A 57,671-nucleotide genomic window follows, 5' to 3' on the forward strand; every position below is an offset into this window, starting at 1 on the left:
GAAGCATTAACCGATTCGTTCCAGAAATTATCTACTGAAGAAATTCAAGTTAATATCCTTCATAAAGGTGTTGGAGCCATTACAGAAAGTGATGTATTGTTAGCTTCGGCTTCCGATGCTATTATTGTCGGCTTTAACGTTAGACCTGTTGGAAATGCAAGAATGATTGCAGATAAAGAAGAAATCGATATCCGTACATATTCTATTATCTACGATGCTATTAATGATCTTAAAGATGCAATGGAAGGTATGTTATCTCCAGAGTTGAAAGAAGAGATTTTAGGTACAGCAGAAATTAGAGAAATGTTCAAAGTATCTAAAATTGGTACTATTGCAGGTTGTATGGTAACTAATGGTAAAATAACACGTAATGCAGGTATCCGTTTAATACGTGATGGTGTAGTTGTTTACACTGGTGAGTTAACATCGTTAAAACGATTTAAAGATGATGCTAAAGAAGTTACTAAAGGTTACGACTGTGGTATGCAAATTAAAAACTACAACGATATTAAGGAAGGCGATGTAATAGAAGCGTTCCATGAAGTAGAGGTTAAGAAAAAATTGAAGTAATTCAATATTGACTTTATAAATTATTAAAAAAGCCAGAACGTAAGTTCTGGCTTTTTTTGTTTTGTAGGCTGGAGTAATAGCGCTACTTTTATTACTATGAAAACAATTGGCTTAATTGGAGGCATTACTCCCGAATCTACAATATTGTATTATCGCATTTTAAATAAATTGGCAGCGTCTAAATATGGTGAATCACACTCCGCAAAAGTTATTGTTAACTCGGTAGATTTTGGTGAAATATCCCAGTTACAGTCCGAAAACCGTTGGGATCTATTAAACGAAATAATGAGTAAAGCGGCGTTGAGTTTAGAACACGCAGGAGCATCTTGTATTTTAATTTGCGCCAATACCATGCATTTGTCTATTGAAGCCGTTAAAGCAGTTGTAAATATCCCTGTAATTCATATTGCAGAAGCAACTTCAAAACAAATAATAACTAAAGGTTTGAAAAAAGTAGCGCTTCTTGGAACGAAGTACACTATGGAAAAAACATTTTTTATTGATGTTTTAAAAACCTTCGGGATAGAGGCTATAATTCCTGGTTTGGAAGATCGAGACGACGTACATGGTATTATTTATAACGAGTTATCCAAAGGGGTTTTAAACCCAGAATCTAAGCTTATTTACCAGGAAGTCATTAAGCTTTTAATAGCTCAAGGAGCAGAAGGTGTTATTTTGGGGTGTACTGAAATACCTTTACTCATTAAGCAAGAGGATGTAAGCGTACCTGTTTTCGACACCACAAGTATTCATGCAAGTGCAGCTTTCGATTTAGCTTCTAATTAGCTAGAAGTTTTATAAGAAATCAAGGCTCTCGGCCCCTCTAAAACATCTTTTATAATTTGTAGTGTGCCATCATCTTTCGTAGCTATGCTCCATTTGATAAGCGATATTTCGCCGTTTTCAATTTCTATACCTGTAATACTTCGTGGGTGTACACAGCTTCCGTCGTTGAAAAAAGCAATATCTCCAGGTTCAGGAAAACGAGGTCTGTGGGTATGCCCAACTACGGTTACTAAATTATTATTATCCGTAATCCAATTTTTTGTTTTTCGTTCTACTTTTATAAGTTCGGTATAGTTTTTAGCAGGACTTGTAGGATCTGCAATACCCATAACATTTAAGGGTTTCCAAAGCACACGAACCATAAACCTGCTCCATTTCCAGAATAAATAATTCCACCAATCGGCTTGGTGACCATGCGTTAAAAAAATTTCTTGATTTGTAGAACAGTGTTTTAAAATTATGCCTTCATGATAAGTAATGTCATTAAATAACTCTTCATCTTTACCTGTTTTAGCATCGAAATACGTTGATAAGTGCTTTTTAACATAATCAGGGTTTCTGTATACCATATCATGGTTGCCCCAAATCATATGTAACCTATTTCCTTTATGAAAATTTTTCAAAAGCATATAAACGTTTTTGTGAGCGTCTAAAATAGATTTAAATGATAGGTTTTCCCATAGTTCATCACCATCTCCAATTTCACAGTATTGAAAACCTTCATCAAAATAATGCTTTAAAGCATGATAATAGATGTTTCTGTTGTTCGAGAAATCGTCCGCAAAACTATTGTCACCACGGTGACAATCACTAAAAAGTATAAACTTACTATCGTCGTCGAACTCAACAACCTTAGCGTTGTTATAAGCGTTATCTAATCTTTTTTTAGCTGAAAACATAGGAGTAAATATAAACAAAAAACGATGGCAGTTTATTTATGCAAACGCGGATTTTGAAATATTTCTATTTTTAAAAGATAAGAGTAGAACAAAAATAATTTTATTCTACTCTTAAAATTATTTTCTGCACAACGGATCTGCTCCTATAGTACCAATTAAGCTATTCAAGTAATTTTCAGATTTAGACTCACTATACAAAGCTTTTACTCGGGTTAATCGATCTTCAATTTTCATGTCATCAACTAAAATTTTATTACTTGGTTTTGCAATAAAGTCTTCTAGGTATTTAATTTGAGAACTATAGAAGTTAATATCCTTTTGTTGTTTTATAGACAATCGTTCTTTGTACCAATCGCTACTTAAAACATAATCTCTATCGAAGTATTTTCGTAATTCTAGATCATTAATTTGTTTACCTTCATAAGAACCATAAGCCATAATATTTAAAAGAATTTTTAATGGTGGTATGGCAGAATTAATACTTCCGTCTTTAAAATAACGAAGTGCTACTTTTTCTTGAGCTTCAACTATATTATTAATACCATCGACATAATCTTCTAAACCTTGAAGTTCTGGTTTTAGCATCTTTTCGTTAAAAACAGCGGTAGGCTCATCAAATAGGCGGTTTAAACATCTTAAAGAGAATATTTTAGTAATTCGATATCCTAAACGACTGGCTAAAATAGTTTTACCATCATACTCGAAATCTTCAATTTTTTCAAGAGCGCCATGCTCAATTAATTTTTTAGGATCTCTATCTTCCGGAGTTAAACGCGACCAGATTTCTGGAATTAATAAGCTGATGTCGTGGTCTACTTTATTTTCACCACCTACATAACCTGCGGCCGTGCTGAAGGCATCATAACCTGTTAATATGTGAGATAGTAAAGCGTTGTTTAAATCGGTTGTTGGTGTTAACATATTGAAAGGGCCTTTAGTTAAAGCACCTTCTGAGCCAGCTCCTGTTGTTGATGGCGATTTACCTGTTAAACTACAAATAAAATCCATGAATAATTCTGGAGTTTCTTGGTAGTGTATTGGGTTATAAACAGCCAACGGACGTATACCTGATGCTTTATCGGCAGGGTTGTTTCTTCTGCCTGGTAACACAGCATTTACAACTTGAACTACAGGATCGGTAGATTTTATTTTTCTGAATAAACGAACACCAATTTCACCTAAATAACTTTCTCTTGTTTCTTCAATATTAATATTTCGTTCTAAATATCTTGGGTTTTTGGTAGGCTCACCATCTACAATTCTGGTATGTGATGGTAGTACAAAATATTCTTCGTCATTGGGGCTTTCAATAATACTTGTGATTAAATCTTTTACAGGTTGTGTGTATTTATCAAAATTAATAGTGTCTTCGAATATCTCAATGGCATCTTTCTTTTTGAGTAATTCGTAATTGGTTAAATATGTGTTGTCTGAAACAATATCACGTTCTGCATTTTTATCATATCCTCTTACAATGGCTTCGTCTGGACGTTGAAATAAATAAGATTCACAATTTGCCACAACTTTTAAACTCTTGTTTTGGAATTTAGGACTCATATTATTGAACCTTTCGCGAGGCAAGGTGATAGATGCTGATATATCATCTTCAGTTTGAACTTTTATGCTTGCAGAAAAATCGGACCTTAATTTATTTAATAACCAGTTACCGTTTTCATTAAAACCAATTCGTACATAACTACCAACTACACGTGTATTGTGATATAATAAACCCGTGCCTTTTTTGCCATTAATAAATTCTACCGACATACAATCTTTCCAGTTTAGTTCAGCATGATCTTGACGATATAGTCTTTTTACAAATAGTACCAGGGACCGAATATGTACAGGTATATTAGATACAAACGCGTTGTACTCATCTGTGTTTTTGTCCGATGGTGTTAATAATTTAACGGCAGAGCCTAACGTTCTTCCTTTACTCAAGAAAGAGCGAGATTGTGGTAAAGTAGGATCGTAATTTGCCCATCGTTTAGCGTAATTGTATTCTATTATTTCGTCTGCTTTTTTAAAATCTTCATCAATATCTCTTATGTTGAATGCACTGTAAGTAATGGCATTTAGCATAGATTTAGATATTTCAGATTTACCACCTCCAGAAACAGTACATGGTTTATGACAAAAAATCCCTTCTGCCATGGTATTAACTATACGCCATAGTGGTATGGCCGGATGTTTCTCTAATGTGAATTTGTTTCCCGTTGGGTGAACGTATTTTTTCTTTGGATTTAATTTTAGTTTTTGTTCCTTCCCATTATGTTTCCAAGTGATGCTATTGGTGTTTGTGTTGATGTAAGCCGACTCTGGAATGTAAATAATATTCGGATATTTTTTATCTACAGCATAGTACTCTGGCATCACTTCAATTCTGTCTCCTAAAAGGGTTTTAACATCTTCAAAAGAAAACTTATCCCCGTGTTTTTTAGAGAACGACACACCGTCTACAATATCTCCCATAACACCACGAGGATAGGCAATGGCTCCACCAGAATGTTCTTCTTCTACTAAACCAAATAAATTAGCAGAATAGCTTATTTGTGTTTTTATTTCTTTTTTAGAATAGCCGTAATAGTTATCTGCTATAATGGTAACAACAACCCCACGATCATCTCTACAAGTAATTTTGAAGGCACCACCATCGTTGTAAAGTTCGTCTTCATTTTTCCAGCACATACCATCTCTTTTTTGACGGTCTGTAGCATCATCAACATTTGGTAACCCTACATCTTTCTTTTTTAAAGTTCTTAATTGAGGGGCTAAAATTATACAACCTGTGTGGCCTGTCCAATGTTCCGTATCTAATCCAGCATCGTTTTGTGCTAAGTTCGGGTTGCCGGCATTTCCAAAAATAGACTCTACAAAGTCTAGATTACTTACTAAGCTTCCGGGCGCAAAAAAGCGTACTTCTAAAGATTTTTTAGAAATAATTCCTTTTACTTCTGGGCAAACCATGGGTCTTAATAACATGGAGACCATTGTTTTTGCTTTATCTTCTTGATTGGATGTAAAGGGCAAGGTGTTTAATTCATCTGAAGGATTAAATGCCGCATGTAAAAAATGAGGAAAAACAACCTTCGGAACTTCTTGTTTATCTAAAGGAACAGGAAGAGGGCCTTCAACAATATGGAAGGTGCCTTTAGTTGTTCGTTTATCATGCAACGGATTGTTTAAAATCCCTTGTTTTATTCTATGCGACGTTACATTATCACTTTTGAAAGAGTTACCATTAGGAGGTAAACTCACTTCTCTGGCGTGTCCTTTTTTTGATAAAATTAAAGTATTGTTAGGCAATACATAAGTTTTATCAATAGCTATGTCTTTAAAATAATTGTTTATAAAATTTTGAATTCTAGAATCGACAGGAGAATGATGCGAGGCTAAAAGTCTCGATTGCTCGCGTAATGTTTTTATTAAACCACTTGTTAGTTCTTCAAATTTAGAATCGCAAAATTTTTCGGAATTCTGAGTTTCATCATGGTAAGTTGGCAGTCCTAATGATGATAATTGTAGATTGATAAATTGAACAACGTCTTTTCTAGATTCTTCCATGCTTGTCTTGTTATTAGTCCTAATTTTATAAAATAGGATTATTATTCAATCCAAATTTACAATTAGATTAATTTACAAAACATGCTAAAAGTCAGTAATTCGAAATATTTCGTTTTTTTATTGAAAATAAATAAAAAGTGTAGTCACTTAAAAATTAGTTATTTAAATGCATTTAGACCTGTGATATCGAAACCGGTAATCAATAAATGTATATCGTGAGTACCTTCATAAGTAATAACACTTTCCAAATTCATGGAGTGCCGCATAATAGAATATTCGCCAGTAATTCCCATACCGCCGAGCATTTGTCTAGCCTCGCGAGCAATAGTAATAGCCATATCAACATTGTTGCGTTTTGCCATAGATATTTGTGCAGATGTGGCTTTATCTTCATTACGTAAAACACCTAAACGCCAAGTTAAAAGTTGAGCTTTGGTGATTTCTGTAATCATTTCGGCTAGTTTTTTTTGCTGAAGTTGAAATTGTCCAATAGGTTTTCCAAACTGTATACGTTCCTTACTATAGCGCAGCGCTGTATCATAACAATCCATAGCGGCTCCAATAGCTCCCCAGGCAATACCATAACGTGCAGAATCTAAACAACCAAGCGGAGCACCTAAACCAGATTTGTTTGGTAATAAGTTTTCCTTCGGAATTTTAACATTATCAAAAATTAATTCACCAGTAGCCGAAGCTCTTAACGACCATTTATTATGGGTTTCGGGAGTAGAAAAACCTTCCATACCACGCTCTACAATTAAACCATGAATACGTCCACTTTCATCCTTAGCCCAAACAACTGCAATCTGTGCAAAAGGCGCATTCGAAATCCACATTTTAGCACCATTTAATAAATAGTGATCGCCTTTATCTTTAAAGTTAGTCACCATGCCTGAAGGATTACTGCCATGGTCGGGCTCGGTTAAACCAAAACAACCAATCCATTCGCCACTAGCTAGTTTCGGTAAATATTTTTGACGTTGTGCTTCATTACCATACTTCCATATTGGGTACATCACTAAAGAGGATTGTACGGAAGCTGTTGAGCGCACACCAGAATCGCCGCGTTCAATTTCTTGCATAATTAAACCGTAGCTTATTTGGTCTAAACCGGCGCCACCATACTCCAAAGGAATGTATGGCCCAAAGGCTCCAATTTCTGCTAAGCCACCAATTATTTGTTTAGGAAACTCTGCTTTTTGAGCATATTCTTCTATAATAGGAGAGACATCGCGTTTTACCCAAGCACGAGCTGTATCGCGAACTAATTTGTGTTCGTCGGATAGTAAATCGTCTAAATTATAATAATCGGGAGCTTCAAATAAATCTGGTTTCATAGCTAAGATTTAAGTTTTATTCAAAACATAAAGCCTAGTAGAAATAGAATTCTAATAACCACGGTGTACATATAAAAAGCAAGCGTGATTATAGGTTCTTTACTAAAAAACTTATTTTTTTAAGAATAAAACAAATTATGCTATCAAATTTAAAGAATAATTAGTAAATCGATTACATCTTTAAGTAGAAATCTTTAGTTAAATTAATGTAATCTTGGGTGTATTGATGTCTTTCGGTTTCAATAATAAGTTCTGTGGTAGTAGTTTCGCTTTCGTGGAAGGAAAACGCTAGCATACTTCGTTTAACTTCAGTCTCAGGATTACCTTTAATACGACAGATTCTATTAGGGAATAAAAGGAAATTATTTGCTAGTTTGATAAATTTTTCTTCCTCATTAAAGGGAATAATAACATTGAAACTACCTTCTGGAGCCAGTAAAATAGATACGCTTTCTAATAAATGATGAAAAGGCATAGCATCTTGAAAGCGTGCTAAATCGCGCGATTCATTTTCGGTTTTATAATCTTCGGCATAAAATGGCGGATTGCAGATTATTAAATCGTATTCATCATCGATTTCTTCGGCAAATTCTTCTAAAGAGGCATGGTAGCAAAATAAACGATCGCCCCATGGAGATAGCTCGAAATTATCAACACACTGCTCGTAAGCATCATCATCAATTTCTATAGCATCAATAACTTCAGCATGGCTACGTTGTGCTAGCATTAAGCCCAAAACACCTGTGCCGGCACCAATATCCAAAATAGCAAACGGATTTGCATCTAAGCTAGCCCATGCGCCAAGTAAAACAGCATCTGTACCAATTTTCATAGCACATTGATCTTGATTAACGCTAAACTCTTTGAATTTGAATGGCTTGCTCATAAAAAATGTTCCTTTTTAAAAAGATTTAATACAGGGTTTATTCTTCTAGGTATAAATCAATTAAACCTTCTGGAGTGTCTACTATAATGGTTTTGTTTTTACGATCTACTTTATTGATGAACTCATCGTTCATGGGTATTAAAATTTCAATACCATCTCTGTCTATTTCAAAAAGTGATTGTGCCGTAGAATCGTTAATAGCTTTAATAATTCCAACGGTTCCAAAATTCACATCTTCAACAGTAAAACCTATAACTTCATGAAAATAAAACTTATCACCTTCTAGTTTTGGTAATAAATCTAGAGGTAAGTAAAGGCCACTTTTCATTATGGCATCGGCATCGGCTTCTTCATCTACATCTTCAAACTTTATACGAAGTAGTTCAGATTTGTGTAACTGAGAGCTTTCAATAAAAAAAGGTACCAAGTTATTGCGAAGCTCTAAAAATATAGCATCTAAGTTTTCGTAAATATCAGGTTCGTCAGTATCTAGTTTAGCTAAAACTTCTCCTTTAAAACTGTATTTTTTTACAATTTTACCTAAGTAAAAACAATCTTCTTTTTTCATGGGATGGTTGGCTTTTTTCTATTTCCGCATAGGCGAAAATCTCATTTAACAAATGAGTGTCAAAAGTAATTAAATTTTACAATTAAAAGTACCCGTAATCTAACAGGGTTGTTTTCTGAAATTTAAATTTTAGAAAATAAAAAACTCCGATATTGCTATCGGAGTTTAAAAGTATAAAAAATTTTGTTTTTTATTCTTCTTCGTTTGATGCTTCTGCTTCAACTTCAGGAGCAGCTTCTTCAGCTACCTCTTCAACAGCAGGAGTTGCCGCAGCAATTCTAGCTTCGTTAACCGCTTTTTCTGCTGCTAATGCATCAGCTTTCGCTTTTGCTTCAATTTCAGATAAACCATCAGCTTTCGCTTGAACTTTTCCTGTTTTTTCTTCTAACCAAGCTGCAAATTTTGCTTCTGCTTGCTCTTCAGTTAAAGCACCTTTTCTAACACCACCTGCAAGGTGATTTTTAAGTAAAGCGCCTTTGTAAGACAATAAAGTTTTAGCCGTATCGGTTGGTTGTGCACCGTTTTGTAACCATGTTACAGCACCATCAACGTTTAATTCAACAGTTGCTGGGTTTGTGTTTGGATTGTAGATACCTAATTTCTCTAAGTATTTACCATCTCTTTTTGATCTTGCATCGGCTGCAACGATCCAGTAAAAAGGTTTTCCTTTTTTACCGTGTCTTTGTAATCTAATTTTTACTGCCATAATAATTAATTATTTGAGGTTCGCGACCTCGGTTATTAATAAGGGCGCAAAGATACTATAAAAATTTAATTATCAGCTTATTATTTCTTTTGAAATAATTCTCAAATATATTCTTTTACTAGAATAGTAAACAAACCGGTGTTGGTACTGCGTAATCTTTTAATAATGTGAGCTTTCCGTTGTTTGAGTCTATGCTAAAAATAGCGATATTATTACTTCTTCTATTGGCTACAAGTACAAACTTGCCAGTAGGGTCTAAGGTGAAGTTTCTTGGCCAATCGCCATGCACGCTAATATTTTGAATTTTATCAATGGTTCCTGTTTTTGTATTCCTTTTAAAAACGGCAATGGAGTTTTCGCCACGGTTAGACCCGTATAAAAAACGCTCGTCTTTAGATAAATGAATGTCTGCGCAAGAATTTTTTCCGTTATAGTTTTCGTCTACAGTAGAATCGTAATCTATTTGTTTGAACTCATTTTTTGTTCGTTTCACTGTCGTTATGGAACTTCCGTATTCATTTATTATATAGATATACTTTCCGTTTTTACTAATAGAAAAGTGTCGAGGTCCAGGATTACCTTCCATTTTTATAATGGCAGGAGATTTTAATTGATACTCGCCTTTCTTTAATTGGTATTGGTATACGGCGTTGCGACCTAAATCGGCAACAAACAAATCTTTTTTATAGAATTGCGCAGAATGGGCATGCGATTTTTCAGAAGGAGAATTTTGGTCGAAAACTTGTGAGGCTTCATTTAAACTTCCATCTTTATTGATGTCGAATAAAGAAACCGTGCCGCCTGTGTAATTTGAAACCACAGCTTTTTCTCCTTTTTTATCGATAGAAATGTGGCAAGCGGCAGCACCATGAGCTTTGGCAGTGTTTATGATAGAGAGCGTGCCGTTGTCTAGAATTTTATAAGCCGAAACATAATCGTCTTCAGTCTTAGTAGCAGCTCTGTTTACGCTGTAAATATATTTTCTATCTGCAGAATATGATAAAAACGCAGGGCTAGATGCCTTAACGACTAAGGTTTTATTTGTAAGTTCTCCTGTTTGGGTGTTAAATTGAAGTTGATAAATACCTTCACTTTCCATGTCGGTAAAGGTGCCCACATAAAGTGGCGTATTTTGCGCGTAGAAGCTAAAAAAGGATAAAGATGTGAGTAATAAAAATATTTTTTTCATGTGCAGTTGATCTGTTTTTCTGAACTTAATTATGCTAATTTATGATAAAATAACTTGTGTTTTGTTAATCAATCATAAAGTAATTTAAAATACTGTTAAATGGTTTTACAAAAGGTGTTTACGAGATTATATTCGTGTATGTGATGCTATATAATAAGCATCTTTAAATTAGTTGTTGAATTTTTAAATGAAACATGATTATGGATTATTCAGAAAAAATATCGAAACAGTTAAATAAATTATTAGTTAAAAATTACGATGCCGAGAAAAGCTATCTTAGTGCTGCTGAAAATGTAGAAAATAGAACGTTAATAGAGTTTTTTGTTAGAAAATCGGTAGAGCGTAGGTTGTTTGCTCAAGATATAAAAAAAGAAATTCTACGTTATGGTAAAGAGCCAAAAACTTCAGGAAGCTTAATGGGCGATTTGCATAAAATTTCTATGAGTTTAAAAGCTATGTTTGCATCAAATAATGTGGATTTGATTTTGCAAGAAGCGGTAAAAAGAGATGTTGCTAATTTAGCTAAATATAACGATGTGCTTAAGGATAGAATTTTACCAACACGCATTATAACGTTGTTAGTAAATCAAAAAAACGCCATCGAAATTGCTATAGCTTCGCGCAAATTTGAAATGAAACTTGTAAGCTAATAGGTATTGTATTCTATAAGTGCAATTTATGGCGAGATACCAATTTGTTTAAAACTCTTTAGGGTATCAAGCCAAAAAAGAAAAAATTCTCTGTATTTTTATAAACTTTTTCTACTCAAATTTTCGTTGTAAAAACAAAGAAGGTTTTAAAGGTTAAATAGCTTAATTTCAAAAGACTAAAATACGGCATGTACTTAATTTTCGATACAGAAACTACCGGATTACCAAAGCGTTGGGACGCACCGATAACAGATACAGACAACTGGCCAAGGTGTATTCAAATTGCTTGGCAACTGCATGATGATATGGGAAACTGTATTGAGCATCAAGATTATTTGGTGAAGCCCGAAGGCTTTAATATTCCTTATGATGCTGAAAAAATTCACGGTATTTCTACGGAATTAGCAGAAGAGCAAGGTATTCCGTTAGCCGAAGTTTTAGAGAAATTTAATGAAGCATTAGGTAAAACTAAGTTTGTTGTTGGGCAAAATGTAAAGTTCGATTTAAATATTATGGGTGCGGAGTTTGTACGGGGTGATGTGGAAAACCCGTTGCAAGAACTTCCTGTTTTAGATACTTGTACCGAACATACAGCTAAGTTGTGCGAGATTCCTGGTGGGCGTTATGGTAAGTTTAAATTGCCAACATTATCAGAATTACACGAGCATTTATTTGGTGTAGGTTTTTCTGAAGCGCATAATGCCACGGCCGATGTGGAAGCAACTACACGTTGTTTTTTCGAGTTGGTTCGTTTGGGACAGTATACCAAAGAGCAATTGGATGTTGAGCCTGAGTATTTTCAGAGTTTTAATGAGGCAAATCCGGCTACCATTGATCTTATTGGTTTAAAACACATAAACCTAAAGCGTGAAAGTGCCAAGATTCTTGCGCGTATAAAGAAAAGTGAAAGTAGTGGTTTATCTTCCGAAGATATTAAGCAAAACGTTTCAGCTTTAGCCGATGTCGATTTTGTTCATCTACATAATCACTCGCAGTTTTCGGTATTGCAATCTACAATGGGTGTTGCCGATATTGTTTCCGCAGCAGCGGAATATAATATGGAGGCTGTAGCACTTACCGATCATGCTAACATGATGGGGGCTTTTCACTTTGTGAATGCGGTAAATAAACATAACGCGGGTGTAAAGTCTAAAAAGAAGGAGGCCGAAATTACTGGAGCGACAGTTACTGCAAAAGAAATGAAGCCTATTATTGGGTGCGAGTTTTTTGTGTGTGAAAACCATTTAGATAAGTCGAGGAAAGATAACGGTTATCAAATTGTGATAATCGCCAAAAATAAAAATGGGTATCATAATCTAGCAAAATTATCATCGCATGCCTTTGTAAATGGGTTCTATTATATACCAAGAATTGATAAGAAGTTAATTGAAGAATATAAAGAAGATTTAATTGTTTTAACAGGAAATTTATATGGTGAAGTGCCAAGTAAAATTCTGAATATTGGTGAAAATCAAGCCGAAGAAGCATTGCTTTGGTGGAAAGAACAGTTTGGAGACGATCTATATGTGGAAATTATGCGTCATAATCAAGAAGATGAAGATCGTGTAAATCCAACATTAATTTCTTTAGCAAGAAAGCATGATGTTAAATTAATAGCTTCTAATAATACGTATTACAGAAAGAAAGAAGATTCTAATGCTCACGATATTTTATTGTGTGTAAAAGATGGCGAAAAACAAGCAACACCAATAGGTCGTGGTCGTGGATACCGTTATGGTATGCCAAACAAGGAGTATTATTTTAAATCTCCCGACCAAATGAAGGAGCTTTTTAAAGATGTTCCAGAGGCCATTTCTAACGTGCAGGAAGTTGTTGATAAAGTTGAGGCTTATCAATTAGCTCGAGATGTATTATTGCCTGCCTTCGATATTCCTGAGCAATTTGTTCATGAGGAGGATCAAGTGGATGGAGGCAAGCGTGGTGAAAATGCATTTTTACGTCATTTAGTTTATGAAGGTGCTAAAAAACGTTACGGAGAAGAGCTTTCGGAGGTTGTTATAGAACGCCTCGATTTCGAGTTAGGTGTAATTGAAAAAACAGGATACCCTGGGTATTTCCTTATTGTAGAAGATTTTATTCGAGAAGCGCGGAACATGGATGTTTCGGTTGGTCCTGGTCGTGGTTCTGCAGCAGGATCGGTTGCTGCATATTGTTTATGGATTACAAATATTGACCCGCTGAAGTATGATTTACTTTTTGAGCGTTTCCTAAATCCCGATCGTGTAAGTATGCCCGATATTGATATCGATTTTGATGATGAAGGTCGAAGTCGTGTTATGGATTATGTAATCGAGAAATATGGTTCCAACCAAGTGGCACAAATTATTACATACGGTACCATGGCGGCGAAATCATCTATTAGAGATACCGCACGTGTATTAGATTTGCCATTATTTGATGCCGATAGAATTGCGAAGTTAATCCCGAATATGTCTAAACTCGGAAAGATTTTTGGTCTTTCGGAAAAGGAACTCGGACAAAAATTTAGAGCAGAAGATTTAGAGAAAGTTAATGAGCTTTTAAATATTGCAGACGGTAGTGATTTGCAAGCCGAAACTTTAAATCTAGCTCGAACGCTAGAAGGTTCGGTAAGAAATACGGGTATTCATGCCTGTGGTGTTATTATTACACCCGATGATATTACCAAATTCGTGCCGGTTTCATTGGCGAAAGATTCCGATTTATATGTTACCCAGTTTGATAACTCGGTGGTGGAAGATGCTGGATTACTAAAAATGGATTTCTTGGGGTTAAAAACATTAACCCTGATTAAAGATACGGTTAAAATTGTAAAAGCGAAACATGACATTCTTTTGGATCCCGAAACGTTTCCTTTAGATGATGAAGAAACTTATGCGTTATTCCAACGTGGAGAAACGGTTGGGGTGTTTCAGTATGAATCGCCTGGTATGCAGAAACACTTACGTGATTTAAAGCCTACTGTTTTTGAAGATTTAATTGCCATGAATGCCTTGTATCGTCCGGGGCCAATGGAATATATTCCTAGTTTCGTTCGTAGAAAGCATGGTGATGAAGATATTGAGTACGATTTACCAGCAATGGAAGAGTATTTAAAGGAAACTTATGGTATTACCGTTTACCAAGAGCAAGTAATGCTACTCTCACAAAGTTTGGCTGGGTTTACCAAAGGTGAAGCCGATGTCTTGCGTAAGGCAATGGGTAAAAAGCAAATTGCCGTTCTTGATAAAATGAAACCTAAGTTTATTGAGCAAGCCAGTGCCAATGGACACGATGCTAAAATTCTAGAGAAAGTTTGGAAAGATTGGGAAGCCTTTGCGAGTTATGCCTTTAATAAATCGCACTCGACATGTTATGCATGGATCGCTTACCAAACAGCTTACTTAAAAGCGCATTACCCTGCCGAATATATGGCGGCTGTTTTATCGAACAACATGAACGATATCAAACAGGTTACATTTTTTATGGAAGAATGTAAGCGTATGAAGCTAGATGTTCTTGGTCCTGATGTTAATGAGTCGTTTTATAAGTTTTCTGTTAATAAAGATTACGCCGTTCGTTTTGGAATGGGAGCTATAAAAGGAGTGGGGCATGGTGCTGTAATGACTATTGTGGAGCATAGAGAAAAAGATGGTCCATATAAGTCTATTTTCGATTTAGCAAAACGAATAGATTTACGGGCTGCAAATAAAAGAGCTTTCGAGAATTTAGCTTTAGCTGGTGGTTTTGATGGTTTAGCCGATACACATCGAGCTCAATATTTTCATGATGATGGCGATGGTATTACTTTTTTAGAAAAGGCAATTAAATACGCACAAAAACATAAAGAAAATGAGAATTCTGCACAAGTAAGTTTATTTGGTGAAGCTAGTGATGTGCAAATACCAGAACCCGAAGTTCCACCTTGTGAAGAGTGGGGAACTATGGAAAAGCTGAGTAAGGAGCGCGAAGTGGTTGGGGTTTATATTTCAGGACATCCGTTGGACGACTTTAAAACAGAGATGAAAACATTCTGTAATGGAACTATTAGTATGTTTAATGATTTAAATCTTTACGTAAACCGAGAAATTGTTTTTGGTGGTGTGGTTACCGATGTGCAACATCGTGTAAGCAAGCAAGGTAAAGGTTGGGCAATGTTTACAATTGAAGATTATACCGATAGTTTTGAATTTAGAGTTTTTGGTGAAGAGTACTTAAAGTTTCGACACTTTTTTATGATTAATAGTTTCGTGTTTGTGAAAACCTTTGTTCGAGAAGGTTGGACTAATAAAGATACAGGTAAGAAAAGTGATCCACGATTACAGTTTAATAGTTTTCAGCTATTACACGATGTTATGGAAAATTATGCCAAAAAATTATCTATTCAATTAGATGTTAGAGATTTAACAGAACAAAAAATTATAGCTTTAAAGGAGTTGCTGAATGAGCATCCAGGAAGTCAAGCGCTTAATTTTTTAGTTTATGATATGAAAGAAAAAATTAAGTTACCTATGATTAGTAGAAAGCAAAAGGTGAAAGTTTGCCAAGAGCTTATAACAGAATTAGAGGTACAACAGGTTAAGTATAAGTTGAATTAGTTTAGAGGATTTAATCAAAATCCAAAACCCTAAAACCCATTCTAAATAGCGCTAGGGATTGAACGGCGTGTTTAAGCTCTCTGACGATAAGAGGGAGCGAGTAGTGAAAGCGCGACCCTTGCGGTAGTGCCAAAATATATCATTAAATAGCTCTACTCAATGCCGTTATAGGTAAAACAAATGATGGCTTTGTAAGGATTCGAGAATTTTTTGACTAAATTTGTGTTATTAAAATGAATTAAGAACATTAAAAATATAAATATTATGGCATTAGAAATTACGGATGCAACGTTTGAGGAAACGGTTTTAAAAAGTGATAAACCGGTATTAGTTGATTTTTGGGCAGCTTGGTGTGGACCATGTAGAATGGTTGGACCAGTTATTGAAGAAATTAGCAGTGAGTACGAAGGAAAGGCCGTTGTTGGTAAAGTAGACGTAGATGCAAATCAAGAATTTGCTGCAAAATACGGAGTACGTAACATTCCTACAGTTTTGGTTTTTCAAAACGGTGAGGTTGTTGGTCGTCAAGTAGGTGTAGCGCCTAAAGCGACTTACGCAGAAGCGATTGATGCGCTTTTATAACATATACTAAAAGAAAAATTGAAAAGGTTTGCCGTAATGGTGAACCTTTTTTTATTTTAGATGAAAATTAAAAGATATTAAAAAGATGAGTGGACATAAAAAAATTCAAGACGCAATAGATAGTAATTTTATAGAGCAACGTAAAGTGTTTTTATGGGGCCAGGTTGACGATGATTCTGCTAAGCATGTTGTAGATAGATTGATGTATTTAGATGCTTTAGGTACTGAAGATATTACACTTTATATTAATAGTCCAGGTGGTTATGTAACTTCTGGTTTTGCTATTTACGATTGTATTAAGTCTTTAAAAAGTGAAGTTTCTACAGTTTGTACTGGTTTTGCAGCATCTATGGGGTCGTTAATTTTGTCGGCAGGGCAAAAAGGAAAACGTTTTATCCAACCTCACGCTCGTGTTATGATACACCAACCAAGTGGTGGTGCTCGTGGACAAGCTAGTGATATCGAAATTACGGCTAAAGAAATTGTAATTACTAAAGAATTAAGTGCTCAAATTTTAGCAGACAATTGTGGGCAAACATTTGAAAAGGTAATGAAAGATTTTAATCGTGACCATTGGATGGGTGCAGATGAGTCTGTGGCTTACGGTATTGTAGATCAGGTTGCTAAATAAAAAAACAATTTTTTAGAACTATTAAACAGACTGGCTTGTTGAGTTAAACTTCACAATTAGGTCTGTTTTTTTTGTTTAACAAGTAAAGTGTAATTAACTGTTGTGATATGAATTTGCAAAACGAACTAAATAAAGCTGAGGGTTTTAAAAATCTTGGATTACTTGCAAAGCAGGTAGTCGAGGGGTTTATTGCTGGTATGCATAAAAGTCCGTTTCATGGATTTTCGGCAGAGTTTGCAGAGCATAAAATTTATAATCCAGGAGAAAGCACAAGGCATATTGATTGGAAGTTATTTGCCAAAACGGAAAAGCTGTACACCAAGCGATATGATGATGAAACTAATTTACGCTGCCACATTATTTTGGATAACAGTAGTTCTATGCATTATCCGGAGTTAAATAATTTTTCTATTACTGAATTAAATAAAGTTGGATTCTCTGCCTTAGCATCTGCAGCTCTAATGCATATGCTAAAAAAACAACGTGATGCTGTAGGCTTAAGTATATACAGCGATGCTTACGATTTTTATGCTTCGGAAAAAGGAAGTGAGCGCCACCATCAAATGCTTTTACATGAGTTAAGTAATGCGGTACTCTCGAAGCCGCTAATGAAGCAAACGGAAACTTACAAGTACTTGCACGAAATAGCAGAAAACATTCATAGACGCTCCTTAATATTCTTGTTTACCGATATGTTTCAAACTTCGGAAGATGAGGTAAAGCTTTTTGAAGCATTACGTCATTTAAAATACAATAAACATGAGGTAGTTTTGTTTCATGTTTTCGATAAGGAAAAAGAATTGAATTTTGATTTCGATAATAGACCAAAACGTTTTATTGATGTTGAAACTGGCGAGCATATTAACCTGTATGCCGATTCCATAAAAGAAAACTATAGTAAAACGGTAAATAACTATTTTTCTAATTTGAAGTTGAAATGCGCACAATACAAAATAAAATACGTTGAAGCGGATATAAATAAAAATTTTAATAACATCCTGACAACGTACATGGTAGAACGACAGCGGTTTGTTTGATTAAAAATTTTTCAAAAAAAATAATAAAAAAAGTTTGTGTGATTTAAAAAAGCGTGTATCTTTGCACTCGCAATAACGCAACGGTCTGGTAGTTCAGCTGGTTAGAATGTCGCCCTGTCACGGCGAAGGTCGCGGGTTCGAGTCCCGTCCAGACCGCTAAAATTGCAAACAAAGAAGCTCTGAGAAATTAGGGCTTTTTTTGGCAATAAGAAGTTGTGTTGTTCCCGAATTTATTCGGGGAAGTAGTTTGCCAAATTCAATTTGGTAATCCAATGAGAAGCTTTCCTTTTTTCTGTGAAGAAGATTGGGATGCTTTTTTGTTTTAATTGTAAAATTAAAATTGGTTAGATTATAATAATAGTGTATATTCGCACTCGCAATAATGCAACGGTCTGGTAGTTCAGCTGGTTAGAATGTCGCCCTGTCACGGCGAAGGTCGCGGGTTCGAGTCCCGTCCAGACCGCTAAAATTGCAAACAAAGAAGCTCTGAGAAATTAGGGCTTTTTTTGTGCAATAAGAAGTTGTGTTGTTCCCGAATTTATTCGGGGAAGTAGTTTGCCAAATTTAATTTGGTAATCCAATGAGAAGCTTTCCTTTTTTCTTTTAAGAAAATCGGAATGCTTTTTTATTTAGGGCATAATCTTTAAAAACTAAAAGCCGTTTTACATCTGTAAAACGGCTTTTTTTAACTAAAAAGATCTGCTATTAATCTATTTAAGTATTATTTCCAACCTCCACCTAATGCTTTATAGATATTTACATGGGCGAATAGTTGTTCTTTTTTTGTTTCTATTATTTCTATTTGAGAATCTAGAGCCTCTCGTTGTGTTAATAGTACTTCGGTGTATTCTGCTCTAGCAGATTTAAAAAGTTTCATCGCGATATCAATAGATTCATTTAAAGCCTTTACTTGTTGGTCTCTCAAAGCATAACTTTTATTTAGATTATCTATGTTCGAAAGGGCATTAGATACTTCAACATAAGCATTCAGAATCGTTTTTTCATATTCGTAAACAGCTTGCAGTTGTTTTGCATTGGCATTGGCATATTCAGCTTTAATAGCATTTCTATTAATTAACGGCCCAACCACATCACCAACTAAAGAATAAACTAAAGATTCTGGTGTGTTTGTTAAAAACTTTGGTTTAAAAGCTTGTAAGCCTACACCAGCAGAAATACCAACAGAAGGATAGAAATTGGCTTTAGCAACTTTTGTGTTTAGCTTTAATGCAGAAAGTTCTAATTCGGCTTTTCGGATATCTGTTCTGTTTTGTAATAACTGCGATGGAATACCCGCGTTTATAATTCCGATATTTTTATTAATGAAGTTTTTAGAACTACGATCAACATGTTGTGGATAGCGCCCAACTAAAAAGTTGATTCCATTTTCAACTTCTACAATGTTTTGCTGAATATCGAATTTGCTACTTTGGTTTTTTAAAACTTCAGCTTCAAATCGGCGTACAGCCAACTCAGTTGCTCTAGCTGCCTCTTTTTGAATTTTCACCATACTTAAAGCGTTTTGTTGTAGCTCTAAATTTTGGTTAATAATATCTAGTTGATTGTCTAAAGCCATAAGTTCGTAATATGAATTGGCAATTTCTGCAACAAGATTTGTTATCATAAAGTTTTTTCCTTCCACAGATGATAAATATTCTAAAACAGCGGCCTTTTTGCTGTTTCTAAGTTTCTTCCAAATATCGAGTTCCCATGAAGCGGAAAGTCCAATAGAATAATCTTGTAAAGGTTCAGGAAAAGCATCTTCTTCATGCACTTTTAAGTTTTTTTCAACAGCGCCGTTTCGAGTAAATTCGCCAACTTTTTCTACTTCCGCTCCAGCGTAAGCATTTACAAATGGTAAGTATTCACCTTTACGAGCTTTAATTTCGCTTTTAGCCATATTTATTTGCTGTAACATCATGTTAAGCTCTTGGTTATTGGCTAATGCTGTATCTATTAAAGCTGTTAAATTGGGGTCTGTAAAATAGTTTTTCCAATTTATGCTTGCTGTATTTATAGTGTCTAACGATTGGTTTTGATAACCTTCGGGGGTAGACATGTTAGCTTCTCTTATGCTTTTTGTTGGTACACAAGAAAACGCAAAAGCCATAATAAAAACACCAACCAACATAGTTGGGAGGTGTTTTAGTCTATTTTTTATGTTATACTTCATCATTATTTTTTTTAGTGAGTTTTTTCAATAATTTAGTAATCTTGCTAATTTTAGTAGCATTTACTTCACTTTGGTTTTTGCTTTCGCTTAAATGCATTAATTCATCTGTTACAGAAGTTGAGGCTTCATCTTTAATAAGACTTCTACCGTCTGCTAATTTTGCGAAGACATAATATAAACCAGGTATAATGATTACTCCAAATACAGTACCTATAAACATACCTCCCATTGCAGATCCACCAATGGTTCTGTTTCCGATAGCACCTGCTCCAGAAGCCAGAACCAACGGCACTAAACCAGCGATAAAAGCAAAAGAGGTCATTAAAATAGGACGGAACCTAGCTCTCGACCCTTCGATAGCGGCTTCTAATATGGTAGCGCCTTGTTTGCGTTTTTGTACTGCGAATTCTACGATTAATACGGCGTTTTTACCGAGTAACCCAACTAGCATAATAACTCCAATTTGAGCATACACATCATTGGCTAAACCCATACCTTTTAGTAGAATAAACGAACCAAAAACCCCAACAGGAAGCGATAAGATTACCGCAAACGGAAGTAAGAAACTTTCGTATTGAGCGGCAAGCACGAAGTACACAAAAATTAAAACAATTGCGAAAATATAGATGGATTCGTTACCACGGCTTGCTTCATCGAAAGTTAAGCCTTCCCAGCCAATATCGTAACCTCTTGGTAATTGTTCTTTAGCTACTTCTTTAATTGCTTTAATGGCGTCGCCACTGGTGTAGCCTGGTGCAGGCAAGCCGCGAATGGCTGCGGAATTGTAAAGATTGTAACGGGTAATTTCATTGGGGCCTAAAGCTTTTTCCATAGTCATAAATGCAGAATATGGAACCATTTCGCCAGATTCGTTCTTCACGTAAAGTTTTTGAAGATCTGAAGGTAATCCGCGATATTCAGGGGCGGCTTGTGTGTAAACTTTAAAGAAACGACCAAAACGGATAAAACCTTGCTCGTAAGTACTACCGATTAGAATGTTGAGGTTCTCCATGGCTTTACCAATGGTAACTCCTTTTTGCATCGCTTTTTTGTTGTCAATTTTCAATTTATACTGCGGATAGTTTGCAGAGAAAAAGGTAAATAAACCCGTTAATTCTGGTCGCTTGGATAGGGCTGCCATAAACTCATTGTTGATTTTTTCGAAATGATGATAATCTGTAGAGTTTGTTTTATCTAATAAACGCATAGCAAAACCTCCCGAAGATCCAAAGCCTGGCACGGCTGGTGGCTCGAAGTATTCAATTACGGCTCCTAAGTCGCGAGTTTCTTCTTCTAATTCTTCCATGATTTCGTGTACGGTGTGTTCACGATTGGACCATGGTTTTAAGTTAATTAAACATGTTCCTGCATTAGAGCCACGACCTTCCGTCATAATTTCGTAACCTGCTAAAGAGGAAACAGATTCTACACCTTCGGTTTCTTCACAAATTTTCTGAAGTTTTTTTGCAACTTCATTCGTACGTTCTAAAGTCGCTCCTGGAGGTGTTTGAATGATGGCGTAAATCATCCCTTGATCTTCATTTGGTATGAACCCGGCTGGTAACACTTCATTTGTAAAATAGATACCCGCGCAAAAAGCGATTAGCATTCCAAAAGTAATAATGCGTCGTGCCGCAATTTTATTTAATAAATTAACATAGCGACCGGTAAGACGTTCGAAGCCTTTATTGAACCAAGCAATAAACTTATCTATTATGGATTTCTTTTTTGCTTTACCGTGATTATTTTTTAATAGCATGGCACAAAGTACGGGTGTAAGTGTTAAGGCTACAATAGCTGAAATAACAATTGATCCTGCCATGGTAATAGAGAATTGACGGTAGAAAACCCCAACAGGACCTGACATAAATGATGTTGGTATAAATACCGAAACCATAACTAATGTAATTGCGATAATAGCGCCTCCAATTTCACTTAGTACAGCAGATGATGCTTTGTAAGGTGAAAGATGTTCTTCTTCCATTTTAACGTGTACGGCCTCGACGACTACAATAGCATTATCGACCACAATACCAATGGCGAGTACTAAAGCGAAAAGTGTAATTAAGTTAATGGATAGCCCGAAAAGTTGCATAACGAAAAAGGCACCAATTAATGATACGGGAACGGCGATAATAGGAATTAAGGTAGAACGCCAATCTCCTAAGAATAAGAAAACCACAATAGCTACAAGAATAAAGGCATCGCGTAGTGTGTGGATAACTTGCTCGATGGAAGCGTCTAAGAAGTTAGAGACATCATAACTAATTTGAAAATCCATACCCGGTGGTAAGTCTTTTTTTAACTCGTCTAATTTTTCTTTAACAGAAGTAATAACGTCGCTACCATTACTTCCAAAAGTTTGTTTTAATACAATGGAGGCCGATGGTTGTCCGTCTAAATTTGAATAAATATCGAAAAATTCACTACCAAGATTAACATCGGCAATATCTGATAGTTTAATGATTTCACCTTCTTCATTCGCTCGAATTATAATCTCTTTGTATTGATCCGGCTCGTTATAGCGGTTTTCGTAGGTTAGTACATATTCTAAAGATTGTGCTGTTTTGCCTGAGCTTCTACCAATTCTACCCGGTCTAGCCAAAATACTTTGGTCTTCCATGGCTTCTAGAACTTCTTCGGCCGAAATATTATAGGCACGCATACGGTCGGGTTTTAACCAAACACGCATAGCGTATTTTCTACTTCCTAAAATTTTAGCACTTGCTATGCCATCAATACGTTGAATTTCTGGTATTACTTTAGTGTAAGCGTAGTTGAATAAGAATTTTTCGTCGTTGTCTTTCTTCTTACTAAAAAGATTTACATACATCAGCATACTTGGTTGCACAGGCGTAATAACTACGCCTTCTCGCTGTACCAATTCTGGTAACAACGGCATAACCTGATCGACTCTTGTTTTTACGCGAACTACAGCCTCGTTGGGGTCGGTTCCGGGTTCGAAAATAACACGTAAAGTACCTTCTCCTGCACTGGTAGCATCAGATGCTATGTAGCGCATATCTTGCACGCCATTAATAGCGGTTTCTAGTGGTATTAATGTTGAATTTACCAATACATCGGCACTAGAACCAGGATAGGCGATAAAAATATTAACAGTGGTTGGTGCAATTTGCGGAAATTGCGAAATGGGTAATTGCTTAATAGCAAGCAAGCCTGTAAATACTATAATGACCGAAATGACGATGGCCAAAACGGGTCTTTGTATAAATTTTTTAAACATGATTTTTTTGAGATTTAGTAGAAGTGATTACTCTGCATACATTTCTAAGTTTGCTAATACCTCGTTAGGTTGAATAAACGTCGTGGCAATTTTTTCTTGGTCTTTAACGATTCTAATGCCTTCTAGTAAAATTTTATCGTTAACGGATAATCCTGTTTGTACCACAAATAAGTGAGGTAGCTCGGCTTCTACTGTAATCTCTCGCTGTTTAACCACATTGTTTTTGTCGATTACAAAAACATATTTTTTATCTAAAATCTCAAAAGTTGCTTTTTGCGGAATAATGATAGCGTCTTTAAAAGGAACTTTCATTAAAACACTTCCGGTTTCGCCATGACGTAAAATGCCATCAGGGTTCGGGAAGGTTGCTCTAAAAGCAATGTTACCAGTTTCGCTATTGAATTCACCTTCTATAGTTTCTACTATTCCGGTCTGGTTAAAAGGTTTGTTGTTTGCGAGTAATAAACCAACTTCTTTTTTTACATCTTTATCTTTACTAATAATATAGTCTAGGTATTCGGCTTCGGGTACGTTAAAATAAACCCACATTTTACTGTTGTCTGATAAGGTTGTTAGTAGTTCGCCTTCGTCTAATAAACTTCCTTGTCGTGCTTCAAGATGATCCATAATACCATCGAAAGGCGCCCTAATGTCTGTAAAACCTAAATGGGTTCTAGCAAGAGAAACTTCAGCTTTAGCTTTTTCAACATTGGCTTTTGCTAAGGCTAATTCTTTGCTAGAAACCACGTTGCTATCTGCTAACAGTTGTGTGTTGCTTAATTCTATTTCTGCAGTGTGTTCTTCTGCAGTTGCTTTTTGTAACTCTGCTTTGTACACGTTTGGTGAAATTTGGAACATGTGCTGTCCTTTCTTTACGTGTTGACCTTCATCTACAAAAATTTGTTTTAAATAGCCTTTTTCGAGCGCTCTTACTTCAATATGTTGATAGGCGTGTATTTGACTTATATAATCTTTTGTGATTGAGGTGTCTTTTTTTATAGGGTTTGTTACTAGAAATTTAACTTCTTCGGCTTTCTTTTCGTGTTTTTTTTCACAGCTTGTATTAAATAGAAATACAAGCGCACCAATGTAAATGAAGGTTTTCTTCATGGTTATACGTCTTTAAATAAGTGGTTAGATAAAATGATTTGTTAAGACAAAAGCATCATTTGTAGATGCATTATCTCAGTGTTTTAATTGAAATACTAATGTGTAAGTAATTGACAATCCATTAAGTTTTGGATTGTTTTAAAACAAAATCAAATTATAAAAACCTGAAATTTAGCGTGAAGCGGTATTGAAGATTTGCTATAGTTGTAAATATAGCGTTGGGTGTTTTCTTTTAGTTCGCAGGTTAAACCATCAAGTAGTTGCGCATAAAAAATAGATGCTATTGGGCAACTAAAATTAAATGGTTTAAAATCTACGTTTAGTTTCTCTTCATCATCTTCTTCAAAATTTTCTTCATCTACATATTCCGAATACGTTTTGCGTTCGTTGTTAGAATTAGAGCTGTTAAATTGAAGTTGATTAAAACTGTGTGCGCTAGAAGATTTGCTGGCGTACACCGAAGTATTACTAACTTTAAGAATAGCTGTATTCTGTATATCTGAGTTTGCGTATAGATTAGCAAATCCAGTTAACAGAATGATGTTTATTAAAAACAAATATTTCTTAAATGCGTTTTTCATCTAGGCTGTAAAACTATATCAATTGAATAATATTACCAAAGGAAAATTTTATTAAAAGCTTCTTGATCTTAATAGTTTATATAAAAATTAACATTTGGTAAGGAATATTAAGTCTTTTTAACATTCGCAGAGTTTTATTTAAGAATATCCTAAAAATAGGGTATAAAAAAAGCCACCTTAAAAAAGTGGCTTTTGAAATTTTAAAGTAATAATAAATATTAGTGCTTTAATTTATCAGCTTCAGCTTTTACAGCGTCAGCAGCTTTGTCTAATTTTTTACCAGCAGCATCAACAGTTTTGTCAACAGCTTCACCAGTTGCTTTTGCAGCATCATTTACCGCTTCACCAGTTGCGTTTGCAGCATTTCCAGCAGCCTCAACAGCTCCGTCAACAGCATCACCAGTTGCTTTTGCAGCACCTTCTACAGCATCACCTGTAGCTTCAACAGCACTATCAACAGCCTCTCCAGTTGCAGATGCAGCGTTATCAACAGCCTCACCTGTAGCTTCAGCAGCATTCTCAATAGCGTTTCCAGTTGCATCAGCAGCGTTTTCCATTGCGTCTTGAATAGAATCTCCTTTTTTCTCATCTCTACAAGATGTGAAAGATGCACTTAAAGCTACTAATAAAGCTGTACTTAATAATAATTTTTTCATTTGTTTGTGTTTTAGTGTTTTATTTTAATTCTACAAATCTAATATCTTTTAAATCAGATTTGTTAAAATCTGTTAATATTTGCAATTTTCATACTAGATTCACGTTATATACGCAGATAATCGAGGATTTGGATGACGGCACCCTTATTTTTTTTGATAAAAGAAGAATTATTTTGTCCAGATTGTTCGCGAAAATCAGAATCTTCAATCAATTTGTCTAGAATTGTGTTAAATTCCTGTTGTTTTTCTATTGAAAATAAGCCTTTTGCGTTTATCATGGCTTGAGCTTCTGGAAATTTTTCATGATTATTTCCAATTATAATTGGAATTCCAAACACAGCAGGTTCTAAAGTATTATGTAAACCTGTAGTTCCTAATGCGCCTCCTACATAAGCAATATCGGCATAACTGTAAATTTTTGTAAGGATCCCAATGGTATTTACAATAAATACCTGTGCGGCTTTAAGGTTTTTGTTTTCTTTTTCTGAAAATAGAACCGAATTAACCTTTAAGTTTTGCTGTAACTGATTTATTTGTGGGGCCTTTATATTGTGAGGCGCAATAATAAATTTCACATAATCTAGTGGTCGAGAATTAATGTAATTGGTTAAAAGTTTTTCTCCTTCTGGCCAAGTACTTCCCGCAACAACACAAAGTTTATAGTCTTTAAAAGTTTCAATAAAATCTAAGTTGTTATCTAATTCTAACTGGCTAGTAACTCTATCAAAACGCGTGTCTCCAGATACTGAAACCGAATTGTATTGTATAGACTCTAATAAGGTTTTTGAGCTTTCGTTTTGTGTAAAAATGTGCTCGAATGCAAATAAGGCATTTCGTAAATTTCTACCATAGAATTTAAAATACGATTGATTTTTTCGGAATGCAGCCGAAATAAGAATAGCACGCAGTTTTCTTTTTTTAACTTCATTTAAAAAGTTTGGCCAAATATCATATTTCACAAAAATGGTAAGTTCCGGGTTTACAAGATCCAAAAAGGTCTTGGCGTTTTTTTTTGTGTCTATTGGTAAATAAATTACCACGTCAGCAATTGGAGAGTTTTTCCTGATTTCGTAGCCCGATGGCGAAAAAAACGAAAGTACAATTTTATGCTTATGGTAGTGCGTTCTTAATTTTGTAAAAACAGGCAAGCCTTGCTCATACTCCCCTAAAGAAGCGCAGTGAAACCAAAGGGTTTTGTCGGTTTTTTGGAGTGTGGTTTTTAAAGTTTGAAACGTGTTTTGTCTTCCAATAACGCCGCTTTTAATTTTTGAGTTAAATGGCGAAATGGCTCTAAGCGCACCGTCTGCAAGTTTTATGAGTATGTTGTAAATAAAAGCCAATTTTTTTCTTTGGCGCTAAAATACATTCTTTAAAAGGAATTCATTGCTTAACGTTTATGAATTTTGTAATTTCGTAGCTGTTTAAATCAAAATAAACAAACTAAAGGAGTTCATTAAAATGAGTCTTTCATTCAGAAAAAAAGACTTTAATTTATTTTAGATGAAGAAAATTCAAATGGTTGACCTTAAAGGTCAGTACAACGATATTAAAGATGTCGTTAATCCTTCTATACAAGAAGTTATTGAAACCACCGCATTTGTAAACGGACCACAAGTTCACAAATTTCAGAGTAATTTAGAGCAATATTTAGGAGTAAAACACGTAATTCCGTGTGCCAATGGTACCGATGCTTTACAAATAGCCATGATGGGGTTAGGTTTAAAACCAGGTGATGAGGTTATTACTGTAGATTTTACCTTTGCAGCTACCGTTGAGGTAATTGCTTTACTGCAATTAACACCTGTTTTGGTTGATGTAAACGAAGATGACTTTAATATTAATATTGAAGCTTTAAAAAATGCTATTACACCAAAAACTAGAGCTATTGTGCCTGTGCATTTATTTGGACAATGTGCCAATATGGAAGCGGTAATGGAAATAGCAGAAGCACATAATTTATTTGTAATTGAAGATAATGCGCAAGCTATTGGAGCCAATTATACTTATAGTAATGGTAAAAAAGTAAAAGCAGGAACTATTGGTAATGTTGGAGCAACGTCTTTCTTTCCTTCTAAAAACTTAGGGTGTTATGGAGATGGTGGTGCTATTTTTACAAACGATGATGCTTTGGCGCATACCATTCGTGGTATTGTAAACCATGGTATGTACGAACGTTACCACCACGATGTTGTTGGTGTAAATTCACGTTTAGATAGTATTCAGGCAGCAGTTTTAAATGCTAAATTGCCACATTTGGATAACTACAATAAATCGAGACAGGCATCTGCTAGAAAATATAATAAAGCTTTTAAAGGTATCGCGAGTATTGTGACACCTAAAGTTTCAAATAATTGTTCTGAAATTTGTGACACATGTGATTGTCATGTTTTTCATCAATATACTTTGCGAGTAAAAGGTATCGATCGTGATGCTTTGGTGAAACATTTACAAGCGAATGATATTCCTTGTGGTGTGTATTATCCTATTCCGTTGCATAAACAAAAAGCATATTCAGACGCTCGTTATAACGAAGCTGATTTTGGAGTTACCAACCAATTGGTTAAAGACGTTATTTCTTTACCTATGCATACCGAGTTAGAAGATGATCAAATTGAATTTATAACATCAACTATAATAAAATTTATAAATGGATAAGATATTAGTAACAGGAGGTCTCGGTTTTATCGGGTCTCATACGGTTGTAGAATTACAAAACGAAGGTTACGAAGTTGTAATTATTGACGATTTATCAAACTCTTCAGAAAAAGTATTAGATGGTATTGTTGCCATTACTGGGAAGAAACCCGTGTTTGAAAAATTAGATTTAAAAGAAAAAGATAAAGTTGAAGCCTTTTTTGCAAAGCACAGCGATGTAAAAGGTGTAATACATTTTGCAGCAAGTAAAGCGGTTGGAGAAAGTGTAAATGAACCATTGAAGTATTATGAAAATAATATTGGAACGTTAGTTTACATTTTAAAAGAATTAAGAAAACTGCCATCTGCAGGATTTATTTTTAGTTCATCCTGTACGGTTTACGGACAAGCAGATGAATTACCTATAACAGAAAACGCACCGGTAAAACAAGCAGAGTCTCCTTATGGGAACACGAAGCAAATTGGTGAAGAAATTATAAAAGACACGTGCAAAGTATCACCTAACTTAAAAGCGATTGCTTTACGTTACTTTAATCCGGTTGGAGCTCACGAATCTGTTGAGATTGGAGAGTTGCCAATAGGAGTGCCGCAAAACTTAGTGCCGTTTATTACGCAAACTGCTATTGGTTTACGTGACGAACTTTCTGTTTTTGGTGAAGATTATCCAACACCAGATGGAACGTGTATTCGTGATTATATTCACGTTGTAGATTTAGCAAAAGCACATGTAATTGCTTTAAAACGTTTACTGGAAGGTAAAAACAAATCGAGTTATGAAACATTTAATTTAGGTACAGGAACAGGGAGTTCTGTATTAGAAGTTATAAAATCTTTCGAGAAAGTTTCTGGTGAAAAACTAAATTATAAAATTGTAGGTAGAAGAGAAGGTGATATTATTTCAGCTTATGCGGATACCGATAAAGCAAATAATGAATTAGGTTGGAAAACAGAATTGTCTCTAGATGATGCTATGCGTTCTGCATGGAAATGGGAGTGCAAAGTAAGAGGTAAATAGATTCTTAAAGAATTAATATAATTAAAAAGCCTTTTGAAACAAATGTTTCAAAAGGCTTTTTAATTTGGATTCAGTTTTACTTTAGTTTTTTAAACTTTGGTAAACGGTACGTCTCATTTTTTTGCTGTTAATAAAATGGTCGCCATAGCCTAAATCGTCATATGTTTTAGTTAGCGATGTATTTTCGGAAACTTGATCTTCGGTTTTCCCGTTTTCAATTTCTTTTAAAACAGCGGCTTTAACTGTTTCTAGCATGTTCAAAAACGTTAAGTATTCCGCTTTGTTTGATAGGTTTCCGTGTCCGGGAATAATTTTAGTATCATTATCAACAACCATTAATCCAGATTTAACTGCATTTATATAGCCGTTTATGCTTCCGCCAGAATTAATATCTATATATGGATAACGCGCGTTAAAAAAAGTGTCACCAGTATGTAAAACATTACTTTCTGTAAAATACAACATAGCATCACCATCGGTATGAGCATTTTCAACATGAAAAATAGCAACCTGTTCGTTGTTCATTTGTATGTTTAACTTGTCGTTAAATGTAATTACGGGTATTGCCGATTTTGCGCTTTTTTCTAAAAGACGTTTTCTAACATTTTCGTGTGCAATAATAGTTGCTCCTGAGTCTCCGAGGTTTTTGTTTCCACCTGTATGATCGCCATGATGGTGAGTGTTTGCAACAATTTTAACGGGTTGATCGCTTAGTTTTTTTATTGCAGTTAAAATTTTTGGTGTTAAGGGAGCAAATTGTGTGTCGATTATAAAAACACCATCGTTCCCGACTGAAACACCAATGTTTCCGCCGCTGCCTTCGAGCATGTAGATGTGATCGGATAATTTTGTAGTTTTTATGTTAACTTTATCGAATTTCGATTGGGCATTGATAGAAACATTGAAAAAAAGGAAAAAAATAATGAGGGATAATTTTAAAAATTTCATGATAAACGGTTTTACTTAATTTATAAAGGTATTAAAAATGCAATCAACATTGCTCAAATTATTAATATAGAGTATCTTTGCACTCGCAATACAAAATGCACTATTACAGACAAGTTTGAGCAGATCGAAAACAACTATAGAAAATCCTGGTTTAATTTCAGATTTTAAGGAAATTACAAAAATGCGATTAGCATTAAGTGTTGTGTTTTCTTCACTTGCTGGTTATTTGCTTGGTGTCGATACAGTCGATTTTAAAACCTTAACCTTACTTGCTTTTGGAGGTTATTTTATGGTAGGCGCTTCTAATGCCTTTAACCAAATTATAGAAAAAGATTTAGATGCTTTAATGGATAGGACTAAAAATAGACCAATTCCTGCAGGGCGTATGTCTGTAAATACCGCATTTGCTATAGCAACTATATTTACTGTTTTAGGTATTGCTATTTTGTATAGCATAAACAAGCAAACCGCTATGTTTGGTGCTATTTCCATATTTCTATACACTTGTGTTTATACGCCTTTAAAAACAAAAACGCCTATTTCTGTTTTTGTTGGAGCTATTCCGGGAGCTATTCCGTTTATGTTAGGTTGGGTAGCAGCTACTAATGATTTTGGTATTGAGCCAGGAACGTTATTTGCTTTGCAGTTTTTCTGGCAATTTCCACATTTTTGGGCTATTGGCTGGTTTTTGTTTGAAGATTATAAACGTGGTGGCTTTTTTATGTTACCTACAGGGAAACAAGATAGAGGTACCGCTGTACAAGTTATTATGTACACCATTTGGACCATTTTAATTTCAATAATTCCGGTGTTTGGATTTACTGGGCGTTTGCAGCTTTCTATTGTTGCGGCAATTATTGTATTTATTCTTGGGTTGGGCATGTTGTATTATGCAATTCAATTATTTAAAAAAATGACAGAGCAATCTGCAAAACAACTTATGCTATCTAGTGTAGCTTATATTACGTTGGTGCAAATTGTTTATGTAATCGATAAATTTATAAGTTAATCATGGATTTAACTCAAGGAACTAGAGAAGAGAAAACAGGCAGAGCAAAAAAAATGATGCTTTGGTTTGGTATTATTTCGTTAATCATGTCTTTTATGGGGTGGACGAGTGCTTTTATTGTAAGTAGCTCACGCCCAGATTGGTTGAGCGATTTTAGATTGCCAAACGCTTTTATTATTAGCACAGTAGTTATTGTGGTTAGTAGTATTACTTTTTTATTAGCAAAAAAATCGCTTAAAAACGGCCAACATAAAGTAACAAGTTTGTGGTTGTTGGTAACCTTGGTTTTAGGTGTTGTATTTATTTATAACCAGTTTGCTGGTTTTAGACAAATTATAGATTTGGGGTATAATTTTACCGGACCAACGAGTAATGTTACCATGTCGTACATTTATTTAATTGCTTTAGTTCACATTTTACATGTTGTGGCTGGGTTAATTTGTCTGTTGGTTGTAATTTATAATCATTTTAAACAAAAGTATAGTGCAACAAATATGTTAGGTTTTGAGTTGGCCGCAACCTTCTGGCATTTTATAGATATTCTTTGGGTTTATTTATTTTTGTTTTTATACTTTGTAAGATAGGTTTTTGTTTACTCATTAATCGTGATCGCTTATTTTTAAAGGCGTTTAGCGGTAAGTTCGTCGATGTAAATAAACCTTGAATGTTAAGTTGAAATTTTACAAGTAGGGTTGCGTTAGGGATTGAACGGCCTGTTTGAAATCCTTTTTATTTTCATTAAAAATAAAAAGATTGAGTAGTGAAAGCCCGACCCTTGGGGAACGCCCAAAGGTTTTCGAGGCAGGAATATGGGATAATATTAATTTTTATTGTTTCATATTTTATTAGATAAATAAATTGATTATTTTTGTCCAACTTTTAAATAACAACCAATTATATATGAGTACAGCAGTAGCAGAAGGCAAAACTTGGAATGGCGGGAATGAACCGTTAAAGGCAAGTTACGGTAAAATGATGATGTGGTTTTTCATCGTTTCGGATGCTTTAACATTTTCGGGGTTTTTAGCAGCTTACGGATTTTCTAGATTTAAATTTATTGATGCTTGGCCAATTGCCGATGAAGTGTTTACTCACTTTCCATTTTTACATGGTGTAAATGCACCAATGTATTATGTAGCGTTTATGACGTTTGTACTTATTATGTCGTCGGTAACGATGGTATTAGCGGTAGATGCAGGACACCATTTAAACAAAGGTAAAGTTACTATTTACATGTTTTTAACCATTATTGGTGGTATAATATTCGTTGGTTCTCAAGCTTGGGAATGGAATACGTTTATTAAAGGAGAATATGGGGCAATACAAACTAAAGGTGGTAATATTTTACAGTTTGGTGAATATGTAGAACAAGATGGTGAGCAGGTGTTTAAGCGTGTTGCTGTTAAAGATTTTGCTGTTATCAACAACCATAAAGATAGAACGATACACGAAAAAAAGAATGGTTTGTGGTTTGTTAATGAATCTACATTACCAGCTTATACTATTGATGAGGTTGTAAGCGGTTTAGAAGCTCATGATAATGTTTTAATTAGAACTCAAATTTTAAATGAGGAAGGTGAAAAAACAGTGTTAACTAGAGCTGAATCTTTAAAATCTTTAAAAGATAATGGTAAGTTATATGTTGAGGGTGCTAACTTACAAGTTAACGAATATGGTTCTCCGTTGTTTGCCGATTTCTTTTTCTTTATTACAGGTTTCCACGGTTTCCACGTATTATCGGGTATTATTATTAACATCATTATTTTCTTTAATGTGTTATTAGGTACTTACGAAAAACGTAGAAGTTACGAAATGGTAGAAAAAGTTGGTTTATACTGGCACTTTGTAGATTTAGTTTGGGTATTTGTATTTACATTCTTCTACCTAGTTTAATAAAAAATATATTTTTCAGTTCCTTTAATTAGGAGATATAAAAAGCATTTAAAATGGCACACGAACATAAATTAGAAATATTTAAAGGTTTAGTTAAGTTTAAATCTAATACTCAAAAAATTTGGGGCGTATTAGCGCTACTTAGTTTTATAACTATTGTTGAGGTTGTATTAGGTATTATTAAACCAGAAAGTTTAATGGGATATGTTTTTGGTATGAAAGCCTTAAACTGGATATTCATTATCTTAACAATTGTAAAAGCTTATTACATTACTTGGGATTTTATGCACATGCGTGATGAAACTCCTGGTTTACGTCGTGCTGTAGTATGGACGGCTATTTTCTTGATATTATACCTAGTATTTATTTTGTTACAAGAAGGTGGTTACGTTTTTAGAGTATACGATAACGGATATATTAAAAGAGATTTTTAATAAGACACATAGAATTTAAACAGTGCTTTTTAGGCCTTTTAAATAATAGATTTAAAGTAATCCCGCTGAAAGGCGGGATCTTTTTTTTTAAGTGATCTTATTAAGATAAATTAACAAAGTAAAGACGGTTTTTAGACCGTCTTTTTTTATTTTTGCAGCGTGCTAAATAAAGCCAAAAACGGAATGAATTATGGATAGAAAAAAAGTGGGCCGCTATGCTGTATTGGGAATATTGTTTTTTCTTCCTGTTGCGTTTTTATTGATTTTATATCCTTCTACGCACAATTACCAACCATTAGATATAGTACAAGAGCAGGTTTTAGATTTGGAAGCCTTTACATCGGATACCGATGAGCCTGTGGTTTTAAAAGACCATATTACTGTTTTAGGTTTTTTAGGTACAGACCCAATGAAAAATGCTATTGAGGCATCTAACCTTAAAGAATTAATTTACGATAAGTTTAAAGGCTTTAAAAAGTTTCAGTTAGTAATATTGATGCCTAAAGGAACCGAAGAAGCTGTAAAGGAACTTATAGCTGAAATAAACTCTTATGATGATATAAGGTTCTGGCATTTTGTTTATGGTAACCCTGTAGATATAAAACGTGTTTATTTTAGTTTGAAAAGTAAAACAGATTTAAAACCAGATTTATCTACTGCCGATGTTTTTATTATTGATAAAGACTTAAATCAACGAGGTCGTTTAGACGATAGAACGGATAAAGAACTAGAAAAAAATAGTCCGATTTACGGACTTAATGGGTATAATTGTATTGAAGTTGCGGAAGTTAAAAACAAAATGAGCGACGATTTACGTATTGTATTTACAGAGTATAGACAAAAACGTAAAGGAGAATTTAATTCGGATATTAGACGTGCAGGCGATTTAAAAGGGAGTACAAAATAATTTTTTAAAATGAAGAAAAAGAATAACTATTCATACATCGGTATTGCTTTTGTGATTTTAGTTTTTGGAATTATTTTTATTCCTGAAATTGTAGATCGAATTTCTAATAATGATGTGTCTAGGCAATCAGGAAGAAGTGATCAAAAATCAGCGACTTCTAAAATGTCCGATTTAGCTTTTATTGAAATAAATGGTGAAGCTAAAAAAGTACCCGCTTTTGCATTTACTAATCAAAACGGTAAAACTATTACCAACAAAGATTACGAAGGTAAAGTGTATGTTATCGAGTTCTTTTTTACAACTTGCCCAACAATATGCCCGAGAATGAGCCAGAACTTGGTTCAAATTCAAAATACTTTTGAAGGATTTGAAGATTTTGGAGTGGCATCATTCACCATTAATCCAAGTCATGATACGCAAGAGGTTCTAAAAACTTACGCCGAAAAATACGGTGTTACTAACCCGAACTGGCATTTAATGACTGGTGAAAAAAAGGCTATTTATGATTTGGCTAATAAAGGTTTTAACTTGTACGCTGCGGAAGCAGAAGATGTGGCAGGAGGCTTTGAGCATTCTGGAAACTTCGCGTTAATTGATAAAAATGGTTTTATTAGATCTAGAACAGACGATTACGGAAACCCAATTATCTATTATAGAGGTATTGTATCGGAATCTGAAAAAGTGGATGAGGATGGCGTAAAAGAAGAAATTAGTGCATTAAAGACAGATATTAAAAAATTACTGAATGAATAAGGAAAATAATACTCTAGACGATAAAAAATACAACAAACTTATTGTTGTGCTTTCTGTGGCTATTCCAGTGGTTGTGGCTATTTTATTTGGGGTTAAAATTGATGCAGAATTACCTGTGTTTTTACCACCTATTTATGCGTCGGTTAATGCGTTAACAGCTTTTGTTTTAGTATTAGCGTTTATTGCAATTCAGAATAAAAAAGTTAAACTGCATGAAAAATTAATGAAGTTTGCTATCGGGCTTTCTGTTTTGTTCTTAGTGATGTATGTGGCTTACCACATGACGAGCGATTCTACTAAATACGGTGGTGAAGGCTTTATTCGCGTGCTTTACTATTTTATATTAATTACGCATATTTTAATGTCTATAGTAGTTATTCCTTTTGTGTTAATCACTTATGTACGTGCTATTACAAATAATATAGAAAAGCACCGCAAAATTGCGAAAATTACATTTCCGCTTTGGTTATACGTGGCAGTATCGGGTGTGGTTGTTTTTATGATGATTTCACCTTATTATTAAATCGTTTGTCTTAGTAAGCTTATGTTGTAATCGGTTGGTTCGGCTAGCCCATTAATAAATAATATGAAAACTAAAATAATATTTTTTCTATTTACACTGTTTTTCTTTTTAGAAACTAATGCGCAATGCGCTATGTGTAGAGCGGTTTTAGAAAGTGAAGAAAGTGGAGCAGCAGCCAAAGGTATAAACGATGGTATTGTTTATTTAATGGCTGTACCATATGTATTAGTAGCGGGAATTGCTTTTGCTATTTATAAAAAATATAGTAAAAAAGAAGTGTAATTATTTGATTTTTAGATTTCTATTTTGTTTTTGATGCTGTTAAAAAATTAATAATAATTTTTTTTATCGAATATTGTAACATTTCTTTGTTTGAGTAGTCTTACTATAAAGTCGTTCTTTTTAACCAAAAGAGAAACGATTTTATCAATCAATCAAAACATATGTTAGAAATCCGTCAATTGCACAAATCCTATCCCATAGGAGATTCAAGTTTACATGTTTTAAAAGGTATCGATTTATCGGTAGAAAAGGGAGAAATGGTCGCTATTATGGGCTCTTCTGGATCTGGGAAATCTACATTACTGAATATTATTGGTATGTTGGATGAGGCTGATGAAGGCGAATACATTTTAGACGAATTACCTATTAAAAATCTTACCGAAAAAAAAGCAGCTGTTTACAGAAATAAATTCTTAGGCTTTATTTTTCAATCTTTCAACTTAATAAATTATAAGTCGGCACTTGAAAATGTGGCACTTCCTTTGTACTATCAAGGTATGAAGCGTAAAGAACGTTTAGAGTTGGCTATGTTTCACTTGGAAAAAGTTGGTTTGGCCGATTGGGCAAAACACTTGCCTAAAGAACTTTCTGGAGGGCAAAAACAACGTGTTGCTATTGCGAGAGCTTTAGCGGCAGATCCTAAATTGTTATTAGCCGATGAGCCAACAGGAGCATTGGATACTAAAACATCGCACGAAATAATGGATTTTATCCAACATCTTAATGATGAAGGAAAAACTATTTTAATGGTTACTCACGAAGAAGATATCGCGGCCATGTGTAAACGTAATGTTAGACTTCGTGATGGTGTTATTATTGAAGATGTAAAAGTAGAACAAGTTAGAGCCAAGTTATATGTTTGATTTAGATCTCTGGCGAGAAATATTCCAAAGTATTAATATGAATAGAACTCGGAGTTTACTCTCTGGGTTTACGGTGGCTTTCGCTATTTTGTTATTTGCTATTTTATTTGGCATAGCAAATGGTTTACAAAACACCTTTCAGGAGGCTTTTGGAACCGATGCCAACAATTCTATTATTGTTTATCCAGGAAGAACAACCAAAGCACACAAAGGTTTGCAGGTTGGTAGAAGAATTCAGTTTAAAAATGAAGATCGCGAATTCTTAAAAGAAAAATACGGCGATAAAGTTCAGTTTATAACATCTAAAGTGAATAAAAGTGTTAACGCTTCTTTTAAAGGTGAAAAAAACAATTATCAACTTCGAGGTATTTATCCAGAGTACATGTTTATTGAAAACAATGAAATTAAAGAAGGCCGATACATTAATCAAAACGATTTAAAGCATAAAACTAAAGTTGTTGTTATTGGTAAAAAGGTTGAAGATGAATTGTTTTTTAAAGAAACCGCTATTGGAAAATATATTAACCTTAGCGGAATTCAATACAAAGTAGTTGGTGTTTTTACTGATGATGAAGGCGATAGTGAAGAAAGTATCATTTATATGCCAATAACCACCATACAGCGTGTTTATGGTAATAACGATTTGGTAGATTTATTGCATTTAACGTATAACCCAGAAATGAATTCTACCGAGGCCCTTGCTTTTGGAGTTTCTATTGAAAAAAGTTTAAAAGAAAAGTTTGATGTTGCCAGAAGTGATCAACGCGCAATCCGAATTAGGAACATGGCGCAAGGCACACAACAAGTAGATATGATGACAACTAGTTTATCAATTATAATACTTGTTATTGGTTTCGGAACTTTAATTGCGGGTATTGTTGGTATTAGTAATATCATGATTTTTATTGTTAAAGAACGTACTAAAGAAATTGGTATTCGAAAAGCTTTAGGTGCATCACCAAGATCAATTGTCTCCATCATTTTATTAGAATCTATAATTATCACAGCCATTGCTGGATATGTTGGTTTATTGGTGGGTGTTGGTGTTTTAGAACTCGCCACACCAGTTTTAAAAGACTATTTTATAAAAGATCCAGGAGTAAGTAACAGCTTAGTAGCAGGAGCAACCATAACATTAATAGTTGCGGGAGCCATTGCAGGGTATTTACCAGCAAAAAAAGCATCACAAATTAAGCCTATTGTAGCTTTAAGAAACGATTAACTATGTTTAAATTTTTACTAGAGAAAGATACCTGGCAAGAAGTTTTCGATAGCTTAAGCAAAAACAAACTACGGTCTATTTTAACCATGGTTGGTGTTTGGTGGGGTATTTTATTACTTATTGGTTTACTAGGTTCGGCACGTGGTTTAGAGAATTCTTTTAACGTGTTGTTTGGAGATTTTGCAACAAACAGTGTTTTTGTTTGGGGGCAAAGTACAGGAAAACCTTTTAAAGGTTTTCAAGAAGGTCGAGAGGTGAAGTTATCTTTATCCGATGCTAAAAAAATAGAAGAAAATGTTGAAGGTATCGAGTTTGTACTTCCTAGAAATCAAAGAAGCGCAACGGTTACAAAAAACTTTTTATCTGGTAGTTTTCAAATGGCAGGCGATTATCCGCTTTTAGATAAACTTCAGAAGAAAAAATTAATACACGGCCGTTTTATCAATCAGAATGATATTGATGACAATAAAAAAATTGTAGTCATTTCAGAAGATGCATATAAACAGCTTTATGAAAAAGATGCTGAAGCAATTGGGACGTATTTAATTATTAATGATATCAATTTTAAAGTTGTTGGAATGTTCGATTCTGGTAATGTTAATATGGGGCCATCTACAGATATGCATATTCCGTTTACTACCTATCAGCAGATTTACAATCAAGGCGATCGTATAGGTTGGATGATGATTACCGGAAAGCCAGAATATGATATTAAGCAAATAGAAGAAGATTCTAAACTATTACTTAAAAACTTAAACAATATTCACCCAGAAGATAAACGTGCATTCGGAAGTTTTAATTTAGGAAAAGAGTTTTCTAAAATGACAGGTTTTTTAACTGGGATGCAATTTTTAACATGGTTTGTGGGTATTGCTACATTAATAGCCGGTGTTTTTGCTATTGGTAATATTTTATTAATAACCGTGAAAGAGCGTACTAAAGAAATTGGAGTACGTCGCGCATTAGGTGCAACACCATTCGAAATTAAAAGACAAATAGTTGTTGAGGCTGTGTTTTTAACACTAGTAGCAGGGCTATTTGGTATTATTTCGGGAGGCTTAATTTTAATACTACTCGATTATCTTTTTGGGCAAGGAGCAGATGCTGCCTTGGTAAACGCATCTGTATCTATAGGTGTGGTATTTACAGCCTTATTGATATTAGTAGTTCTAGGGACTTTAATAGGCCTAATTCCAGCAACAAAAGCAACAAGTATTAAACCAATAGAAGCTTTAAGAGAAGAATAAACAATCAAAAAAATGAAAAAAACAGTAAAAATTATTGCAGTAATAGTAGTCATCTTACTATTAGCCTTTGTATTAAAGTATTTTAAGGATGCAAATTCTAAAGGTATTGAAGAGTTTAAGGTCGAGTCACCTTTTTACACATCAATTAATACAAAAGCCGTTGCCACAGGGAAATTAAACCCAGAGGAGGAGATTGAATTGAAACCTCAAATTCCTGGTATTGTGGACAAGATTTTAGTTGAAGAAGGAGACAAGGTTAAAAAAGGAGATTTAATTGCTACTATTAGAGTGGTACCAAACGAGCAAAGTTTGGTAAGTGCAAGTAGCCGTATATCATCTACCAAATTGTCTTTTGAGAACGCAAAAGTATTGTACAATAGAAACAAAGCCCTTTTTGAAAAAGGTGTTATTTCTAAGCAAGATTTTGAGAACAGTGAGTTAAGTTACAATCAAGCCAAGGAAACTTACGGACAAGCGCAAAACGATTATCAAATTATTAAGCGTGGTTCTATTTCTGGCGGAAGTTCTGCAAATACTAATATTGTTGCTCAAATCCCTGGTACTATTTTAGAAATACCTGTAAGAGAAGGCGATCAAGTAATTCAAAGTAATAACTTTAATGCAGGAACAACTATCGCAACTATTGCCGATATGAGTTTAATGATTTTTGAAGGTAAAGTTGATGAAGCTGAAGTTGGAAAATTAAAAGAAGGGAAAATAATTAAAGTCGTTTTGGGGGCTATTGCTAACAAAGAATTTCCTGCAAAATTAACCTTTGTTGCACCAAAAGGTATTGAAGAAAACGGAGCGGTACAGTTTACTATTAAGGCCGATGTTGAAATAGATTCTACAACAAATATTAGAGCAGGGTATAGCGCTAATGCGGAAATAGATATTGAAGCTAAAGATAGTGTGTTAGCAATTAGAGAAGCTTTACTACAGTATAACAGAATTACCGAAAAACCTTTTGTTGAAATATTTGAAGGTGATAATAAATACCGTAAAGAAAACGTAGAATTAGGCTTATCTGATGGTATAAACGTAGAAATACTAGAAGGCGTTAAAGAAGGCGACAAGATTAAAGTATGGAATAAAGCATCAAAAGATAACGAAGATGAGGACGAAGATGAAAATTAAAAACACCAAGTTGCAAGGTTTTAAAAGCCTAATCGTTTTAGCTATTTTATGTATTTCGGTATCTTCCTTTTCGCAAGAAAAAATATGGACCTTACAGGAATGTGTTAATCATGCACTAGAACATAATATAACTATAAAACAAGCTGAAAATTCGCTATTAACAAGCGATCAAGATATAATTGCAGCAAAAGGACAATTTTTGCCATCGCTAAGCGCGAGTACATCTCAGGGATTAAGTTTAGGAACGTCTTTAGTAGCAGAAGGTATATTTGCCAATAGAACCAGTCATTCTACCAATGTTGGATTAAGTGTTTCTCAAACGGTTTTTAATGGTTTTAGAAATTTAAATAACAAAAAATCGGCGTTGTTAAATCGTGAAACCAATGGGTTAGAGCTTAACAGAATTAAAGATGATATTTCACTTAATGTTGTAAATGCATATTTAAATGTGCTTTTTAATAAAGAAAATTTAGAAACTGCTCAAGCGCAAATACTGTTTAGTGAAAAACAACTAAATCAAGTAAAAAGCTTAGTTGATGCTGGAGTGCAACCTAAAGCTAATATTTACGATGCCGAAGCTACTTTAAGTCGCGACGAACAACAAGTAACTTTAGCCGAAAATAATTTCAACTTAGCATTATTATCATTATCACAACTTTTGCAAGTGCCTTACAATGGTTTTAATGTTGAAATAATTGATATTGATTCACCTTCTGAAGCGGTAATGTACGACAGTGTAGATCCTGTTTTAAATTATGCTTTAGAAAATAGAAATGAAATTAAAATTGCGGAAAAGAATATTGAAAGTGCAGAGTTAAATACCGAAATTTCTAAAGGAGGTTACTTGCCATCGGCATCTTTAAGTTACGGCTTTGGTACCAATGCTTTTTATTCGAATTTAAGTGCTAATGAAGAAGCTTTTTTAGACCAGTTAAATAATAATAAAGGACACAGTTTTAATTTAGGTATTAGTATTCCTATCTTTTCAAGATTTCAAAATAAAACGAATGTTGCAAAATCTAAAATTCAAGAAGATAATTCTAAATTGCGTTTACAACAAGCTAAAATAGATTTAGAGTCTAATATTCAACGTGCTTATACCGATGCACAAGCAGGTTTAAAAGCGTATTTAGCAGCGAAAAAATCTTTAGAATCTCAAACTTTGGCGTTTAATAACTCTAAAGAGCGTTTTGATATTGGTGTACTAACCAATTTTGATTTAGAGCAAGCTCGTGTACAGCTTATAAATGCAGAATCGTCGCTAATTAATGCCAAATACGATTTCGTTTTTAAAACCAAAGTGTTAGATTTTTACATGGGTAAATCGTTAATAAACTAGTTTTCGATTTAGCTCAATTTTAAATAATAAATTAAGGCTGTCATTTTAAATAAATGATGGCCTTTTTACTTTTTATAGAACAGTAATATTTTTCTAATAATAAAAACAATATTTTTGCAATTCCAATGAAAATGAAAACATGAGTACATTCATATTAAATATAGAAACAGCAACTACAAATTGTTCGGTATCCATTGCTAAAGATGGTCAAACTATTGTTTTAAAAGAAGATAATGATAAAAGTTATTCGCATGCCGAGAGACTTCACGTTTATATAGACTCCGCTTTAAAAGAGGTAGGAATTACAGGAGCCGATTTAAGCGCGATAGCGATTAGTAAAGGTCCTGGGTCTTATACTGGTTTACGTATTGGGGTTTCTACCGCTAAAGGGCTTTGTTTCGCTTTAGATAAGCCATTAATTGCTGTGCCAACCTTAGCTGCTTTAGCAAAACAAGCACCTATGGATCATAGAGTGATTGTAGCTATGCTAGATGCGCGTCGTATGGAGGTGTATTCTGCTATTTATGATTCTAATTATAATGAGATTAGAGCTACTGAAGCTCAGATTTTAGATGAAAACGCTTTCGCGGAAAATTTACAGAACGGAAAAGTATATTTTATAGGAAATGGTGTTGAAAAAACAAAAACACTTATTACAAACCCTAATGCCATTTTTATTGAAGATAAATTGCCATCGGCTAATGAAATGAGTGTTTTGGCTTATAAAAAATATCAAAGCAATGATTTTGAAGATGTCGCTTATTTCGAACCGTATTATTTAAAAGATTTTGTGGCTTTGAAACCGAAGGCGAAAACAAAGTAATACTAATAGAGTTTATTTGTTAAATTAAAAAAAGACCTGATAGTTAAAACTATCAGGTCTTTTTCAATTAATAAGTTTTATGCGTAGCTTATCCTTCTTTATGTATTTCAACTTGGTGTGGGTAAGGAATTTCAATTCCAGCTGCATCAAGAGCTTCTTTTACATTTTCAGTAATACCAAAATAAACATCCCAGTAATCTGCAGTTGTACACCATGGTCTAACAGCAAAGTTAATTGAGCTATCAGCCAATTCTGACACGTTTACTGTAGGAGCAGGGTTTTGTAATACTTTAGGGTGCGATGTTAATACATCCATAAGTACTTGTTTTGTTTTCTTAATATCAGAGTCGTAACCAACACCGAAAGTTAAATCTACACGACGCGTACCTTCCGTAGAATAGTTAATTATATTTCCGTTAGATAAAGAACCGTTTGGAATAATAATTTCTCTATTAGATAAACCTGTTAATTTTGTAGTAAAAATTTCAATTTCTTTAACAACTCCAATTTCACCTTGAGCTTCAATTAAATCACCAATTTTTATAGGTTTAAAAATCATAAGTAAAACACCTCCAGCAAAATTCCCTAGAGAACCTTGTAAAGCTAACCCAACAGCTAAACCAGCGGCAGCTATAATAGCAGCGAAAGATGTAGTTTCTACACCAACGGTACCAAGAACAACAATAATTAAAATAATTTTTAATGCCCAACCCGAAAGATTTAATAAGAATTTTTGAAGACTTATATCGTAATTTCCTTTAGACATAACCTTTTCGGCTGCCTTCAATATTTTTTTAATAACCCAAGAGCCAATAATCCATATGGCAATGGCACCAATAATTTTAATACCATACTCTGCTGCTAGAGCAATCCATTTTTCTGTGTCAATGTTTTCTAAATCCATAAATTCTTTTGATTTGTTTTTCGCAAAATTAAAAACTAATATGCTGCTTTGTTTACTTTTTTATGATAAAAAATTATTAAATAAATGAAACTAAACTTAATATTGGTGCAATAATTAAAAGGAATAAATTACGCCTAAATAAGTTTAACCTGCTTTGTGAAATTTAGACACATAAACACCTTAAATAGTCACATAAAATAGAAATAAAATTATAAAAACTAAATGTACTCTACTGCAAAAATTATTTTAAGAATGAATGTAAGATTTTTCTTGTGTGTTTTATCCTTTTATTTGGTTAGTAATGTTTTGGCTTCACCTATCTCCGAAACTGGGAGTTTACAAGCTTGATTAACACATACGTAAATAAGAGTTTTATTGGGGTTAAATCTATTTTGTAGTAAAGGCATATTGTTTTCTGTAAGGCTACCTGCTATAAGTTTGTTAGGTATATAACTTTGGTTGAGTTTCTTTATTTTTTCTTTTGCTTTCGGACCAACTACAGCAACTTCGTAAAACGGATTGGAATAATTGAGCATTAAATCGAGCCAGTTGGAGTAGCCAGAAGCATACTCTTGTATTTCCGGTTTTACGTTATTTAACATGTTTTGTGCTGTAGTTTGATAATGTGCATCGTCAAAATAATGAGATAATTTAAACAGGTTTTTAGCCATGATTGAGTTACTTGCCGGAATTACATTGTCGCGATATTCAATACTTCTGGTTACTAAAGAAGCATCACTATTAGAGGTGAAATAAAACATGCTGCTTTGAGCATCATAAAAATAATCGAAAGTAAATTTAGTTAATTTTTTTGAGGCATTAAGCCATTTTTCATCTAGAGTGTTTTCATAAAGCGCTAAAAAAGCATCGATAGTTGTGGCGTAATCTTCTAGATAACCATTAATGTTGCTTTGTCCGTTTTTATAATTGTGAAATAAGCCGCCATCCTCTTTTAATTGCGTTTTTAAAATGAAGTTACCGTTTTTTTCCGCGGAAGCGAGATATTCTGGATTTCCAAAAACACGATACGCATCAATGTATCCTTTAAGCATTATAGCATTCCAAGATGTAAGTGTTTTATCGTCTAATCGTGGTTTGTACCTTTTGTTTCTAGCTTCTAATAGGGTTTGTTTCCAAGTGCTTTTCTTTTCATTTAAAACCTCTAGCGTTATTTTATGTTTTTTAATAATAGTGGCATCATCGTCTTTTCTAATTAACACATAGTTGTTGTGTTCCCAATGACCAAAGCTATTTATATTGTAATAATCGGCGAACAATTCAAAATCTGTTGTTATTAAGGTTTTGAGTTCATCTTGTGTCCAAACATAAAAGGCGCCTTCTTCAAGTTCGCCTTCGGCATTGTGACTATCGGCATCTAATGAAGAATAAAAAGCACCATTTTCGGCAGTCATGTTTTGTTTTACATACGCTAAGGTTTCTTCAACTACATTTTTATACAGTGTATTATTGGAATTTAAATAAGCATCGGCGTATAAACTGACTAACTGCCCGTTATCGTAAAGCATTTTTTCAAAATGAGGTACATGCCATTTATTATCTACAGAATATCGAGAAAAACCACCACTAATTTGATCAAATACACCTCCATGAGCCATTTTTTGAAGCGTTAGGTTTATGTAGTCTTGTAGTTTTTTATCGTTAGTTTGGTAAGCATAGCGTAGCAGAAAATGATAGTTGTTTGGCATCATAAATTTAGGCGCGTGGTCTAGGCCTCCAAATTTATAATCAAATTGTTTAGACCATTTAGAAACGGCCTCAGCAATAAATTCCGCTTCAAAAACAGGCGCATTGGTATTCACTTCTATAACATCCATTGATTTTATGCCATGTTCTAATTTATCAGCATATTCTTTTAGTTTTTCTGGTTTTTCAATGTATAATTTTGAAATTTGATCTAAAGCATCTAACCATTGTTCTTTTTTAAAATAGGTGCCACCCCAAACAGGTCGGCCATCGGGTAGTGCAATAACATTCATGGGCCAGCCGCCACTTCCTGTCATGAGTTGTACGGCACTCATGTAAACCTGATCCACATCTGGTCGCTCTTCGCGATCTACTTTTATGTTTACAAAGTTTTTATTCATTACTTGTGCCACCAAACTATCTTCAAAGCTTTCTTGTTCCATAACATGGCACCAATGGCAGGCGGCATAACCTACACTTAACAAAATTAATTTGTTTTCGGTTTTGGCTTGTGCTAAAGTTTTATCGTTCCAAGGATTCCAGTTTACGGGATTGTGGGCGTGTTGCAATAAATAAGGACTCGTTTCATGGATTAAAGCATTGGTGTGTTCATGTTCCATTGGTGAGGCGTTTTGACCTTTGCAACCTATGATTAAAGTAAAGAATGCGAGTAGTATAAGGTGTTTCATTTATCAAAGTTAGGGAAATATTGTTAAACCATATCTGGGTTATTTTTCTCAAAATTTAAACATAAAAAAAGCGTTCTATAAAATTTATAGAACGCTTTTTTTTATTTTAAAATGAAATTAGTTCACTTCAAAAGTAATTTTTAAGTTTACCCTAAAGTCTGCCACTTCGCCATCTTTTACACTTGCACTCTGATCTTGCACGTATACCGAACGAATATTTTTAACGCTTTTTGATGCGTGTTTTACTGCTTTTCTAGTTGCATCTTCCCAGCTTTTTTCTGAGTTTGCTAATACTTCAATTACTTTTAATACTGCCATGATATAAAATTTATTTAGTTAAAAAAATAGTTACCTCTAAAGATAACTAAAATTAAGACCCTAAATAAATTAAACCGTCACTTTTTTAGCCATTAATAGCTTCTACCATAGCGACTTTGCCTGGTAACATTTCTTTTAACATGTTCTCAATACCACTCTTTAAAGTGTATGTAGACGATGGACAACCACTACAAGCGCCTTGTAAAAGTACGCTTACATTTTTTGTTTCTTCATCATAAGATATAAACTGAATATTACCACCATCACTGGCTACAGCAGGTTTTACGTATTCTTCAAGAATATTTATAATTTCTTTAGATGTATCATCAAGCGTATCAAAATGTGTATCAACGTGTTCTGTAGATTTTTTTAGAGTTTCCACTGCTTCTGGTAAAACAACTTCTTTTCCATCTTCAATATAACTTCTAATAAATTCACGAAGTTCTAAAGTAATACCATCCCATTCGGCAATATCATATTTTGTAATAGAAACGTAATTTTCATCAAGAAAAACGCTTTTTACAAAAGGAAAATGAAACAACTCGGTAGCCAATGGCGAAAGTTTTGCCTCATCAATAGAAGTGAATTCAAAAAGAGCTGTAACTATTTTTTTGTTAGCAACAAACTTAATAACAGCAGGGTTTGGTGTACTTTCTGCGTAAACAGTAACCGGAACTTTTTTAGGAGCTGCCGATTCTTCCATTACAATACCGTTATCATTTAAATAGGCTTCAATTTGTTCAGCCATTTCATCTTGCACATCGGTCCATTCTACAATACTGTAACGTTCTACAGCAATAAAATTACCAGAAATGTAAACCTTTTTTACAAAGGGTAAATAAAATAATTGTTGTGCTAAAGGCGAACCTTTTGCCTCGTCAATATTATTAAATTCAAAACTTTGGTGCTGTGTAATAAATTGATTTAACTCAAATTTTACTATGCTATCGTTAGATGTTTCTTTAATAGAAACCTTGAAATTACTCATTTTAGCTATTTTTTTACAAAAATACTAAAAGAAAACTTTAGATATCCATATATTTGAGTTTTGTTGCCCAATTGTAGAACTGAACCAAGTATGTAATTACTAGTAAGTTTAAGGCTATAATTTTTTAATAATCAAGGCGTTTATAATAGCAAACATACCTCGTGTACAAGTTATGAGATTAAAATTTAGTTTTATGGTAATTGCAACAATGTTGTTTTCCAACATGGCAACTTCTCAAGAAGGATTACCAATTTATACAGATTATCTAACCGATAATTATTATTTAATTCACCCATCTATGGCAGGAGCCGCAAATTGTGCAAAGCTACGCCTTACAGCTCGCCAACAATGGTTTGGGCAAGAAGATGCTCCAAAATTAATGACCATGAGTGTTAATAGTCGTATTGGCGATACACCATCGGCAGTTGGGGGAATTTTGTACACGGATAAAAACGGATATCACTCGCAAACGGGTGCTTATGCAACTTATGCGCATCACCTTATGTTTTCGCGTTCTCCGGTAGATTTAAATATGCTTTCTTTCGGTTTAAGTGCCGGAATTATTCAGTATAAATTAGATGAAACTTCTTTTCTTTTCGATGGTCCAGATCCAATAATCGATGGTACAGTACAAAGTGAAACTAACTTTAATTTAGATTTTGGTTTTTCTTACCAGTTTTTAGATTATTATGCACACGGTACGGTTAAGAATTTAATTAAAAACTCAGGAGTAAATAGCGACCAAAATATTACAAGTAATTTAAGACGCTACCTGTTTTCTTTAGGAGCTGTTTTTGGTAGTTATGGAAGTACTTGGAGTTACGAGCCATCAATAATGTTTCAATATCGCGATGCTACAAAAGAGGGTGGTATAGATATTAATGCTAAGGCATACAAACAAATGGATTTTGGTAAAATTTGGGGAGGAATTTCATACCGTCAAAGTAGTGATGGCGCGGAATATTTAACCTCTACCAATTCGGTTAAAAGCCAAAAACTACAGCAAATTACACCAATTTTAGGTGTTAATTTTAATGAGTTTATGTTTGCTTACACATACACCTATCAATCAAACTCTTTAGTGTTTACAAATGGTGGTTTTCACCAATTTACGTTAGGTTACAACTTTAATTGTAGAAAAGAAGCTTACCATTGTAACTGTCCGGCAGTTAATTAAAATAAAGACATTACAATTCAATACATAACAACAAATCCCACTAAGTAATTAGTGGGATTTGTTGTTTAATAACTTCTTAGATTGGGCGTGTCACCTCCTAAGGTCGGTGCCGGGCTTTTACTACTCGCTCCCTTCCTTTGGTCGGGGAGCTCAAACAGGCCGTTCAATCCCTCACGCATTATCCGCATCGGTAGTTTACTAAACTATTAATACGGTTTACTTCCAAGTATAATTTTTCTTTTGGGCTTGTGCTTTAATAGCGTTAGTCATGGCATTTTCTAAACCATTATTTCCCTCTGTTTTTTGTTTCGAAATATAAACTTTACGTTTCGCATTAAGTTCTTGTATTTCATTCTGAATATCTTCACGTTCCTTACGTTTTATGTCAATATAACCTTTAATTTCCTCAGTAGATTTTCCTTTTAATTCTGCAGGTAAAGCATCATCTGTTAAATCCGATATAACAACTTCGTCCATTTCTTCAGCATCTACTAAATCCCAAGATTTGTTTTTGTACAAATGCGAACTTTTACTAACCGATCTACTCACGGCATTTGCTTTACTGTAACCGGCAGCATTTTTATCTTGTTCGGCTTGCATTTCCATTTTGCGTTGCCCCTTAGAACCGTAAGTCACGTAAGTATTGTTTAGTTTTTTGTTCAAAATTAAAATAGTATCATCATAAGGCGATGCAATATGTACCGTTTTGGTGTTTTGTTCAATAGCCATATAGTCGCCTTTTGTTAACTGGGCACCAGCTTGCCATTTACTAGAAATACCTTGTCTGTAATTACCGCAAAAAATGGTGTTTACAGTAACATCTTTTTCGTTTGCATTTGTGGTTGCATCTTGGTAATTCACCTTTCCTTGTGTGAAAGCTTCGTTTCCAGCAATAAAAATAAGCTTTAAGTCGTCTGGGTTTTTACCCCAATTTAATTGGTTTAATGAGGTTTGGATAACCTGTCCGCAATATTCTTCACCGCCATTTGTGGTTAACGAAAATAACTCTTTAGAGATATCATCTAAATCATCACTAAAAGCTAATACTTGTTTAATGTAACCTTCATCTCCGTTTAAATTATCATTGCCATATTCATATAGAGCAATTTGTAGATTTGGCTTGTTTGTTCCGCATTTAGCATAAGATAGCTCGTTTACAATATCCCAAAGTTGAGCTTTAGCCTGATCTATTAAACCGTCCATGCTATTACTGGTGTCTAATAAAAGTGCCACTTTAATGAATTGTTTATTAGGTTCTTTGTCGTTCTTTTTCTTTTCAATTTCGTGCTCAACGGTATGTTCAGCATAAAGTTTAGGTTTTTTATTATTAGCGTTACAAGAGGTGAAACCAATTAATGCAGCGCAAAAGGCGAATGTTTTTAAGTGTGTTTTCATAGTTTTTGTTTTTTAAATGAGAAAGATTTCAATACTGTAAAACTAAATTCAAACCAGTTCATAATAAAACAGTAATGCGTAGCACGGGCATTTCAATGCGTGACATTAACCTTTTAATTAGTAAACGCTACTTTTAGGCTGTTAAAAGGCTATTATTTCTAAAACCATCATTTTATTATACCAAGTAAAGTGCGTAAGTTTATCGTTGTGAAAATTATAATGAATACTTATTTAAAATATATAGCGCTTTTAAGTTTTGTTCTGTTCAGTACGTTCGTGTTGGCACAGAATAACGGTGGATTAAATATTCAGGGTGAAAGATTTACTGTGCGTGGTTCAGTGATTGAAAGTGATACTCGAAATCCAATTCCAGATGTAAACATTGAGGTTAACGGTGGCGGATATGCAACTACCGATATTATGGGCGATTTTAGAATCGAGGTGCGTATTGGTGATGAGTTAACCATTCGATACAAAGATTTTGAAACCGTTTATTACACCATTAAAAGTAACGAGCGTATCGAAGTTCAGGTAGAAACGAATAAAAAAGAACGTACTTTATCTAAGTATAGTAAACGATTACGTAGTAATCCTGAATCTTTTAAATCGTTAATAGATTCGGCAGATGTCTATTTAAAAAAAGATGCTCGAAAAAGTATTCAATTTATTTCTGAAGCTTTAGTTGAAACCAATTCTGCCAAAGAAAATGGTATTGCTTACGAGTCTTTAGGCGATATTTATTTTTATTGGAAACAGTACGATTTAGCGGTTTCTAATTATAGAATAAGCCTCCAAAGCACCAACAGTAACGAAGTGTCTTTAAAGCTTGCAAATGCTTATAAACTCAATAAAAACTATCAAGAAAGTATACAAACCTATAAAGCACTCGATAAAAGAGAACTTACCAATTGGCAGTTAGTATCGCTTTACGAAGGTTTGGGGGATGTGTACTTGTTAACTAAAGACTTCAATACATCTATAGATAATTATAAGCAAGGTTTAACCGTGGCTCAAAACCATTTAATAAAACCTAAAGAAACGGATTTAAACTCCAAAATAGCGCAGGCTTACAGTGCAAAAGGAGATGCGGATAAGGCAAAAGGCTTTTTCTATAAGTCATTAAATCTTGCGAATAGTGAAAATAAAAAAAGAGCCGTTTCAGAAAAATTAAAGGTAGCCGATTTTCAAAATGATATAAGCGATTACTCTGAAGAAATTCAACTTAGAAAAGAAGCCTTAAATACTATTAGTGAAATTGAAGCCGATTCTGTTTTCGAAAATGAAAGTCCATTGACACCACAAAAGCAAAATTATAAAATAGGAAATGCTTACGCTTCACAAGGTGATGTTGGTAATGCCATAAGCTACCTAGAAAAAAGTATTGTTGAAGCCGAAAGTAAATCGGATTTAATTGTGAAAAAAGATGCCACTCGAAGATTATCTGAGGTTTATCAAACAGCAGAAGATTACGAGAAATCATTAAAGGCATTCCAAGATTATGTAGATTTAGTAGATCAGGTTTATGCTAAAAAAGAACAGCAAATTTCGCAAGCTGCACGTTTTAGTAAGGAGTTGTCGAATAAACAAAATAGAATTACTAGCTTAGAGAGCGATCGCGAATTATCGGAAAGCAAATACCAACTTTCTACAGAGCAAACCAAACGTCAAAAACTTATTATTTATTCATTAATTGGTGGTTTAGCTTTGTTATTACTTGCCGCTTTTTTAATGTTTAAGTATATTAAACAACAACGATTAGCGAATAATTTGTTGGCTTTAAAAAGTTTACGAAGCCAAATGAATCCGCACTTTATTTTTAATGCGCTAAATTCTGTAAATAGTTTTATAGCTTCTAACGACGAACGTACGGCTAATAAATATCTAACCGATTTTTCATTGTTAATGCGTGCTGTTTTAGAAAATAGTGAGCAAGATTTTATTCCTTTGGAAAAAGAAATTAAGCTGTTAGAGTTGTATACTAAACTAGAACATTTTCGATTTAAAGATAAGTTTGATTATACCATTAAAGTGGATAAAAACATCAATGTAAACGATTTTGTAATTCCGCCTATGTTACTTCAACCTTATATAGAAAATGCGGTTTGGCACGGATTGCGTTATAAAAAAACAAAGGGAAATTTAGAAATAGCCATTAATCAATCTAACCCAAATGAAATTACGATAAGTATTATAGATGATGGTATTGGACGCGCACAATCTAAGGCTTTAAAAACCGAGCATCAGCAAAAACAAAATTCAAAAGGGATGGGGAATATTAAAAAACGTGTTTCTATTCTAAATGAGATGTATAAAGATAAAGTTGATGTGTCTATTAGTGATTTTCAAGAGGAAGTCGATACTGGAACAAAAGTTATTGTAACGCTCAAAAAAGATTAAAATAAGCTTGAAGATTATAGCAGAAATTAAATAGTTCTGCTGAAAATATTCAACTTAAAATTCATAGATATGAAATTAACTTCCATAATTGTTGAAGACGAAGAAACCAGTAGAGAAATTCTAAAAAATTATATCAAAAAATACTGTCCAAATGTTGTTGTTTTAGGTGAAGCATCAAACGTGGAAGAGGCTTTGGTTTTAATTCGAAATAACGATTTAGATTTGGTGTTTCTAGATGTGGAAATGCCTTATGGTAATGCTTTCGATTTATTGGATAAGGTAGGCGATGTTAATTTTGAAACCGTATTTGTAACAGCTTATAATCATTATGCTATCGAGGCTCTAAATGCTCACGCGAGTTATTATTTAATGAAACCAATTTCTATTGATGAACTTATAAAGGCAGTAGATTATGTTACTGAAATAAGAACTAAGGAAAATGCATTGCAGGATGAAGTGTTGGTACCGAAAACCAATAGTATTAGTGGTAAAATAACGATTCCGCAACTAGATGGGTTCGAAATTCTGAATACAGCAGATATTTTATATTGCAAAGCCGATGATAATTATACTGAAATTTATTTGAACAATAATAAAAAGAAACTAGTTAGTAAAACACTTAAGTATTTTGAGGAAGCGTTAACGGATTCTAGTTTTGCTCGGGTGCATAAATCGTATTTGGTAAATGTAAACGAAGTTGTAAAATACTTAAAAGGAAAGGGCGGAAGTGTTTTACTTAGCAACGGAAAAGAAATTATGGTTTCAGCATCTAAAAAAGCTCAGTTATTATCTTATTTTAAATAGTTTTACAATATTATTTCCGCGAAAGCGTAACCTTAAAAATTCAATTTATTATGCCTATTATAAAAACTATAAACGGAAAAACACCTCAATTACCAAGTGATTGTTACATAGCAGAAAATGCTGTAATAGTTGGCGATGTTACTGTTGGAACACAATGTAGTATTTGGTTTAGTGCCGTAATTCGTGGCGATGTGCATTACATAAAAATGGGTAACAAGGTAAACGTTCAAGATGGTGCGGTAATACATGCTACGTATCAAAAATCGCCAACAACTATAGGTAATAATGTATCTATTGGGCATAATGCCATTGTCCATGGTTGCACCATTCAGGATAATGTTTTGGTTGGAATGGGCAGTATTATTATGGACGATTGCGTAATTGAAAGTAATAGTATTATTGCCGCCGGAGCTGTGGTTACCAAAAACACACGTGTAGAATCGGGTAGTATTTATGCCGGTGTGCCTGCTAAAAAAGTTAAAGATATTAGCGAAGAATTGATCTTGGGAGAAATAAATCGTATAGCCGATAATTACATTAAATATTCGAGTTGGTTTAAAGAATAGTCTCTTAAAATGAGTTTATTGTGGTCTGAAAAACAAGGTGTATATGGTGCCAGTTGTTCCTGCACCACCGCCAAAATTTATAGCCATAGAACCATCTCCTTTTAAATCACCTCCATAAGAAATTGAACGAGAAAAACGGCCTTCGGCTTCTAGTGAGAGATTAAAACCGCCTTCGGTATTATTTATTCTATCGAACGATTTTACAGTTTTATCGGCGTTTAAATACAGCACATAACCCCAACCTTCGTATTGTTGGTTTGCACCCGTAACTAAATCGGCTATACCATCGCCATCTATATCGCCAGGCGCACACATAGCATGACCTAAGTTGGCTCCAAAAGTTCCGTTAGGATTAATGTCTGTAACTAATTCGTCTGTAAAGCCATTTAACCCTTCTGTTATTTTTGTTTTAGATACAACGTTGTAAGTTGTAGAATCTAAAGATAGAATCCAGATGGCACCTTTTCCACCATCGGACATAAAAGCGCCTACAGCTAATTCTTTATTGCCATCATTGTCGAGATCTCCGAGCATTGCAACTTCTCGACCACCAAACTGATCGTTATCTTCTAAACCTTCGCCAAAGCCACCTTGTGTTGAACTAATGGTTACTTTATTGGCATAAATTACTTGAGAATTGGCATTTAAAAATAAAATATCTATAGCGCCTCTATTACTTCCGCCGTCGCTAGAGCTGGGAGCGCATGCTACTAAATCGATTCTGCCATCGTTATTTAAATCGCCTATAGCAGATAGGCCATTGGCATTAATGTTTTCGTTTTTTACAAAGTCTTTAACAGTACCATCGGTTTTGAGGTGAATAATATATAATGCATTGTTTGGTGCAACGGGGGCAGCAACGGCAATATCAGGAATGCCATCGGCATCATAATCTCCAATGCCTGCAACACCATACCCGAAAAAATTGCCTTCATTTAAAACTTCTGAAAAGCCTCCGGAAAGCATCGATATTTTTTGATTTGCTTTTACTGTACCATCATTATTCATAAATAAAATGTAAACGGCTCCCGCATCGGTTTCTCCATCATCATCAGATCGAGCGCCAACTACAAAGTCTATAACCCCATCTCCATCAACATCACCAATTTTATCATGGTCGCGCCCAAAGCGATCTCCACTTTCTAAACTAGCGACTAAGCCTCCAGAACCTTCTGTGATAGTAACAGAGCCTTCAGGTTGATATTGTAATATGTTTTCAGGGATGACTTCTTCAGAATCATTTGAGTTTTCATTATTAGAACAAGATATAAAGGTTAGTGCTACTAAAAGTACAGTTAGAATTTTCATGGTTTGTATTTAATTAACACTTAGACCTGAATTTTTAGGAAAGGTTTAATTTGCCGCGGTTCGACTAACTATCAATCGGCATTAGGATGAAAGTTTGGAAATTACATCTTTAAGTGTACTTACAAATTAGAAATCGGCAATTTCAATATTGAATTTTTGGTTTAAAAGGGTATTCATGGTTTCTGGATTTCCGTTGGTTAAAAAGCGGTTTTTTGCAAGACTTGTTGATGTGTTTAATAAGTTGTTTTGTTGCAATATAGCTTTGGTTTGGCGCGCCACGGCTTCACCAGAATCTATAATTTTAACGTGATTTGGAAGAATGTCTAGCAGTAATGGCATTAAATAAGGATAGTGCGTACAGCCTAAAACCAGATGGTCTATGTTGGCAGTTATCATGGGGTTGAGATAGATTTTTAATAGTGATCTCATTTCTGGTGAATCTAATTTTCCGGTTTCAATGAGGTCTACAATACCTTCTCCAACCTGTTCGATAATATGTACGCTTTTGGAAAATATCCCAGCTGTTTTTGAGAATAGTGCACTACTTAATGTGCCTTTGGTTGCCAAAATACCAATGGCGTTTGTTTTAGTTTGTAGGGCTGCTGGTTTTATGGCAGGTTCAATACCTATAAACGGAATTTTGTATTGAGCGCGTAGGTAATCTATAGCATTTGTGGTTGCTGTATTGCAGGCTACTACTATTATTTTGCAGTTTTGATTGAGTAAATATTCGGTGTTTTTTATGCTTAAATCTATAATGGCATTTTTACCTTTAGAACCGTAAGGAGCGTGTTTGCTATCGGCTAAATAAAGCGTGTTCTCGTTTGGTAAAAGCGCGTTAATTTCTTTCCAGATAGAAGTTCCGCCAACTCCAGAATCGAAAATACCTATAGAGTTTTTATTCATTTTAAAGCTTGTTTTTTTTGGCGTCGCGTATTTCTTTTTCGAGATGGTCTAAATATAAAATACCACTTAAATGATCGATTTCGTGTTGAAATATTACGGCAGTAAAATCGCTTATGGTTTCATTTTTATGTTCGGCATTCATGGTATCGTATTCAATTTCTATTAAAAAGGAACGACTATTAAGCATATCGCTGCGGTTCGGGATGGATAAACAGCCTTCTTTTACCGATTGTTTCTCTGTTGAATATTTGGTGATTCGTGGATTTAAATAGACCTCAAACGGGTGGTTCTCTTTATCAAAACGCTGTACCCAAATAATGTTTTTTAAAATGCCTACTTGCGGCGCGGCAATACCAACACCCATAGATATACTGTCTCTAACTGTAGCATAGAGTCTGTTAACAAAGGTTTTTAAAACAACATTGTTTGGCGATGGTTTTACGTATGCACTTTTTGAACGTAATAAAAGTGAATCTTTTTTGTTAGTTATTTTAAAAACACGCATGGGTACTAAACTATCGGCACTTGAAATTAATTGCGTTTGTTCTTTAGAAAAACTTTGATTTGTAAGAGATTTACTGCTAGAACAGCTAGCTAAAATGATTAATAATAAAAGAGTGTATATTTTATTTTTCATTAGAGTAAACATAATAAAATAAGAACGGTTAAACTACCATTCGTTTATTTTGTTGGAGTCTAATTTAATAAAAATAAAGATTAAAATAGTAAATGCCCAAAGTCCAGAGCCACCATAACTAAAAAGCGGTAATGGAATACCGATGGTTGGAATTAAACCCATAACCATGCCTATATTAATTAAAAAGTGGATAAATACAATGGCCGCAACTCCATAGCCATAAACACGACTGAATTGCGATTTTTGAAGTTCAGCTAAGTGTAATATACGCAGTAGTAATAGTACAAAAACGATTACTACAAAGGAGCTGCCAATAAAACCCCACTCTTCGCCAACGGTACTGAAAATATAATCGGTATGTTGTTCTGGTACAAATTTACCAGTGGTACGTGTGCCTTCCATAAAGCCTTTACCTGAAAGCCCGCCTGAGCTTATGGCTTTTTCTGATTCGTTGAGGTTATATGCAAAAGTTTGCTTCATTTTCTGAAGCTTAACAGGGTCTTTCTCTAAGCGTAACCATAGGCTTATACGGTCTTGTTGGTGTGGTTGTAAAATGCTTTGATAGAAGAATTTTACCCCAAATGAAACAGCTAAAGCCGCTATTAAAATTAGTGTTAATTGATAAAGTCTAAGTTTTCTTTTGTTTAGAAAATGATAAGAAATTACTACTATGATAGAAATTATTGATGTTATTATAGCTCCAAATTTTAAAGATAAAATGGAGAGGAGTATAACCGAAACTGCTAGTGTTAAATAGTATTTGGGTAAGCCTTCGCGATATAAAACAAAAAAGAAGGCGCCATAAACAATGGTACTTCCGGTATCATTTTGTAGTAATACAAGAAAGGCAGGTGTTATGATTATAGCAAACGTTTTAATTTGATCACTAAAGTTTTTAATGTTGGTGTTTAAATCACTAATATATTTGGCAACGGCCAAGGCTGTGGCTGTTTTTGCAAATTCACTAGGTTGTAACGTCATGCCTCCAATGGCATACCAAGATGTTGCTCCGTTTACGTTTTTACCGAATATAAAGAGTCCAACTAAGGACAACATGGATATAATATAGATAAGGCTAGAGA

Annotated in this window: 50 protein-coding genes and 2 tRNA genes (2 of these 52 cut by a window edge); 29 read left to right on the top strand and 23 right to left on the bottom strand. The window is 34.2% G+C overall.

What is annotated here, in order from left to right:
• Positions 1–570 carry the 3' end of a translation initiation factor IF-2 gene (infB, locus tag DFQ06_RS16480; RefSeq protein ID WP_133968970.1) on the top strand. 2,286 nt of this gene lie to the left of the window's left edge, so only the last 570 of its 2,856 coding nucleotides appear in the window; the start codon falls outside the window, past its left edge; its stop codon occupies positions 568–570.
• 96 nt (positions 571–666) lie between these two features.
• On the top strand, positions 667–1,356 hold the full coding sequence (locus tag DFQ06_RS16485) for an aspartate/glutamate racemase family protein (protein WP_133968972.1): 690 nt from the start codon (positions 667–669) through the stop codon (positions 1,354–1,356).
• On the opposite strand, the gene DFQ06_RS16490 is transcribed toward DFQ06_RS16485, so the two are convergent.
• The 7 genes from DFQ06_RS16490 to DFQ06_RS16520 form a co-directional block, all read right to left on the bottom strand.
• Positions 1,353–2,255 (bottom strand): metallophosphoesterase family protein, encoded by a 903-nt coding sequence (locus DFQ06_RS16490; protein ID WP_133968974.1) that lies wholly within the window; start codon positions 2,253–2,255, stop codon positions 1,353–1,355. The two genes, DFQ06_RS16485 and DFQ06_RS16490, sit on opposite strands and share 4 nt — an antisense overlap.
• A 117-nt stretch (positions 2,256–2,372) precedes the next feature.
• Positions 2,373–5,819, bottom strand: coding sequence for a PPi-type phosphoenolpyruvate carboxykinase family protein (locus DFQ06_RS16495; RefSeq protein WP_133968976.1), 3,447 nt, complete (start codon positions 5,817–5,819; stop codon positions 2,373–2,375).
• Between the two features lie 158 nt (positions 5,820–5,977).
• Positions 5,978–7,156: an acyl-CoA dehydrogenase family protein gene (locus DFQ06_RS16500; RefSeq protein ID WP_042496922.1), complete on the bottom strand. Its 1,179-nt coding sequence runs from the start codon at positions 7,154–7,156 to the stop codon at positions 5,978–5,980.
• Between the two features lie 172 nt (positions 7,157–7,328).
• Positions 7,329–8,042 carry a tRNA1(Val) (adenine(37)-N6)-methyltransferase gene (locus DFQ06_RS16505; protein ID WP_074938757.1) on the bottom strand — a complete coding sequence of 238 codons (714 nt, stop codon included), beginning with the start codon at positions 8,040–8,042 and terminating at the stop codon, positions 7,329–7,331.
• A 37-nt stretch (positions 8,043–8,079) separates the two neighbouring features.
• Complete coding sequence (gene rimM, locus DFQ06_RS16510; RefSeq protein ID WP_042504388.1) at positions 8,080–8,610, bottom strand: ribosome maturation factor RimM; 531 nt, start codon at positions 8,608–8,610, stop codon at positions 8,080–8,082.
• Positions 8,611–8,800: 190 nt separating this feature from the next.
• On the bottom strand, positions 8,801–9,316 hold the full coding sequence (locus DFQ06_RS16515) for a 30S ribosomal protein S16 (RefSeq protein WP_042504385.1): 516 nt from the start codon (positions 9,314–9,316) through the stop codon (positions 8,801–8,803).
• A gap of 118 nt (positions 9,317–9,434) precedes the next feature.
• Positions 9,435–10,505, bottom strand: a complete 1,071-nt coding sequence (locus DFQ06_RS16520; RefSeq protein ID WP_133968978.1) for a lactonase family protein — start codon at positions 10,503–10,505, stop codon at positions 9,435–9,437.
• Between the two features lie 200 nt (positions 10,506–10,705).
• On the opposite strand from DFQ06_RS16520, the gene DFQ06_RS16525 reads away from it, so the two are divergent.
• The 7 genes from DFQ06_RS16525 to DFQ06_RS16555 all read left to right on the top strand — a co-directional run bounded on the left by DFQ06_RS16525 (position 10,706) and on the right by DFQ06_RS16555 (position 18,445).
• Entirely contained in the window at positions 10,706–11,155 is a 450-nt protein-coding gene (locus tag DFQ06_RS16525) for a ferritin-like domain-containing protein (RefSeq protein WP_042496928.1), read from the top strand.
• Between the two features lie 188 nt (positions 11,156–11,343).
• Entirely contained in the window at positions 11,344–15,732 is a 4,389-nt protein-coding gene (gene dnaE, locus DFQ06_RS16530; protein WP_133968980.1) for a DNA polymerase III subunit alpha, read from the top strand.
• A 264-nt stretch (positions 15,733–15,996) separates the two neighbouring features.
• Positions 15,997–16,314 (top strand): thioredoxin, encoded by a 318-nt coding sequence (gene trxA, locus DFQ06_RS16535; RefSeq protein ID WP_042496930.1) that lies wholly within the window; start codon positions 15,997–15,999, stop codon positions 16,312–16,314.
• An 85-nt stretch (positions 16,315–16,399) separates the two neighbouring features.
• The gene (locus DFQ06_RS16540; RefSeq protein WP_042496933.1) at positions 16,400–16,945 is read left to right on the top strand and encodes a ClpP family protease; all 546 of its coding nucleotides are present in this window, start codon (positions 16,400–16,402) and stop codon (positions 16,943–16,945) included.
• Between the two features lie 107 nt (positions 16,946–17,052).
• Entirely contained in the window at positions 17,053–17,982 is a 930-nt protein-coding gene (locus DFQ06_RS16545; RefSeq protein WP_133968982.1) for a DUF58 domain-containing protein, read from the top strand.
• 82 nt (positions 17,983–18,064) lie between these two features.
• A tRNA-Asp gene (locus DFQ06_RS16550) sits at positions 18,065–18,138 on the top strand.
• Between the two features lie 233 nt (positions 18,139–18,371).
• Positions 18,372–18,445, top strand: a tRNA-Asp gene (locus DFQ06_RS16555).
• A gap of 258 nt (positions 18,446–18,703) precedes the next feature.
• Here the strand turns inward: DFQ06_RS16555 and DFQ06_RS16560 are convergent.
• From DFQ06_RS16560 to DFQ06_RS16585, 6 genes are all read right to left on the bottom strand, one after another.
• Complete coding sequence (locus DFQ06_RS16560; protein ID WP_206672781.1) at positions 18,704–20,155, bottom strand: TolC family protein; 1,452 nt, start codon at positions 20,153–20,155, stop codon at positions 18,704–18,706.
• Positions 20,145–23,399 (bottom strand): efflux RND transporter permease subunit, encoded by a 3,255-nt coding sequence (locus DFQ06_RS16565; RefSeq protein WP_133968984.1) that lies wholly within the window; start codon positions 23,397–23,399, stop codon positions 20,145–20,147. The genes DFQ06_RS16560 and DFQ06_RS16565 overlap by 11 nt, the downstream gene beginning before the upstream one ends.
• Before the next feature lie 27 nt (positions 23,400–23,426).
• On the bottom strand, positions 23,427–24,509 hold the full coding sequence (locus tag DFQ06_RS16570; RefSeq protein WP_042496940.1) for an efflux RND transporter periplasmic adaptor subunit: 1,083 nt from the start codon (positions 24,507–24,509) through the stop codon (positions 23,427–23,429).
• A gap of 149 nt (positions 24,510–24,658) precedes the next feature.
• Entirely contained in the window at positions 24,659–25,090 is a 432-nt protein-coding gene (locus DFQ06_RS16575) for a hypothetical protein (protein ID WP_042496942.1), read from the bottom strand.
• A gap of 218 nt (positions 25,091–25,308) precedes the next feature.
• A complete protein-coding gene (locus DFQ06_RS16580) occupies positions 25,309–25,746 on the bottom strand; it encodes a hypothetical protein (protein ID WP_042496944.1) in 438 nt (145 codons plus the stop codon).
• A gap of 104 nt (positions 25,747–25,850) precedes the next feature.
• The gene (locus DFQ06_RS16585) at positions 25,851–27,086 is read right to left on the bottom strand and encodes a 3-deoxy-D-manno-octulosonic acid transferase (protein ID WP_133968986.1); all 1,236 of its coding nucleotides are present in this window, start codon (positions 27,084–27,086) and stop codon (positions 25,851–25,853) included.
• 160 nt (positions 27,087–27,246) lie between these two features.
• On the opposite strand from DFQ06_RS16585, the gene DFQ06_RS16590 reads away from it, so the two are divergent.
• Both DFQ06_RS16590 and galE read left to right on the top strand, forming a co-directional pair.
• Positions 27,247–28,401, top strand: coding sequence for a DegT/DnrJ/EryC1/StrS family aminotransferase (locus DFQ06_RS16590; RefSeq protein ID WP_074938768.1), 1,155 nt, complete (start codon positions 27,247–27,249; stop codon positions 28,399–28,401).
• Positions 28,394–29,416 (top strand): UDP-glucose 4-epimerase GalE, encoded by a 1,023-nt coding sequence (gene galE, locus DFQ06_RS16595; RefSeq protein WP_042504371.1) that lies wholly within the window; start codon positions 28,394–28,396, stop codon positions 29,414–29,416. The genes DFQ06_RS16590 and galE overlap by 8 nt, the downstream gene beginning before the upstream one ends.
• An 81-nt stretch (positions 29,417–29,497) precedes the next feature.
• Here galE and DFQ06_RS16600 read toward each other — a convergent pair whose 3' ends face one another.
• Positions 29,498–30,364: an MBL fold metallo-hydrolase gene (locus tag DFQ06_RS16600; protein WP_133968988.1), complete on the bottom strand. Its 867-nt coding sequence runs from the start codon at positions 30,362–30,364 to the stop codon at positions 29,498–29,500.
• Between the two features lie 115 nt (positions 30,365–30,479).
• Here DFQ06_RS16600 and cyoE point away from each other — a divergent pair, with 115 nt between their 5' ends.
• The 14 genes from cyoE (at position 30,480) to tsaB (ending at position 42,796) form a co-directional block, all read left to right on the top strand.
• Positions 30,480–31,373, top strand: a complete 894-nt coding sequence (gene cyoE / locus DFQ06_RS16605) for a heme o synthase (RefSeq protein ID WP_074938776.1) — start codon at positions 30,480–30,482, stop codon at positions 31,371–31,373.
• A gap of 2 nt (positions 31,374–31,375) precedes the next feature.
• Positions 31,376–31,957, top strand: a complete 582-nt coding sequence (locus DFQ06_RS16610; protein ID WP_042504368.1) for a cytochrome c oxidase subunit 3 — start codon at positions 31,376–31,378, stop codon at positions 31,955–31,957.
• Between the two features lie 316 nt (positions 31,958–32,273).
• Positions 32,274–33,266 (top strand): cytochrome c oxidase subunit 3, encoded by a 993-nt coding sequence (locus DFQ06_RS16615; RefSeq protein ID WP_042504366.1) that lies wholly within the window; start codon positions 32,274–32,276, stop codon positions 33,264–33,266.
• A 53-nt stretch (positions 33,267–33,319) separates the two neighbouring features.
• The gene (locus DFQ06_RS16620; protein ID WP_042504364.1) at positions 33,320–33,700 is read left to right on the top strand and encodes a cytochrome C oxidase subunit IV family protein; all 381 of its coding nucleotides are present in this window, start codon (positions 33,320–33,322) and stop codon (positions 33,698–33,700) included.
• Positions 33,701–33,890: 190 nt separating this feature from the next.
• Entirely contained in the window at positions 33,891–34,607 is a 717-nt protein-coding gene (locus DFQ06_RS16625) for a hypothetical protein (RefSeq protein ID WP_133968990.1), read from the top strand.
• A gap of 9 nt (positions 34,608–34,616) precedes the next feature.
• Positions 34,617–35,360 carry an SCO family protein gene (locus DFQ06_RS16630; RefSeq protein WP_074938782.1) on the top strand — a complete coding sequence of 248 codons (744 nt, stop codon included), beginning with the start codon at positions 34,617–34,619 and terminating at the stop codon, positions 35,358–35,360.
• A complete protein-coding gene (locus DFQ06_RS16635) occupies positions 35,353–35,883 on the top strand; it encodes a DUF420 domain-containing protein (protein WP_042504358.1) in 531 nt (176 codons plus the stop codon). Before DFQ06_RS16630 ends, DFQ06_RS16635 begins: the two co-directional genes overlap by 8 nt.
• A gap of 63 nt (positions 35,884–35,946) precedes the next feature.
• Complete coding sequence (locus tag DFQ06_RS16640) at positions 35,947–36,165, top strand: hypothetical protein (protein ID WP_042496959.1); 219 nt, start codon at positions 35,947–35,949, stop codon at positions 36,163–36,165.
• 161 nt (positions 36,166–36,326) lie between these two features.
• Entirely contained in the window at positions 36,327–37,028 is a 702-nt protein-coding gene (locus tag DFQ06_RS16645; protein ID WP_042496961.1) for an ABC transporter ATP-binding protein, read from the top strand.
• 37 nt (positions 37,029–37,065) lie between these two features.
• Positions 37,066–38,250: an ABC transporter permease gene (locus DFQ06_RS16650; protein ID WP_231961864.1), complete on the top strand. Its 1,185-nt coding sequence runs from the start codon at positions 37,066–37,068 to the stop codon at positions 38,248–38,250.
• A gap of 2 nt (positions 38,251–38,252) precedes the next feature.
• Positions 38,253–39,497: an ABC transporter permease gene (locus DFQ06_RS16655; RefSeq protein ID WP_042504355.1), complete on the top strand. Its 1,245-nt coding sequence runs from the start codon at positions 38,253–38,255 to the stop codon at positions 39,495–39,497.
• 12 nt (positions 39,498–39,509) lie between these two features.
• On the top strand, positions 39,510–40,634 hold the full coding sequence (locus DFQ06_RS16660; RefSeq protein ID WP_133968992.1) for an efflux RND transporter periplasmic adaptor subunit: 1,125 nt from the start codon (positions 39,510–39,512) through the stop codon (positions 40,632–40,634).
• On the top strand, positions 40,612–41,973 hold the full coding sequence (locus tag DFQ06_RS16665; RefSeq protein WP_081959141.1) for a TolC family protein: 1,362 nt from the start codon (positions 40,612–40,614) through the stop codon (positions 41,971–41,973). Before DFQ06_RS16660 ends, DFQ06_RS16665 begins: the two co-directional genes overlap by 23 nt.
• Positions 41,974–42,112: 139 nt before the next feature.
• Positions 42,113–42,796: a tRNA (adenosine(37)-N6)-threonylcarbamoyltransferase complex dimerization subunit type 1 TsaB gene (tsaB, locus tag DFQ06_RS16670; protein ID WP_133968994.1), complete on the top strand. Its 684-nt coding sequence runs from the start codon at positions 42,113–42,115 to the stop codon at positions 42,794–42,796.
• An 88-nt stretch (positions 42,797–42,884) separates the two neighbouring features.
• Here the strand turns inward: tsaB and DFQ06_RS16675 are convergent, their stop codons facing one another.
• The 4 genes from DFQ06_RS16675 to DFQ06_RS16690 all read right to left on the bottom strand — a co-directional run bounded on the left by DFQ06_RS16675 (position 42,885) and on the right by DFQ06_RS16690 (position 47,399).
• Complete coding sequence (locus DFQ06_RS16675) at positions 42,885–43,700, bottom strand: mechanosensitive ion channel family protein (protein ID WP_042496969.1); 816 nt, start codon at positions 43,698–43,700, stop codon at positions 42,885–42,887.
• Positions 43,701–43,987: 287 nt separating this feature from the next.
• On the bottom strand, positions 43,988–46,093 hold the full coding sequence (locus tag DFQ06_RS16680; RefSeq protein WP_317130007.1) for a thioredoxin domain-containing protein: 2,106 nt from the start codon (positions 46,091–46,093) through the stop codon (positions 43,988–43,990).
• A 117-nt stretch (positions 46,094–46,210) separates the two neighbouring features.
• On the bottom strand, positions 46,211–46,411 hold the full coding sequence (locus DFQ06_RS16685; RefSeq protein WP_042496972.1) for a dodecin family protein: 201 nt from the start codon (positions 46,409–46,411) through the stop codon (positions 46,211–46,213).
• Positions 46,412–46,496: 85 nt separating this feature from the next.
• A complete protein-coding gene (locus DFQ06_RS16690; RefSeq protein ID WP_042504340.1) occupies positions 46,497–47,399 on the bottom strand; it encodes a NifU family protein in 903 nt (300 codons plus the stop codon).
• Positions 47,400–47,571: 172 nt separating this feature from the next.
• Here DFQ06_RS16690 and DFQ06_RS16695 point away from each other — a divergent pair, with 172 nt between their 5' ends.
• On the top strand, positions 47,572–48,576 hold the full coding sequence (locus tag DFQ06_RS16695; protein ID WP_042496974.1) for a PorP/SprF family type IX secretion system membrane protein: 1,005 nt from the start codon (positions 47,572–47,574) through the stop codon (positions 48,574–48,576).
• A 216-nt stretch (positions 48,577–48,792) separates the two neighbouring features.
• On the opposite strand, the gene DFQ06_RS16700 is transcribed toward DFQ06_RS16695, so the two are convergent.
• The gene (locus DFQ06_RS16700; RefSeq protein WP_042504338.1) at positions 48,793–49,971 is read right to left on the bottom strand and encodes a VWA domain-containing protein; all 1,179 of its coding nucleotides are present in this window, start codon (positions 49,969–49,971) and stop codon (positions 48,793–48,795) included.
• 219 nt (positions 49,972–50,190) lie between these two features.
• Here DFQ06_RS16700 and DFQ06_RS16705 point away from each other — a divergent pair, with 219 nt between their 5' ends.
• The 3 genes from DFQ06_RS16705 (at position 50,191) to DFQ06_RS16715 (ending at position 53,738) form a co-directional block, all read left to right on the top strand.
• Complete coding sequence (locus DFQ06_RS16705) at positions 50,191–52,368, top strand: histidine kinase (RefSeq protein WP_133968996.1); 2,178 nt, start codon at positions 50,191–50,193, stop codon at positions 52,366–52,368.
• A 69-nt stretch (positions 52,369–52,437) separates the two neighbouring features.
• Positions 52,438–53,172 (top strand): LytR/AlgR family response regulator transcription factor, encoded by a 735-nt coding sequence (locus DFQ06_RS16710; RefSeq protein ID WP_042496980.1) that lies wholly within the window; start codon positions 52,438–52,440, stop codon positions 53,170–53,172.
• A gap of 50 nt (positions 53,173–53,222) precedes the next feature.
• Positions 53,223–53,738, top strand: a complete 516-nt coding sequence (locus tag DFQ06_RS16715; RefSeq protein WP_133968998.1) for a gamma carbonic anhydrase family protein — start codon at positions 53,223–53,225, stop codon at positions 53,736–53,738.
• A 15-nt stretch (positions 53,739–53,753) separates the two neighbouring features.
• Here the strand turns inward: DFQ06_RS16715 and DFQ06_RS16720 are convergent, their stop codons facing one another.
• The 4 genes from DFQ06_RS16720 to rodA all read right to left on the bottom strand — a co-directional run.
• The gene (locus DFQ06_RS16720) at positions 53,754–55,046 is read right to left on the bottom strand and encodes an integrin alpha (RefSeq protein ID WP_133969000.1); all 1,293 of its coding nucleotides are present in this window, start codon (positions 55,044–55,046) and stop codon (positions 53,754–53,756) included.
• A gap of 126 nt (positions 55,047–55,172) precedes the next feature.
• A complete protein-coding gene (gene murI, locus DFQ06_RS16725) occupies positions 55,173–55,952 on the bottom strand; it encodes a glutamate racemase (RefSeq protein ID WP_133969002.1) in 780 nt (259 codons plus the stop codon).
• A 1-nt stretch (position 55,953) separates the two neighbouring features.
• Positions 55,954–56,589, bottom strand: coding sequence for a peptide deformylase (gene def, locus DFQ06_RS16730; RefSeq protein ID WP_133969004.1), 636 nt, complete (start codon positions 56,587–56,589; stop codon positions 55,954–55,956).
• Positions 56,590–56,622: 33 nt separating this feature from the next.
• A protein-coding gene (gene rodA, locus DFQ06_RS16735) for a rod shape-determining protein RodA (RefSeq protein WP_042504334.1) crosses the window boundary here: on the bottom strand, positions 56,623–57,671 show its 3' portion. Its footprint extends 229 nt past the window's final position; only the last 1,049 of its 1,278 coding nucleotides appear in the window; its start codon lies beyond the right edge, outside the window; the stop codon is at positions 56,623–56,625.

Source organism: Algibacter lectus (genome assembly GCF_004368925.1).
In the GTDB taxonomy this organism is placed as follows: domain Bacteria; phylum Bacteroidota; class Bacteroidia; order Flavobacteriales; family Flavobacteriaceae; genus Algibacter; species Algibacter lectus.

Bases quoted from the DNA above. Each gene is read 5' to 3' on its own strand.
- DFQ06_RS16690 (WP_042504340.1), bottom strand. From the start codon at position 47,399: ATGAGTAATTTCAAGGTTTCTATTAAAGAAACATCTAACGATAGCATA.
- DFQ06_RS16575 (WP_042496942.1), bottom strand. From the start codon at position 25,090: ATGAAAAACGCATTTAAGAAATATTTGTTTTTAATAAACATCATTCTG.
- tsaB (WP_133968994.1), top strand. From the start codon at position 42,113: ATGAGTACATTCATATTAAATATAGAAACAGCAACTACAAATTGTTCG.
- DFQ06_RS16540 (WP_042496933.1), top strand. From the start codon at position 16,400: ATGAGTGGACATAAAAAAATTCAAGACGCAATAGATAGTAATTTTATA.
- DFQ06_RS16590 (WP_074938768.1), top strand. From the start codon at position 27,247: ATGAAGAAAATTCAAATGGTTGACCTTAAAGGTCAGTACAACGATATT.
- DFQ06_RS16565 (WP_133968984.1), bottom strand. From the start codon at position 23,399: ATGTTTAAAAAATTTATACAAAGACCCGTTTTGGCCATCGTCATTTCG.
- DFQ06_RS16545 (WP_133968982.1), top strand. From the start codon at position 17,053: ATGAATTTGCAAAACGAACTAAATAAAGCTGAGGGTTTTAAAAATCTT.
- DFQ06_RS16515 (WP_042504385.1), bottom strand. From the start codon at position 9,316: ATGGCAGTAAAAATTAGATTACAAAGACACGGTAAAAAAGGAAAACCT.
- DFQ06_RS16685 (WP_042496972.1), bottom strand. From the start codon at position 46,411: ATGGCAGTATTAAAAGTAATTGAAGTATTAGCAAACTCAGAAAAAAGC.
- DFQ06_RS16715 (WP_133968998.1), top strand. From the start codon at position 53,223: ATGCCTATTATAAAAACTATAAACGGAAAAACACCTCAATTACCAAGT.
- DFQ06_RS16705 (WP_133968996.1), top strand. From the start codon at position 50,191: ATGAATACTTATTTAAAATATATAGCGCTTTTAAGTTTTGTTCTGTTC.
- DFQ06_RS16525 (WP_042496928.1), top strand. From the start codon at position 10,706: ATGGATTATTCAGAAAAAATATCGAAACAGTTAAATAAATTATTAGTT.
- DFQ06_RS16720 (WP_133969000.1), bottom strand. From the start codon at position 55,046: ATGAAAATTCTAACTGTACTTTTAGTAGCACTAACCTTTATATCTTGT.
- DFQ06_RS16620 (WP_042504364.1), top strand. From the start codon at position 33,320: ATGGCACACGAACATAAATTAGAAATATTTAAAGGTTTAGTTAAGTTT.
- DFQ06_RS16485 (WP_133968972.1), top strand. From the start codon at position 667: ATGAAAACAATTGGCTTAATTGGAGGCATTACTCCCGAATCTACAATA.
- trxA (WP_042496930.1), top strand. From the start codon at position 15,997: ATGGCATTAGAAATTACGGATGCAACGTTTGAGGAAACGGTTTTAAAA.
- DFQ06_RS16500 (WP_042496922.1), bottom strand. From the start codon at position 7,156: ATGAAACCAGATTTATTTGAAGCTCCCGATTATTATAATTTAGACGAT.
- DFQ06_RS16580 (WP_042496944.1), bottom strand. From the start codon at position 25,746: ATGAAAAAATTATTATTAAGTACAGCTTTATTAGTAGCTTTAAGTGCA.
- DFQ06_RS16570 (WP_042496940.1), bottom strand. From the start codon at position 24,509: ATGAAGAAAACCTTCATTTACATTGGTGCGCTTGTATTTCTATTTAAT.
- DFQ06_RS16680 (WP_317130007.1), bottom strand. From the start codon at position 46,093: ATGAAACACCTTATACTACTCGCATTCTTTACTTTAATCATAGGTTGC.
- DFQ06_RS16630 (WP_074938782.1), top strand. From the start codon at position 34,617: ATGAAGAAAAAGAATAACTATTCATACATCGGTATTGCTTTTGTGATT.
- DFQ06_RS16600 (WP_133968988.1), bottom strand. From the start codon at position 30,364: ATGAAATTTTTAAAATTATCCCTCATTATTTTTTTCCTTTTTTTCAAT.
- DFQ06_RS16520 (WP_133968978.1), bottom strand. From the start codon at position 10,505: ATGAAAAAAATATTTTTATTACTCACATCTTTATCCTTTTTTAGCTTC.
- def (WP_133969004.1), bottom strand. From the start codon at position 56,589: ATGAAAAATAAAATATACACTCTTTTATTATTAATCATTTTAGCTAGC.
- DFQ06_RS16710 (WP_042496980.1), top strand. From the start codon at position 52,438: ATGAAATTAACTTCCATAATTGTTGAAGACGAAGAAACCAGTAGAGAA.
- DFQ06_RS16665 (WP_081959141.1), top strand. From the start codon at position 40,612: ATGAGGACGAAGATGAAAATTAAAAACACCAAGTTGCAAGGTTTTAAA.
- DFQ06_RS16650 (WP_231961864.1), top strand. From the start codon at position 37,066: ATGAATAGAACTCGGAGTTTACTCTCTGGGTTTACGGTGGCTTTCGCT.
- DFQ06_RS16615 (WP_042504366.1), top strand. From the start codon at position 32,274: ATGAGTACAGCAGTAGCAGAAGGCAAAACTTGGAATGGCGGGAATGAA.
- DFQ06_RS16625 (WP_133968990.1), top strand. From the start codon at position 33,891: ATGGATAGAAAAAAAGTGGGCCGCTATGCTGTATTGGGAATATTGTTT.
- DFQ06_RS16560 (WP_206672781.1), bottom strand. From the start codon at position 20,155: ATGAAGTATAACATAAAAAATAGACTAAAACACCTCCCAACTATGTTG.
- DFQ06_RS16610 (WP_042504368.1), top strand. From the start codon at position 31,376: ATGGATTTAACTCAAGGAACTAGAGAAGAGAAAACAGGCAGAGCAAAA.
- DFQ06_RS16655 (WP_042504355.1), top strand. From the start codon at position 38,253: ATGTTTAAATTTTTACTAGAGAAAGATACCTGGCAAGAAGTTTTCGAT.
- DFQ06_RS16490 (WP_133968974.1), bottom strand. From the start codon at position 2,255: ATGTTTTCAGCTAAAAAAAGATTAGATAACGCTTATAACAACGCTAAG.
- DFQ06_RS16495 (WP_133968976.1), bottom strand. From the start codon at position 5,819: ATGGAAGAATCTAGAAAAGACGTTGTTCAATTTATCAATCTACAATTA.
- rimM (WP_042504388.1), bottom strand. From the start codon at position 8,610: ATGAAAAAAGAAGATTGTTTTTACTTAGGTAAAATTGTAAAAAAATAC.
- DFQ06_RS16660 (WP_133968992.1), top strand. From the start codon at position 39,510: ATGAAAAAAACAGTAAAAATTATTGCAGTAATAGTAGTCATCTTACTA.
- dnaE (WP_133968980.1), top strand. From the start codon at position 11,344: ATGTACTTAATTTTCGATACAGAAACTACCGGATTACCAAAGCGTTGG.
- DFQ06_RS16700 (WP_042504338.1), bottom strand. From the start codon at position 49,971: ATGAAAACACACTTAAAAACATTCGCCTTTTGCGCTGCATTAATTGGT.
- DFQ06_RS16505 (WP_074938757.1), bottom strand. From the start codon at position 8,042: ATGAGCAAGCCATTCAAATTCAAAGAGTTTAGCGTTAATCAAGATCAA.
- galE (WP_042504371.1), top strand. From the start codon at position 28,394: ATGGATAAGATATTAGTAACAGGAGGTCTCGGTTTTATCGGGTCTCAT.
- DFQ06_RS16695 (WP_042496974.1), top strand. From the start codon at position 47,572: ATGAGATTAAAATTTAGTTTTATGGTAATTGCAACAATGTTGTTTTCC.
- DFQ06_RS16635 (WP_042504358.1), top strand. From the start codon at position 35,353: ATGAATAAGGAAAATAATACTCTAGACGATAAAAAATACAACAAACTT.
- DFQ06_RS16675 (WP_042496969.1), bottom strand. From the start codon at position 43,700: ATGGATTTAGAAAACATTGACACAGAAAAATGGATTGCTCTAGCAGCA.
- DFQ06_RS16640 (WP_042496959.1), top strand. From the start codon at position 35,947: ATGAAAACTAAAATAATATTTTTTCTATTTACACTGTTTTTCTTTTTA.
- murI (WP_133969002.1), bottom strand. From the start codon at position 55,952: ATGAATAAAAACTCTATAGGTATTTTCGATTCTGGAGTTGGCGGAACT.
- DFQ06_RS16645 (WP_042496961.1), top strand. From the start codon at position 36,327: ATGTTAGAAATCCGTCAATTGCACAAATCCTATCCCATAGGAGATTCA.